The organism is Micromonospora sp. SL4-19, from assembly GCF_047921475.1.
Classification (GTDB): domain Bacteria; phylum Actinomycetota; class Actinomycetes; order Mycobacteriales; family Micromonosporaceae; genus Micromonospora.
This window is the reverse complement of sequence record NZ_JBLROB010000027.1, coordinates 1-54,135: the sequence shown is the minus strand read 5'-3', so window position 1 is coordinate 54,135 and position 54,135 is coordinate 1. Positions and strand designations below refer to the sequence as shown.

The window sequence follows — 54,135 nt, the reverse complement described above, 5'->3', positions numbered from 1 at the left end:
GTCGATCTCGCCGCTGATCCGGGCCTTCTCCACCGGCTCCAGGAACGAGGCCGTGACGGCAGCGCGGGCCAGCGCGGCCAGCCCGTCCGGTCCGATCCCCAGCAGCCGGGCGGCGACCGCGTACTCGTCGTTGAGGGTGGTGCCGAACATCGGCGGGTCGTCGGAGTTGATGGTGACCAGCAGCCCGGCCTCCACGAGCTGCCGCAGCGGGTGCTCGTCGAGGGTCGCCACCGCCCGGGTGCGGACGTTGGAGGTAGGGCAGACCTCCAGCGCGATCTGCCGCTCGGCCAGGTGGGTGAGCAGCTCCGGATCGAGCGCGGCAGAGATCCCGTGCCCGATCCGCTCCGCGCCCAGCTCCCGCAGCGCGTCCCAGACCGTCTCCGGGCCGGTGGTCTCGCCGGCGTGCGGCACCGAGCGCAGCCCGGCGGCCCGGACCTGGTCGAAGTACGGCTTGAACTGCGGCCGCGGCACCCCGATCTCGGGGCCGCCCAGGCCGAAGCTGATCAGCCCGTCCGGCCGCTCGTCCAGGGCGATCCGCAGGGTCTCCTCGGCGGCCGGCAGCCCCGCCTCACCGGGAATGTCGAAGCACCAGCGCAGCGCGATGCCGAAGTCGGCCTCGGCCCGCTTACGGGCGTCCTCGATCGCCTCGCAGAACGCGGGCGCCGGGATGCCCCGGTGCACGTGCGAGTACGGCGTGACGGTCAGCTCGGCGTAACGGACCTGCTGGCGGGCCAGCTCCCGGGCCACCTCGTGGGTGAGGATCCAGACGTCCTCCGGATCACGGATCAGGTCCACCACGCTGAGGTAGACCTCGACGAAGTGGGCGAAGTCGCGGAACGCGAAGTAGTCGGCGAGCCGTTCCGGATCGGCCGGGACGGGGCTGCGGCCCTCGTGCCGGGCGGCCAGTTCGGCGACGATCCGGGGCGAGGCGGAGCCGACGTGGTGTACGTGCAGCTCCACCTTGGGCAGTCCGGCGATGAAGGCGGACAGGTCGGTCACAGGTTCTCCTCTGCGCGGGCGCCGGTGCGGGCCACCACGAAGATCCGGCGGAACGGAAAGTACACCTGACCCTGCCGCACCGGATACGCCTGTGCGAGCCGTACCCCCAACTCGTTGCGGAAGTCGGTCCAGCCGGCGGCGTCCAGCGTGGCCCGGACCGGGCGCAGCGCCGTCCCCTCCATCCAGGCCAGCACCGGGTGGTCCGCGCCGTCGGCGGCCGGAAGCAGGTGCACGTAGGTAGTCTCCCAGGCGTCGACCGCGCAACCGGCGTCGACCAGCAGCGCGGCGTAGTCGACCGGGTCGTCGACGGGCGCCTCGCGCAGCAGCGGGGCGATGCTGTCCCGCCACCGGTCACCGCCGGCGACCTCGCGCAACGCCCGGTGCGACGGGGCGGCGAAGTTGCCGGGCACCTGGAAGGCGAGCCACGCGCCCGCCGGCAGCGCGGCGGCCCAGCGGGTGAGCAGCTCCTGGTGGTCGGGCACCCACTGGAGCACCGCGTTGCAGACCACCACGTCCACGTCCGGCTCCGGGCGCCAGGACCGTACGTCGCCGACGGCGAAGGTGACCGGGGTGTCCAACGCGCCCGCCCGGGCGATCATCTCCGGCGAGGAGTCGATCCCGTTCACCCGGGCCTGCGGCCACCGCTCGGTCAGGGTGGCGGTGAGGGTGCCGGGGCCGCAGCCGAGGTCGGCCACGGCTCGCGGGCGCTGGGCGGGGACCCGGGCGACCAGGTCGTGGAAGGGCCGGGAGCGCTCGTCGCCGTAGCGCAGGTAGGTGGTCGGATCCCACATGGCATTCTCCAAACCGTACGTACGTCTTGCTAACCGTACGACCCGACGTGGGCGCAGGCAAGCGGATCACTAGGCTGCCCGGATGGAACAGCGCAACTTCGACCGGCTCGGCCGGCACGTCGGCACTATCGGACTCGGCGCCTGGCAACTCGGCGCCGACTGGGGCGAGGTCAGCGAGAGCGAGGCCATGGAGGTCCTCGCCGCCGCCGTGGACGCCGGCGTCACCTTCCTGGACACCGCCGACGTGTACGGCGACGGCCGCAGCGAGACGCTCATCGGCCGGTTCCTGCGCGACCGTCCCGGGCACGGGCTGACCGTCGCGACCAAGATGGGCCGACGGGTGCCGCAGACGCCCGAGGTGTACACCCTGGACAACTTCCGGGCCTGGACCGACCGCTCCCGGGCCAACCTCGGCGTGGACACCCTCGACCTGGTGCAGCTGCACTGCCCGCCGACCGCGGTCTTCGCCGACGACCGGGTGTTCGACGCCCTGGACACCCTGGTCGCCGAGCAGCGGATCGCCGGGTACGGGGTCAGCGTCGAGACCTGCGACCAGGCGCTCACCGCCATCGCGCGTCCCGGCGTGGCCAGTGTCCAGATCATCCTCAACGCGGTCCGGCACAAGCCCCTCGACAAGGTGCTGCCCGCGGCGTCGGCGGCCGGCGTCGGCATCATCGCCCGGGTGCCGCTGGCCAGCGGCCTGCTCTCCGGCCGGTACGACGAGCACACCACGTTCCCGGCGAACGACCACCGGAACTTCAACCGGTACGGGGAGTCCTTCGACGTCGGCGAGACCTTCTCCGGCGTCGACTACGACCTCGGCCTGGCCGCCGTCCGCCGGCTCGCGCCGCTGGTCGGCGACGGCCGGACGATGGCCCAGTTCGCGCTCCGCTGGATCCTCGACCAGCCCGGCGTCACCGTGGTCATCCCCGGCGCCCGTACCGCGGAGCAGGCCCGGCGCAACGCCGCCGCGGCCGACCTGCCACCGCTGAGCGAGGCGGAGCTGACCGCCGTCCGCGAGACCTACGACGAGCTGATCCGGCCGCAGGTGCACGACCGGTGGTGACCCGGCCCCGCGGTCCCGTCGGCGCGGCGTCACCGCCCGCCGGCGGTCGCGGGCATGCTGGAGTCCGGCGCGCGTCGGCGGAGGGGGAACGATGAGGGGCTGGTTCCGGCTCACCCTGGGGTTGCTGGCCGTCGTGCTGGGTGCGGTCTGGACCGTGCAGGGGCTGGGCTACGGGAGTGGCAGCGTGATGACCGACCAGCGGATCTGGGCGGTCATCGGCCCGGTCGTCGTCCTGATCGGACTGGTCACGCTCTGGTACGGCCTGCGGGCCCGACGCCGACGCGGCTGAACTCGGGAACCGTCCACAAAGCGGAAAGCCCCGCCTCCCGGAAACGGGACGCGGGGCTAGGTGCCGGCCGGCGCGGCCGACACTCCGTGCTCAGATGGGGCGGACCTGCTCGGCCTGCGGACCCTTCTGACCCTGGGCGATCTCGAACTCCACCCGCTGGTTCTCCTCCAGCGTGCGGTAGCCGCTGGTCTGGATGGCCGAGAAGTGGACGAACACGTCAGCACCCCCGCCGTCGACGGTGATGAAGCCGAAGCCCTTGTCAGCGTTGAACCACTTCACGGTTCCCTGCGCCATGTGTATCTCCTTCTAAAACTGGCGGCCGTGCACGCCGTGCGGCCGATTGGCCGTTTTCGAGCAGCGGCGCTTGAGGCGGCCCCCGGCAAGGAGACTTCTCTCAACCCACGCGTCTCTCAACAGCGTGAGAAAGCAAACCACGTACGCAAAAACTCTGCACAGCCTACCCGACGAAATTCTCCGACATGTGACCTGACGGATGCGACGGGGTCCACTGGCCGGGCCGGGCAGGCCATGCGAAAGGCCCCTTCCCTCAGGGGAAGGGGCCGTGTGCGGATCAGTCGGGCCAGTGTCCGGTGAGCCGACGTACGCCGATTGCTCCGCCCCGGTCCACGGCGGCCCGGACGACCGCGAAGATCGCCCCCTGCAACGCCGCGGCGGCCAGGATCTCGCCCCAACGCCGCTGCTCGTCGGTGGCGCTGGGCGCTTCCCCGTCGCCCGCCGTGATCCTCCAGACCTGCCGGAAGATGACGCCGGCAACCGTACCGGCGGCCAGGCCGAGCAACACTCCGACCGGCTTGTACGCGGCCTTGCCGACCCTGTTGCTCACATGCGCCTCCTCCGGACGATCAACAGCACCACCACGGTCGCCACCGCACCGGCCGCGACGGCCGCCCACCCCAGCTGGTCGCGTCGGGGAGCGCCCTGCTTCTCCTGCGCCCGCGCCCGCGCGAGCCGCGCCTTCCCGGCCGCCTGCTCCCGGGCGAACCGGGCCTTCCCCGTCGCCTGCCCGCGCACCCGGCCCATGGTGTGGGCGGCCTGCTCGAGCATCCGCCCCTTCGCCTGCGCGGCGGACTCCCGCAGCCGGGCCTTGACATCGGCCCGGGCGGCCAGCAGTTCCATCGTCTCACCCAGCTCGACCCGGGTCCGGCGGATCTCCTCGCGGAGCACCTCCACGTCCCCGGTCCCGTTGCCGGTCCCGTTGCCGGTCATCCCCGCCTCCCGTCCTTGACGGCGGCGGCGACGGTGTCGACGTCCGCCCGTACGCTGCGGACCGTCGCCTCCGGCAACGGCGGGACGGCACGGCTGACCTGCTGCTTGCCGACCAGCGCGAGGATCCCGGCGAGCAGGAAGAGCGCCACCGACACGATCAGGGCGCTCAGCCAGGCGGGCAGCACCAGCGCCAGCGCCAGGATCACCGTGGCGACCATCGCGCCGGCGCCGAAGAAAGCCATCACCCCGCCGCCGCCGAACAGGCCGATCCCGATCCCCGCGTGCTTGCCCTTGCGGGTCAGTTCCGCCCGGGCCAGCGCCAACTCGTCCCGTACCAGGCGGGTGACCTGCTCGGCGGCCCGCTGCACCAGTTCGGCGGTGGACGGCTCGCTCCCGGTGCGGGATGTGCTGCGATTCGTGACGTCAGCCATGCTGTCCTCCTTTCGTCATCACCGCGCTGTATGCCCGGAGTCGCCGACCGTCAACCCTGCGCGGAGCGGCCGGCCGACCCGGCCGCGCACCACCGGACGCCCGGCCGCCGGAGGCGAACCGAAACCGGGGCGTGCAGCAGATCCCCCGAAATGGGCGGAACAAACGCACCGGGCGTGAATGGCCCGCGACCGCGACGGCGACACGCCGACCGGGTCCGACGGGTACGCCCGGGTCGAGGGCCACGACCGGAGGACGCACGGAGCCTTCGGCGCCACGGGAGCGGCCGGGAGCTCCGGGGTGGCCGGGCGTCAGCGGCGGGCGTCGGCGGGGTCGTGCCGGCCGACAAGGACCTCGCCGCGGACCTCGCCGTCGTCGCTGCCGCCGAAGGCCTCGCTGCGGGCGTCGCCGTCGTCACTGCCGCCGAAGACCCGCGCGTCGTCGGGGACCTCGGTGTCCGGCCGCCGGCGGGCCGGCCGGCGGGGCTGCACCGCCTGCCACGGCAGCGGGGCCGAGGCGTCGCCCACCTCGGCGCGCATCCGGGGTAGCGCGGTCGGCCGCTGGTCGCGGACCCAGGCCACCAGGTGCTCGCGGACCAGGCAGCGCAGGTCCCAGAGGCTCCCGGCGTCGGCGGCGCTGACCAGGGCCCGGACCTTGATCATGCCACCGGTCGCATCGGTCACCTGCAGCACGCAGACCCGGCCGTCCCACAGCTCGGTGCCCTCGCAGAGCCGGCGCAGCTCCTCCCGCATCGCCTGCACCGGAATCGCCCAGTCCAGATCGAACTCGGCGGTGCCGAGGACCGCCGCCTCGGTGCGGGTCCAGTTCTGAAACGGGGTGCTGGTGAAGTACGAGGTCGGCAGGATCAGCCGGCGGTCGTCCCAGATCTGCACCACCACGTAGCTGAGGGTCAGCTCCTCGATCCGTCCCCACTCCCCCTCGACCACGACCACGTCGTCGAGGCGTACCGCGTCGCTGAATGCCAGCTGGAGGCCGGCGAAGACGTTGCCCAGGAGGCTCTGCGCGGCGAGAGCGGCGACCACACCGACCACACCGGCGCTGGTCAGCACGCCCGCGCCGAGGCCCCGTACGGCGGGAAAGGTCATCAGCATCACGCCGACGGCGAGCACCACGGTCACCGCGATGGTCAGCCGGCGCAGCAGCACCACCTGGGTACGCACCCGGCGGGCGTGCCGGTTGTTCGGCACGTCCACCCGGAACCGGGCCAGCGCGGTGTCCTCCAGCGCCACCAGCAGCGCGGCGAGCAGCCAGGCGGTCGCGGCGATCACCGCCAGCACCAGGAGGTGCAGGAGGACCTGCCGCCCGGGGCTGCCGATCGCGTACAGGGTGGTGAACCGGACGGCGAACTGCACGGCGAGCACGGTCGCGGCCACCTGGATCGGGCGGTGCACGTGCGCGGCGAGCTCGGTCATCAGCAGCGAGCGCCGGCCGAGCCGCCGGGTCGCCCGGTGCACCACCTCGACGAGCAGCAGGGCGACCGCCGCCGCGGCCAGCGCGGCGACGGCCGTACCGAGGTAGCTCTGCACGGACTTGCTCTCCCTCCGGTCGGGCGGGGTCGGACAAAGGCCCCATGGTGCCCGACGGTTCCGGTATCGACCAGGATCAGACGCGTCGATACCGGGACTGGAGGAAGCAGTAGACGCCGAACGCGGCGATCCCGAGCGCCATCACCGTCAACAGCGCCGCCCCGTACGACTGGTCGCGCAGCGTCCGCAGGGCCGCGTCCAGGCCGCGCGCCTTCTCCGGGTCGTACCGCACGGCGGCCACGACGATCAGCAGGCCGGCGACGGCGAAGACCACGCCACGGGCGACATACCCGGCCATGCCGAGGCGGCGGGCCAGGGTGCGCGTCCGCGGGGTCATCGCGGCGGTCTTGAGGTTCTTCTCGAACTTCTTCCTGAAGCCGTAGATGACCATGCCGATGCCGACGGCGGCGAGCACCAGGCCGGCCAGCCCGACCAGCCACCGGCCGCCGGTGGCGGCCATCAGCTTCGCGGAGAGCGCTTCCTGCTGGTCGGCCGCGTTGGCGCTGGCGTCCTGGAACACCTTGATCGCGGTCCAGCCGAGCCAGACGAAGACGACCGTGCGCACGACGGAGGCGAGCCGCTCGAAGAGCCGGTCCCGGCCGGTGAGGCCACGGTGGCCGACGGCCGCCTCGAACGCCTGCCAGACGGCCATGGCGAACAGCCCGATCGCGGTCGTGACCAGCAGGAACCCACCGAGCGGCTGGGCGCCCAGGGTACGCAGCGCGCCGTTCTGGTTGCCCTCCTCACCGGAGTGGCCGAAGGCGATCTGCAGCGCGAGCCAGGCGAAGAGGAGGTGCACGATCCCGTAGCCGACGAATCCGGCCCGGGTCAGCAGTTCGAGCCACCTGCTGTTCGCGGCCTGGACGGCGGCGGCTCCGGCGTTCCGGGTGAGTGACATGGCGGCACATTCTCCCGACGCGGGGCTTTCCAAACGTCGGCCGCCGCCGCACCGACCCGCGGCTCAGCCGTTCGGGTTGCGGGCCACCCGGATCACCACCTGCTGGTCGGTGAGGCTGTCCAGGGTCACCTGGAGGCCGCCGACCTCGGTGGCCTGCTGACCGACGGTGAGCGAGAGCTGCTCCCCGGCCACCTCCACGGTGACCTGGTCGGCCTGGGCGCCGACCAGCTTCGCCTCGACACCGAGGATGCTGGCGCGGGCTTCGACGCCGCGGTCGAAGGTGACCGTGCAGTTGTCCAGGCCGCAGTCGGTGGAAGCGCCCTCCGAGCTGCAGCCGGCCAGCAGCGCGACGCCGAGCGCGAGGCCGGCCAGCAGGCCGGCAGCCCGGCGGGTGGGGGTCAGCGCGGGGGAAGCGTGTCGGTTCGTCACCCGGCCAAGGGTACGAGACAGCGGCGGCGCGGCCCGGGCCGGCGGCTACCACGACAACACCGTCGAGGAGGTGGACCGGTTGCTGGCCGAACTCGACCGGTTGGTCGACGGCGGGTAGAGAATGGACCGGTGAGCTTCCTGGTCGAGGAGAACCCCGCCAAGCACCGCTTCGAGATCCTGGTCGACGACGCGCTGGCCGGGGTCACCGCGTACCTGCCGCGCGGCGAGGTACTCGTCTTCACGCACACCGAGGTGGACGAGCGCTTCCAGAACATGGGCGTGGGCGCGGCACTGATCCGGGGCACCCTGGACCAGATCCGCGAGCGCGGTGGCCAGGTGGTGCCGAAGTGCCCCTTCATGGCCGCGTTCATCGAGCGCCACCCCGAATACGCCGACCTGGTGATCGCGCAGGCGTGAACCGTCCCGGCGGGCCCCGTGGCCCCGCCGGGATCAGCGCGTGCCGGTGAGGAGTTCGGCGGCGGCGTACGCGGTCGCCCGGGTGGCGCCGTGGGTGGCCACGTGGACCGCACCGGTGACCAGCACGGGAACGCCCAGCTCGACCACCACCGCGTCCGGGCGGGCCGCGAGGGCCCGGGCCACCGCGTCGCGCATCCAGTCGTGCCGGTGCAGGTCCCGCACCACCAGCACCAGCGGGCGGCCGACGGCCGCGGCGGCCGGGTCGGCGTGGGCCTCGCCCTCGGCGTACCGGGTGGTGGTGGTGCCGGGGGCGAGCTCGGCCAGGGGGGCGGCGATCCCCCACGGAGTCTCCGCGCCGATCGCGATGTTGTGCGGCGGGGCGAACTCCACGACGTGCGCCGGTCCGGCCAGCGGCAGCAGACCGGCCCGGCCGCTGACCACCCGCAGTGCCCGGCGGGCGGCGGCCAGCCCGATCGGCGAGCCGGCACCCCGGCCGTTGCCGTCCGCCTGACCGGCGCGGGCGGCGGCGGTCCAGGCGGCGAGCTGGCCGACCCGCTTCGCCGCCTCGGCCAGCCGCTCCTCCGGCAGCACCCCGGCGAGGACCGCCGCGACGATGGCGTCACGCAGCTCCACCGCGTCCGCCTCGGTGGCCCGCTCCCCGCCCACGCAGATCGCGTCCGCCCCGGCGGCGAGGGCGCGGACCGCCGCCCCGGGGAAGCCGTACCGGTCGGTGACCGCCCGCATCTCCACCGCGTCGGACACCACCACCCCGTGGAAGCCCAGCTCGTCGCGGAGCACGCCGCCGAGGATGCGGGGACTGAGCGTGGCCGGCAGCTCCGGGTCCAGCGCCGGCACCAGCAGGTGCCCGGTCATCACCGCCTGCACCCCGGCGGCCACCGCGGCCCGGAACGGGGCCAGCTCGACCGCGGCCAGCCGGGCCCGGTCGCCGGCGATGAGCGGCAGGTCGTGGTGGGAGTCGACCCGGGTGTCCCCGTGGCCGGGAAAGTGCTTGGCGCAGGCGGCCACCCCGCCGGCCTGGAGTCCGCGCACCCAGGCGGCGGTGTGCCGGGCCACCAGGGCCGGGTCGGCACCGAACGAGCGGACCCCGATGACCGGATTGGCCGGGTTGGAGTTGACGTCGGCGTCCGGGGCGTAGTTGAGGGTGACGCCCAGGGCGGCCAGCTCGGCGCCCAGGTCGCGGGCGACCTCCTCGGTCAGGCCTTCGTCGTCGACGGCGCCGAGGGCGAAGTTGCCGGGTCGCGAGCTCCCCCGGGCGGACTCGATCCGGGTGACGTCGCCGGCCTCCTCGTCGATCGCGACGATCACGTCGGGACGTTCGGCCCGCAGCGACGCGGTGAGCGCGGCGACCTGGTCGTGGTCGACCACGTTGCGGGCGAAGAGGACCACCGAACCGAGCCCCTCGCCGAGCCACCGGCGGACCCAGGGCGGCGGGGTGGTGCCGACGAACCCGGGTTGCAGGACGGCGGCGGCGAGTGCCGCCAGGCCTCCGGTCGCTCCCACGATCCGCTCGCTCATGCGCTGTCGTACCCCCGTCTTCCCACGGCCCGCCGCCCCGGCGGTGCTGCCATGGTCACACCAACGTCCGGTAATAGTCAACATTCCTAACTGTTAGCGCCTGGCGTACCCGGACGACCCGTGCGAGAGTGCGACCATGCACTCCGCGCTGCTCGCCGACGCCACCACCGCCGCGGACATCCCCGGCGTTCGCCTGCTCGGCCTCGTGGTCGGCGGCCTGTTCCTGCTGCTCGCGATCCGCGCGATGTTCCGCCGCTGATCGCGGGCCGCGGCGTTCGGCCGCGACCGTCCCGGGTACGGCTGTCGGTGTCCGGGCACGCGCCCGGCCCACGGACCCGGGCGAGGGGGAACGATGAAGATCGGCTATTTCCTGTCCAGCGAGGAGTACACCCCGGCGGAACTGCTGGCGCAGGCCCGCGGCGCCGAGCGGGCCGGCTTCGAGGCACTGTGGATCTCCGACCACTACCACCCCTGGGTCGACGCACAGGGCCAGAGCGCCTTCGCCTGGTCGACCATCGGCGCGCTCAGCCAGGTCTGCGGGCTGCCGGTGACCACCGCGGTCACCTGTCCCACCGTTCGCCTCCACCCCGCGGTGATCGCCCAGGCCGCGGCCACCAGCGCGGTCCTGCACGACGGCCGGTTCGTGCTCGGGGTGGGCACCGGGGAGGCACTGAACGAACACATCTTCGGCGACGCCTGGCCGCCGACCGACGTCCGGCTGGAGATGCTGACGGAGGCGGTCGAGGTGATCCGCGCGTTGTGGACCGGCGACGTCGTCAACCACCGCGGGAAGCACTACACCGTCCAGCAGGCCCGGATCTACACCCGGCCCGACACGCCACCACCGATCTACGTCTCCGGCTTCGGCCCGAAGTCGATCGACCTGGCCGCCCGGATCGGCGACGGATACATCAACACCAAACCGAGCGCCGACATGGTCCGCCGGTTCCGGGACAACGGCGGCGGCGACAAACCGTGCCAGGCCGGGTTCAAGGCGGCGTACGCGGACACCGAGGACGAGGGCGTGCGGATCGCGTACGAGAAGTGGCCGAACGCCGGCCTGCCCGGCGAACTGTCCCAGGTGCTCGCGTCACCGCACCTCTTCGACCAGCTCGCGAAGCTGGTGCCGCCGGAGCGGATCAGGCAGAAGTTCGTCTGCGGCGACAGCGCGGACGCCCACCTGGAGATGGTCGACAAGTACGCCAAGGCCGGCTACGACGAGGTCTACGTGACCAACAGCGGGCCCCACTGGCAGGGCCTGCTCGACCTCTACCAGCGCGAGGTGCTGCCCCGGCTGCGCTGACCGGCGCCGGCCTCAGCCGAGACCGAGCGCCCGGCGCAGCCGCTCGTCGCCGGCCGGGGTGCCGAGCCCGGTCCGCTCCTCGGGGTGGTCGACGTAGAAGCGCAGCACGTCTGTCAGGAACCACGGCTGCACCGACAGCCAGCTGAGCATGAGCTGGGGCGCGGCCGCCGGGCTCAGCACCAGACCGCGACGTTCGACGAGCTCGGGCCGGGCCACCCGGAGCCGCAGGGTGCCCGCGGACGCCTGGCGCACCGGCGTACCGGGGGCCATGGCCTCCCAGGGGATCCACCGCCGGCCGATCGCCTCCCGGACCTCGACCCCGGCCGGGGTGAGATCGATCCGGGGGCGACCGTCGAGGACCGCCACCACGAAACCTATGACCAGCAGCAGCGAGAGCGCCGCCAGCGCCGCCGTGACACCGGCCAACGAGTAACGGACGCCGGTGGGCGCCTCCGGATCCCGAAACAGGTCGGCCACCGGGGACGGGGTGATCGCGCCGAGGAGCAGAATCTGCCCGACGACGAACCGACCGAAGGCCGGGCCGGCGGGCACCCGCAGCCGGCCCGGCCCCCCCCGTGACCAGCCGGGCCGGCCGACGCCACGCCGCCCGCTGGCTCAGCAGGACGGACACGAGCACCAGCAGGGCCAGCGGGAATGGCGCCATTCCCAGCGCAAAGTAGACGGGCCAGGGCAGACCGCCGACCAGCATGAGCACCACCCGCGCGACCGAGAACAGCAGCGCGGCGACGATCGCCACGCGAGGGCCGCGGGTGCTCGGTGGGGCGGGCACGACAGACGGGGCCGGGGCGGTCGGCGAGGGCATGCCGAGATGATGGCGCACCGGGTCAACCGGCGGTGGCCAGGACCGCCCCGATCGGGGCGAGCGCGAAGGCGGCGAGCGGCCCGGTCGTCCCCGGCCCACCGCTGACCCGGGCGACGCCCGCCCCGGTCCGTGCCTGCGGTCGAGGCGGCGCTGTCGCCGTTCAGTCGCGCGGCAGGACGCCGTGCAGCAGCGTGTCGACCAGGACGTCCACCAGCTCGGGCGAGGGCTCCGGCGGCGGGCCGGACGGGTCGAGCAGCCGGCCGAGGACCAGGTCGTGACAGACCCCGACGACCAGGGTGGCAACCGCCTCCGGGCTGGCGCCCGAGCTCACCCGGCCGAGCCGCTGCTCCTCGCGGACGTAACCGGCGAGGTTCGCCCGCAGGCCGTGGCCGCCGGCGAGCGGGGCGGGCAGGTCGCCGAGGCGGGCCAGCAGTTTCGGCTGGGTGGTCAGCCCGGCGAAGGCCGGCAGGATCGCCGTGTGCAACGCCAGCGCCCGCTCCAGATACGCGCGCAGGTTCGCCGCGACCGTCCCGTCGCCCGGTCGCGGCGGTGCCCCCTCCTGCCCCGCCTCGACCGCGCGGACGTGGGCGTGCAGCGCGTACGCGAGCAACTCCTCCTTGTCGGCGAAGTGGTTGTAGAGCACCCCGTCGGCGACCTCCGCCTCGCGGGCGATCTCCCGGACGGTGAGCCCGGCGACGCCACGCCGGGCGACGAGACGGCCGGCGGCGGCGATCAGGTGCTCCCGCAGGCTCTGCTCGCCGTCGCGCAGCGCCGCCGCTCGTCTCGGTGCCATGACCCGGCATCCTAGGGCCGGTCGCCGGCGGTCAGCCGGGGCGCCGGGCGGTGACCAACCAGGCCGCGCCACGCAGGCGTACGCCCTCGGGCCCCTCGTACGGGCGCATGGCCTCGACCAGCGCGGCCCGGACCCGCTCGGTGACCGCCGGGTCGAGGGGTCCGAGCTGGTGTCGGATCGGCCCCCAGTCGGCGAGGAAGCCGCCCGCGTCCGCCGCGTCCCGCCCCCAGATCCCCGCCTCCTGCCGGCCGACGCACGCCACGTCGACGAAGCCGGCGTCGGTGAGCACGTGGCGGACGAATTCCGGATCGGCGAACGAGAGCGGCTCGCCCGCGGCGGTGCCGTCGGTGCCGGCCGGCGGTAGGTGCGCGGCGAGCGGCGCGAGCACCGCACCGAGGTCGCCCACGTGCGGACGGTCGAGGCAGACGAAGGCGAGGCGGCCGCCCGGGCGCAGCGCCCGACCGATGTTGGCGAACGCGGCGACCGGGTCGGCGAAGAACATCACCCCGAACCGGCTGAGCGCGACGTCGAAACCACCGGGCGGGAAGGAGTGCACCTGGGCGTCGTGCCGGACGAACTCGACGTTGTCCACGCCCTCCTCGACCGCCGACGCCGTGGCCCGCGCCAGCATCGGCGCGGACAGGTCGACCCCGACGGCGCGGCCGGTGGCGCCGGAGCGCCGGGCGGCCAGGCGGGTCAGCTGGCCGTTGCCACAGCCGATGTCGAGCACCCGGTCACCCGGCTCGACCGCGGCGAGCAGCACGTCGTTGAAGCCGCTGTTGATCGCGTCGTACCGCGCCTGGTGCGCCGCCCAGTGCCTCCCCTCGTAACCGTTCCAGGCCTGCTCCTGGTGCGTGTTCCGGACCGTCTCCATCCGACCTCCTGTGAACGGCTGTTCATGAACGTATGTTCAGAATGGCCGATGGATGAGCGCCCGTCAATGCCGTGGGTGGGCCGGCCCGGTTTCGGTGGTGATCGCCGGGGGTACCTGCGGCCACTGATGAGACTGTCCACGCACTCGACGACGTTGCGCCGCGCGGCGCGGAGCCTCTTCGGCTGGACCGCGCTGCGGCCCAACCAACTGGCCGCCATGCGCGCGGTGATGAAGCGACGCGACGCGCTGGTGGTGCTGCCCACCGGCGGCGGCAAGTCGGCGATCTACCAGATCCCGGCCAGCCTGATCCCCGGGCCCACGGTGGTCGTCTCCCCGCTGCTCGCCCTCCAGCAGGACCAGATCGCGGCGCTCAACGAACGGCGGCGCCCCGAACTGCGGGCGGTCCGGATCAGCTCCGACGAGAGCGCGGCCCAGCAGGCCGGGGCGATCGAGGAGATCCGCCGGGGGCGGGCCGAGTTCCTGTTCATCACCCCCGAGGCGCTGAGCAACCCGGACCGGATGGCGGAGGTCCGCTCGCTCGGACCAGGTCTCGTCGCGATCGACGAGGCGCACTGCATCTCCGCCTGGGGACACGACTTCCGCCCCGACTACCTGGCGCTCGGGCACCTGATCGAGGGCATCGGCCGCCCACCGGTGGTAGCCCTGACCGCCACCGCCTCCCCGCCGGTACGCGACGACATCGTCGCCCGGCTGCGGCTGCGGGACCCCGAGGTGGTGGTCTCCGGGCTGGACCGGCCCAACCTCTTCCTCGAGGTGGCGCACTGCCCGACGGACGACTACCGGTGGCGGCGACTGGTCGCCCTGCTCCGCGACGACGAGCGGCCCGGCATCACCTACGTGCCCACCCGCCGGGCGGCCGAGGAGCTGGCGCGACGGCTGACCGACGCGGGCTTCCCGGCGCAGTACTACCACGGCGGCATGCCGACCGCCGCGCGCCACGAACTGCACAAGGCGTTTCTCGCCGACCAGGTGCCGATCATGGTGGCGACGTCGGCGTTCGGCATGGGCATCGACAAGCCGAACATCGCCTGGGTGGTGCACATGGCGCTGCCCGACTCCCCGGACAGCTACTTCCAGGAGATCGGCCGCGCCGGCCGGGACGGGGCGCCGGCCCGGGTGCTGCTGCTGTGGCGGTCCGAGGACATCGGCCTCCAGCGATACTTCAGCGGCGGCCTGCCCGACGAGAAGGAACTGCGGGAACTCGCCGCGCTGCTGCGCGGACAGGTCCGCACCAGAAGGGGGTTGCGCGAGCTGACCGGGCTCGGCCCCCGCAAGCTCGGCCAGTACCTGTCCCTGTTGGAGCAGGTGGACGCCGCGCAGCCCCGCGCCGGCCAGCGCGTCGGCGCCCCCCGGTACGCCCCGCAGGCCGCCGAGTCCGGCCGGGCCGCGCTCGCCGAGGCGGAACGGCAGCAGACCGTCACCCGGTCGCGTACCGACATGATGCGCGCCTTCGCGGAGACCACCGGCTGCCGGGGACAGGCGCTGCTGGCGTACTTCGGGGAGCGGATGAGCGAGGTCTGCGGCCACTGCGACAACTGCCACACGGGCACCAGCGTGGCCGGCGACGGGACGGTCGGGCCGTTCCCGGTGCACAGCCAGGTGCGGCACCCGGAATGGGGCGCCGGCCTGGTGCTGAGCTATGAGGAGGATCGGATGACGGTGCTCTTCGACGAGGTGGGCTACAAGACGCTGTCCGTGCGCGTGGTGTCCGAACAGGGCCTGTTGACACTGGACTAGCCTGACCCGGGCACCGACGCGGTGCCCGTGGACAACGACGACCAGGGCGAAAGGGGCTTGATCGTGATCGAGCAGCCGGCATACACCGGGTTCGGTTTCTCCGACGAGCAGTGGGGGCTGCTGGTCGGGCTGCCACAGTCCGTCCTCACCGCGGCGAGCGCGGCCGAGTCCGACGGCACCCGGCGCACCATGGCCGAGAACGCCGCCGGGCTGGAGACCATCGCCGCAGGGCGCGAGTCGGCCGTCCCGCTGGTGGCCGCCGTGGCCGGTGAGGTCGTCTCGCGGGTCGGCGACCCGGAGATCGGCGCGGAACTGCCGGTCATCGCGCCCGCCGACCCGCAGGCGATGATCGACGACGTGCTCGCCCGGGCCGCCGAGGCGTCGGCCCTGCTGACCGGCAAGGTTGACGAGGGGCAGGCGGGCGCGTACCGGCACTGGCTCGTGGAGATCGCCGAGCAGGTGGTCGGCGCGGCGGCCAGCGGCGGCATCCTGGGCCTCGGCGGCGATGTGGTCAGCGACTCGGAGCGGCTCTTCCGCGACCGGCTCGCCGAGGTGCTGAACGACTGACCCCGACTCCCACACGCACTAGCAGAAGAGATCACTACCGTCAATGACGGATATCTGACGCCCCACGGCTGCCGCCTCGCGAGCCCGTGGGGCGTCATCCGCGTGAAGGACGAGGCACAGGGGTCGTCACATGGACCGAACGCTGAACCGGCAGATCGTCGACACGGCGCACGCGCCCCCGCGCGACCGTTTCGGGGTGTGGCTGGACATGCTCACCGACACGCCCGCGCTCATGCGGGTACGCACCGAGCAAGCCGACGACTTCGTCGCGCGGGCGGAGTTCCTCGAGCTGGGGCCGATACAGCTGGTCCGCCACCGCTACCCCTCGCTGCACGGGATCCGCACCCGGAAGCTGATCCAGCGCTCCGACGCGGACTACTACCTGCTCGCGCTGACCCTGACCGGCACCGGTATCGCTGACCAGGACGGGCAGCGCGGCATCTGCCGCCCCGGCGACTTCACCTTCTACGACTGCGCCCGCCCGCAGGAACTCAGCCACCACGGCGACGACAACGGGCGGGAACCCGTCAGCTCGATCGTCGCCATCGTCCCGTACGACGCGCTGCCGCTGCCCAACCGCCGGCTCGCCCCGCTGTTCGCCGGTCGGATGTCCGGCACCGAGGGGGTCGGCGCGCTGCTGGCCAACTACCTCATCCAGCTCACCGGCCATCCCGAGCAGTACCACGCCGTGGACGCCGAGCGGCTGGCCGGCGTCGGCCTTGATCTGCTCTCCACCATGCTCGGCCGGCACCTGGTCTCGGCGGACGAGGTGCCCACCGAGGTGCGCCGCCGCGCGCTGCTGACCCAGGTCCGCTCCTTCATCGGCCAGCACCTGGGCGACACGACGCTGAGCCCTCAGCTCATCGCGGACGCGCACCACATCTCGGTCCGGTCGCTGCACCGGCTCTTCGAGGCCGAGGAGAGCACCGTCGCGGCGTACATCCGGGACCAGCGACTGGACCGCTGCCGCCGGGACCTCGCCGACCCGGCCCTGCGGGACCTGACCATCCAGTTGATCGCCGGGCGCTGGGGGTTCCGGGACAAGGCGCACTTCAGCCGGGCGTTCCGGGCCGCGCACGAGCAGACGCCCCAGGCGTACCGGGCGCAGCACCTCGAACGGGCACGCATCGTCAACACAGCGGCGTCCGTCGTCAACTCCCAGCCGACATACTGACTGCGGGCCGGGCCGGGACACCGGCACGGCCCGGTGATATCGGGGGACCGCGGCGAGGCGTCCGCGACAGCTTCGTCGCGGACGACCGCCCGGTGCCGGCGCCGCCCGCCGTGCGCGCGGGCCGGCGACGACCCCACCGGCCATCGGCGGCCACGCCGGACTCCGGCCCCGTCGCGCCTTTCCCCCCCGGACTGACGACGGGGCCGGTCAGGACTCCTCCTCCAACAGCGCCAGGACGGCCTGCTCCAGCGCCTCCCTCGGCATCTCCGCCACCACCGGGGCCAGCATCCCGTCGTGGTAGCGGTCCACCACCCTCGGGTCCACGTAGGACGTGCGCGCCACGGTGGGCGTGTTGCCGAGCAGCTCGGCGACCGAGCGCATCACCGCGGCGACCACCCGCTTGCGGGCCGTCGCCGACCGCTGCGCGCCGACCGTCGCCAGCTCGGTCGCGGCCAGCACGGTGGCGTGCCAGGTACGGAAGTCCTTGGCGGTCATCTCGCCGCCGCTGGCCTCGCGCAGGTAGTCGTTCACCTCGTCGCTGCGGACGTCCCGCCACGACCGGCCGTCCCAGTAGCCGAAGAGGCGCTCCTCCGCCCGCCGCCGGCGACGCAGGTTGGTCAGCACCCGGCACAGCTCGGGGTCCTCGATCCGGCGTACCTGCTCGACGCCGCCCTTCGCGGGGAACTCGAAGACCACACAGCCGTCACGCGAGCGGGCGTGCTCCGGGCGCAGGGTGGAGACGCCGAAGGTGGGATCGTCGCCGGTGGCGTACTGGTCGTTGCCGACCCGGAACATGCCCATGTCCAGCAGCCGGGCGACGGTGGCCAGGACCCGGTCCCGCCGCAGGCCACGCAGCGCCAGGTCGCTTTCGACCCGGTTGCGCAGCACCGGCAGCCGGTGGGCCACCTCCAGCACGTGGTCGAACTTCGCCTCGTCCCGCTGCTGGCGCCACTGCGGGTGGTAGAGGTACTGCTTGCGCCCGGCCGCGTCGATGCCGGTGGCCTGGATGTGCCCGTTCGGGTGCGGTGAGATCCAGACATCCCGCCAGGCCGGCGGGATGACGAGGTCGCGCAGCCGGGTCCGCTCGTCGGCGTCGCGTACCGGCTCGCCCTTCGGATCGACGAAGAGCCAGCCCTTGCCGCTCCGCCGGCGCCCGTACCCCGGCCGGCCCGGATCACTACGCCGTAACCGCACCGGAAACCCGCACCGCCCGTTCCGCCTCGTCCACAGCGGCCAGCACCTCGTCCACCAGAATGGCCGCCAACCTCGGGTGGGTGGCGTCCCCGCCGGCCCAGTCCCGGTCGAGCTGCACCCGGTGCGCGACCCCGAGCACCCGATGCCGGGGGCGGTCCGCCGGGGGCCCCCAGTGCGCGGGCGGCACCGGGCCGAAGAGCACCACCGAGGCGATGCCATACCCGGTGGCCAGGTGGGCCACACCGGTGTCGCCGCTGACCACCAGCCGGGCGTCGGCCACCAGCGCGGCCAGCGCGGCCAGGTCGGTCCGGCCGGCGAGCACGGCGTCCGACGGCAGGCCGGCCTCCCGGGCGATCCGACGGGCGAGCTCCCGCTCGTCGGCGGAGCCGGTGAGCACCACCCGGTGCCCCCGAGCGGTCAGCGCCCGGGCGAGCGCCGCGAAGCGCTCCGCCGGCCAGCGCTTCGCGGGGCTCTTGCTGCCCGGGTGCAGCACGGTGGCGCCGGCCGGAAACCCGGCGGCCGGCGGGCGGCGCAGCGCCAGATCGGCCGGGTCGGCCGGCAGGTCGTACCAGTGCAGCAGCCGGCACCAGCGGCGGACCTCGTGCTCGCCGTCGTCCCATGCCGGGCCGTCAGGGAGCCCGGCGTCGGGGCACGCGAACGCGAGCAACCGGTCGGGCCGGGTGGCGGCGAGCATCCGGTGCGACCGCGGACCCCGGCCGTGCAGGTTGACCGCCACCTCGGGCGGCGGAACCGGCCAGGCCGGCCGGCCGGCCAGCCCGTCCGTGGGGAGCACCCGGTCGACCGCGCCGACCAGGTCGACCAGCGGCGCCAGCCAGGCCGGCGCGGCCAGCACCAGCTCCCGGCCCGGGAAGCCGGCCCGGAGGCCGCGCAGTGCCGGGACGGCCGTCGCCAGGTCGCCGACCCCGAGCGCCCGCAGCACCAGGATCACGGGTACGACGACTCCTGCTCGGCGCAGACCACCATCTCGCGTACCGCGCAGCCGGGCGGCTGGGAGAGGGCGAACATGACCGCGGCGGCGGTGTCGGCGGGCTCGTTGAGCACGGCGTCCGGACCGGGGCGGTACTGCGCGTCCCGCGTGTCGAAGAAGGCGGTCCGCATGCCGCCGGGAATCAGCAGGGTGACGCCGACCGCGCCGGCCAGCTCGGCGGCGAGCGCCCGGGTGAAGCCGACCACCCCGAACTTCGCCGCACAGTACGCGGTGGCGTCACTGACCGCCTTGACGCCGAGCGTGGAGGCGACGGTGACGATGCTGCCCCGGGACGCCTCCAGGTACGGCAGCGCGGCCCGGATCACTGCCGCGGTCGCGAGCAGGTCGACCGTCACGACCCGCTCCCAGGTCTCCGCCGGTACGTCGATCAGCTTCCCCGGCACGTCCACACCGGCGGCCGTGACCACGGCGTCCAGGCCGCCGGAACGTTCCGCCAGTTCCCGGGTGGCCACCTCGGCGGCCCGGGTGTCGGCCAGGTCGCACTCGACCCAGGGCACCCCGTCGCCGGGTCGCTGCCGGTCCAGTACCAGGGGGCGGCCCCCGGCGCGGGCCACCGCCACGACCACCGCGGCGCCCAACCCGCTCGACCCGCCGGTGATCAGGACGGTGGGGCCCGCCCCGGGTGGACTGCTGCTCATGCCGCTCCCTCCGCCGTCGACCGGGTGACCGTCTCCCGACTCGTCGCCGCCACCGTGATGTCCGCGTCCCCCGCGACCAGGCTCCGCGGATGGTCCGCCGCGCCGCCGTCGAGACCGGTGGCGGAGCCGCGACCGGACCGGGCGGCCGCGATCATGTCGGTGGTGGACCGGCCGTCCAGGTACGGCACGACCACCGTGTGCCCGCCCCAGCGGGCCAGGATCTCCGCCTCGGGAAGGGTCTCGTCGCCGCCACCGCTGGCGTAGTCGCCGCCCTTGACCCAGACGTCCGGGCGCAGCCAGGACAGCGCCGCGTGCGGCGTGGGCTCGTCGAAGATCATCACGGCGTCCACGCAGCTCAGCGCGGCGAGCAACCGGCTGCGGTCGCCCTGCGGCACGACCGGGCGCTGCGGTCCCTTCAGCCCGGCCACGCTGGCGTCGGAGTTGAGGCAGACAACGAGGCAGTCGCCGAGCTGCCGGGCCGCCTCCAGGGTCGCCACGTGCCCGGCGTGCAGCAGGTCGAAGCAGCCGCCGGTGGCGACGACCGTGCCACCGGCGGCGCGTACCTCGGCGACCACCGCGCCGGCGGCCGCCGCGCCGACCCGCTCCCCGCCACCGCTGATCACCACCGGCGAGGCGGTCCGGACCGGGGCGGGCAGCGCGGTGGCCACTCCCCCGCCGGCCACGTACGCGGACGCCTCGGCGACCGCCTCCTGCACCGCCTCGGAGACCAGCGCGCCCCGGGCCAGGGCGAGGGCGGCCGTCGCCGCGAACCGGTCCCCGGCCCCGCAGGTGTCCCCCTCGGCGCTGGCCGGTGCGGGCACCACCAGCGGGGTGGCGCCGGCGTGGCAGAGCAACGCGCCGTCCCCGCCCAGGGTCACCGCCACCGCGCCGGCCTGCCAGCGCTCGCGCAGCGCCTGGGCGCCCCGGGACGCGGTGACCAGGCGGGAGGCACCCGGCGGCACCTTGGCCAGCTCGCGCGCCTCGAACTCGTTCGGAGTGGCCAGGTGCACCCCGGGCACCGCCGCCGGGCCGCGCGGATGCGGGTCCCAGACCACCGGTGCCCGGGTGGCGGCCAGCGCGGCCCGCAGCGCCGGATGACGTGCCACGCCCCGGCCGTAGTCGCTGACCAGCACGGCGGAGGCGCTGGCCAGCAGGCGCAGCACCGCCTCGCTCGGCTCGCCAGGCGGACCGGCGAGCCCGCCCCGGTCGTGGCGCAGCAGCACCCGGCCCCGGGCCCGCAGCCGGATCTTCTCGGGGGTGGCGCCGGCCAACGGCAGCGCGTACAGCTGCACGCCGGCGGCGGCGAGCAGCGTGCCGAGCCGGGCCCCGCCGGCGTCGTCGGCGACGGCGGTGACCAGCGCGACCTCGGTGCCCCCGGCGGCGGCGAGGATCGCGGCGAGACCAGCGCCGCCCGGGCGGTCGACGTACGTGGTCTCGTCGAGCACCGGCACCGGGGAGTCCGGGCAGAGGCGGTTCACCACGCCCTCGACGTCGCGGTCCAGCAGGGTGTCGCCGAGCACCACCACGGGTCCGGTCACGCTCGACCTCCTCATCAGGCCCGCACCTCCCGGCCGGCGGTGTCGCCGACCACCACCTCGACGCCGGTACGCACCGGGCCGGCCGGCGTCCGGTCCGCTCCCGTCGCGAGCGCGGCCGGCAGGGCCCGGTCGACGTACTCGCAGAGCACGTGGGCGGCGACGAGGTGCAGCTCCTGCACCACCTGGCTCTCGGGCGAGTCGATGGCGAGGTTCTCGTGACAGGCGTCGGCGAGCGGGTTGGGCGCCGGTCCGGTCAAGCCCCAGCAGCGCAGCCCCGCGTCGCGCCCGGCCCGGGCGGCCGCGAGCAGGTTGCTGCTGGCGCCGCTGGTGGACATCAGCAGCAGGATGTCCTCGCGGCGACCGTGGGCACGGACCTGGCGGGCGAAGACCTCCGGGAAGCCGTAGTCGTTGCCGATGGCGGTCAGCGCGGAGGTCTCGGCGTGCAGCGCGATCGCGGACAGCGGTGCCCGGTCGTCGCGGAGCTTGCCGACCAGCTCGGCGGTGAGGTGCTGGGCCTCGGCGGCGCTGCCGCCGTTGCCGGCCACCAGCAGCCGCCCGCCGGCGGCCAGCCGGTGCGCCAGCTCCTCGCCCCAGCGGGCCAGCAGCTGCTCCGATCCGCGCAACGGCAGCAGCGCGGCGGCCAGCCGCGTCAGGTGGTCCTCCAGCACCGTCCCGCCGACGGCCGGCCGGGGCGCCGCCATCAGGCGACCACCCGGGTGGGTCGACGCACGGCGGCCACCTCGCCGTACACCTCCGCGAGCCGCTCCGCCGTGGTCGACCAGGAGTAGTGGGTGCGAGCCCGCTCCAGGGCCGCCGTGGCGTACGCGAAGCGGCGGATCCGGTCGCCGAAGAGCCGGCGGATCGCGGCGCCGAGGGCCGCCGGCTCCCGGGCCGGCACCAGGTCGCCGGTCCGTCCGGGCACCACCGTGTCGATCAGGCCGCCGACCGCGGTGCCGATCACCGGCACGCCGCACGCCATCGCCTCCAGCGGGGTGAGCCCGAACGGCTCGTACCAGGGGGCGGCGACCAGCACGTCGGCCGAGCGGTACCAGCGCCCCATCTCCTCGCGCGGCACCGCGCCGATCACCTTGACCCGGTCGGCGATCCCGCACGACTCGGCGAGCGCCCGCAGCCGCAGCGCGTACGGGTCGGTCTCCAGCAGCCCGGCCGGCGGCCCGCCCACCACCACGCACTCGGCGTCGGGGACCAGGGCGGTGGCCCGGATGACGTCCTGGAAGCCCTTGCGCTCCACCAGCCGCCCGACCGTGAGGATGCGGGCCCGGGCGCCGTCGCGCTCGGCGACCGGGCCGAGGGGGGCGAAGGTGGCCAGGTTCACCCCGGACGGCACGACGGTGATCCGGGACCGGGGCACCCCCATCCGGACCAGCTCGGCGACCTCGTCCTGGCACTGGGCGACCACCCGGTCGACCGAGCGGCCCAGTTGCCGCTCGTGCCCGATCCGGCCCGGCGGGCTGGTGTCCTGGGCGCCCTGGTGGCGCCGCTTCACCGTGCCGAGCGCGTGGTACGTCTGCACCACCGGCACCCCGGTCCGCCGCCCGGCGGCGAGCGCGGCGAGGCCGCTCATCCAGAAGTGCCCGTGGACCACCTCGGGCTGCCAGTCACCGACCCGCCACCGCTCGGCGAGCCACTCCCCGAACGCCGGCATGTACGGCAACAGGTCGTCCTTGGCGACCGGCTCGGCCGGCCCCACGGGCACGTGCGCCACGTCGTAGCCGTCCGGGGCACCGACCGTCACCGGCAGGTCCACAGCGTCGCGCCGGGTGTAGACACGGACGTCGTGGCCGGCGGCCGCGAGCGCGGCGGAGAGCTCCGCGACATGCGTGTTCTGGCCGCCCGCGTCCTCCCCGCCGAGGACGGCGAGCGGACTGGCGTGTTCCGAGATCATCGCGATGCGCATACTTCCTCCTCCAGCAGCCGGTCCCAGTCGGCGAGGAAACGCTCCAGGCCGTAGCGGTTCCGGGCCGCGGCCCGGGCTGCGGCGCCCGCGCGGCGGGCCGCCGCCGGGTCGTCGACGAGGGTGCGGGCCGCGTCCAGCAGCACGTCGACCCGGGTGGAGAGGGCGCCGGCGGACGGCGGCACCGCCTCCACGGCCTCGGTGGTGGCCAGCGCCACCACCGGCATGCCGACGGTCATCGCCTCGATCAGGCTCAACCCGAGCGAGGTCCACCGGCACAGGTGCAGGTAGGCCCGCCGCCGGGCCAGTTCGGCGTGCATGACGTGCTGCGGTACGTCGTCGTGGCTGGTCAGCCGCTCCGGCGGCAGCCCGAGCCGGTCGGCCAGTCCGGCCACCCCCATGCCGTAGACGTCCAGCGGGGCGATCTCGGCGAAGCGGGGCAGCAGGTCGGTGCCGGTGACCCGCCAGCGGCGGACCGGCTCGTTGATGACGACGGCGAGCCGGTCCAGCTCGCCGGTCCACTCGACCGCCGGGGCGACCACCCCGTGCTCGACCACCGCGGTGCGGGTCCCGCCGTTGTCCCAGAACAGCTCGTTGAAACCGGTGACGTGGGTGAGCAGCAGGTCGTCCCGGTCGGCCATCGGATGCCGGCTGTCCGGCACGTCGCCCTTCGGGGTGTTGTGCTCGACGTAGATCGCCGGCACGTCGCGGCCCACCCGGCGGCCCAGCCACTCGCAGGCCAGGTCGAACTCCTCGGGGCGCTGGAGCAGCACCAGGTCGACATCGGACCGGCGCAACTCCTGCGGGGTCACCTCGACGGCGTTGTCCGGCCAGGGATAGGTGCGTGCCCGACCGAGGCCGTACGGACCCCGGTCCGGCGTGACCGGCACCAGGTAGCGGTGCTTGCCGTGCACGAACGACGTGGTCCACGACCCGTGTACGTGCCAGACCAGCACGTTCATCGCATCACCCCACCGGTGGCGGGGACCGCCGGCCACGCGACGACGGGCTCCGACGCGTCGGCCGGTACGCCGAGCAGCCGCAGCGCCTCCAGGACCCGCCCCGGCTCGACGGCGGACAGGCAGGGATGGCCGGGGACCGGGCAACGGGTGGCCCGGGTGTCCCGGCAGGCCGCCCCGGCGTCACCGAGCCGGACGGTCGGCACCCGGTACGGTCCCCACTGCCCGAACGGGACGGTGGGGGCGAAGAGGCTGACCACCGGGATCCCGAGCGCGGCGGCCAGGTGCGCCGGCCCGGTGTTGCCGACCACCAACGCGCCGGCCCGGGCGATCACCGCGGCGAGCTCACCGAGCCCGGTGCAGCCGCCCAGGTCGAGCCCGCCGGCGGCGGCGACCCGGGCGGTCAGCTCCCGCTCGCCCGGGCCGCCGGTCACCACCACCCGGTAGCCGGCGGCGCTGAGCACCCGGACGATCCGGGTGGCCAGTTCGGGTGGGCAGGCCCGGGATTCCACCGAGGAACCCGGGTGCAGCACGACATAGCCCGGCTCCCCGGTCCCGGCCGGGACGGGCGGCAACCGGTCGGCGCGCAACCGCAGGCCCGGCTCGTCGTCGGCGGGCAACGCGTGGCCGGCCGCCGCGGCGAGGGAAAGCGCGCGCTCCGGCTCCGGCACCCCGACCGGTACGCGGTGCCGGACGTCGAGCAGGGTGCCCGGATAGTCGTCGCTGATCGCGCTGATCCGGGGTATCCCCGCCATCCGCAGCAGCAGGGCCAGGGGCAGTGGCGACTGGTGGAAGGACGTGAAGACGACCGCCTCCTGCGCGCCGAGCGCGGCGAGTCGGTCGGTGAGCCCACGCATGTCCCCCGGATCGACCGCGGCGGCCGGGGCGTCGATCCAGGGCAGCGGCCACTCGACGATCTCGTCGACGCCGGGCAGCAGTTCGGCCGCGGCCCGGCCGCGCGGCCCGCAGAGCAGCACCAGCCGCTGCGCCCCGGCCGCCACCGCGCGGATGGCGGGGCCGGTGACCAGCACGTCTCCGGCGGCGTCACTGCGCGCCACCAGCACCGTGCCGCGCCGGGGCGGGGCGGCGGGGGCGGCCACCAGATGTATCCGCCGCAGGATCTGCGTGACCGCGTCCGGCAGGTCACCGGCGACCGCGGGGGCGGCGGCCACCTCCGCCGCACGGGTGGCCGGGGTGGGAACCAGGACGCCGGCGGCACCCGCGGCCGCGGCCGCGATCATGTCGGCGCCGATGTCGCCGACCAGCACGCACCGGGTCGGCAGGGTGCCCAGCGCCCGGGCAGCGGCGTGCACCAGCCCCGGAGCCGGCTTACGGCAGACACACCCGTCGGGCTCACCGTGCGGACAGATCTGCCAGCTGTCGAACGGCCCGAGCAGCTCCTCCACCCGAGCGTTGACCCGGCGAAGGTCCTCGACGGTGAAAAACCCCCGGGCCAGGCCGGACTGGTTACTCACCACGGCCAGCCGCAGACCGGCCGCACGCAGCCGATCCAGGGCCTCCCGCGCGCCGGGCACCGGCCGGACCTTCTCCGGATCGCCGTTGTACGGCACGTCCTCGATCAGCGTGCCGTCACGGTCCAGCAACACCGCGTCGAACAGGCCGCACGGGAACCGGCCAGCACCCGGGTCAACCCGGGCTGACCTGTACTGATCCCGCTCGTGGTCCCGTCGCACGGGCGGCGGGTTCCCTACCCCCCGAGGAGTAAACATCAACTTCGGCGGAGCCGCCTCCGCCGGTGCCGCCCGGCCGGCTCCGGTGCCCTCCGCCACGCCGGCCCGGTCCGGCGATACCCGCCGCCCCCGAGAAGCTAACCCCGCCGTCGTTAGCGGCGGATGTGGCGAGGGTATGGCGTTCGGGTGGCGATCGTGGAAAAGGTGATCGAGGCACCCCCACAGCAGGTCTTCGACGTGCTCGCCGACGGGTGGACGTACGGCGACTGGGTGGTCGGCACAGCGCACGTGCGCGGCGTGGACGACAGCTGGCCGCAGGTGGGCAGCCGCCTGCACCACCGGGTCGGCCCCTGGCCGCTGTCGCTGCAGGACGCCTCCACGGTGCTGGCCTGCGCGGCGCCGCACCGGCTGGTGTTGCGGGCGCGAATCTGGCCGGCGGGCGAGGCGATCGTCTCCTTCATCCTGGATCCGCTCGACGGCGGGCGGACCCGGGTCCGGATGGGCGAGGACTTCGTCGCCGGGCCGCTGCACCGGATCTGTAACAAGCTCAACGACCTTGTGCTGCACCTGCGTAACAAGGAGACGTTGAACCGGCTCTCCGACATCGCCACCCGCCGGCCGAAGAACCAGTGACACGCCGGCTCGGAATCCTCCGGGCGGACGTCTGTGCGGAACTGACGACGACGACTAGCTACCCTCTCAGGTGAAACCTGTCGGCCGACCGAGGATGTCTCAGATGATCGAACCCGTGCAGTTGCCCTCTCCGTGGCGCGACGCACGCCTGACCGTCGTCGTCCCGACCTACAACGAGGCGGGCAACCTCCCGGTGCTGGTCGAGCGGCTCCTCGGCCTGCCGCTGCCCGGGCTGAAGGTGCTCGTGGCGGACGACAACTCCCCGGACGGGACCGGCGAGGTGGCCGACAAGCTGGCCATCGAGCACCCGGACCGGGTACTCGTGGCGCACCGCCCGGGCAAGGAGGGGCTCGGCCGGGCGTACGTGGACGGGATCGGGCGGGCGCTCGACGACGGCGCCGATTTCGTCGCGCAGATGGACGCGGACCTGTCGCACCCGCCGGAGGCGCTGCCCGGCATGCTCGGCGCGCTGCTCGCCACGCAGGCCAGCGTGGTCATCGGCTCCCGGTACGTGCCAGGCGGCGAGCTGGACGAGAACTGGCCGCTCTACCGGCGCGCGCTCAGCGGGTGGGCCAACCTCTACGTGCACACCCTGCTGCGGGTGCGAATCCGGGACCTGACCGCCGGTTTCAAGATCTGGCAGGCCGACGCGCTGCGCGACATCGGGCTGGACCGCGTGCAGTCCAACGGCTACAGCTTCCAGGTGGAGATGCACTATCTCGCCACCAAGCTGGGGCACACGATCCTGGAGGTGCCGATCCGCTTCGAGGAGCGCCGGGACGGCGACTCGAAGATGACCACCGCCACCAAGATCGAGAGTGCGCTGATGCCGTTCAAGCTGCGGACCCGGCACCGCAACCTGGAGCGCTGAGGAGGCACCCACTCACGCTGCGTCATCCTGACGCAGCGTGAGTTTTTCCTGGCCGGTTGGCGATGCCTGTCGCCCGCTTTGCTCTGCAGCCATCACCGCATCACCGCCGTGACCTGCCGGCGAAGAAGTCGCCCCCTCCACCGAACGAGTTCGCGCCATACACCCACCGCGACCGCTGCGCATATGGCTGCAGAGCAGAGGCTCCGCAGACCGAGGTGCGGGCGGCTGGCATGGACCACGCAGCGTCAGCACCCGCCGGCGTACCCACGAGTGCACCGGTTCGCCACCGCCAGCGCCACCGAACGCGACGCGGATCAGCGGTAGACCGCACGGTGCGCGGCGTCGATCGTGCGCGCGTACAGGCCACCGGTGAGCGTGCGGTCCCGGGCGATGGCGGCCCGCGCGGCGTTCGCGCCGGGTGCGCCGTGCACCCCGCCGCCCGGGTGCGCTGACGAACTGGCCAGGAAGAGCCGGTCCACCGGGGTGTCCGCCCGTCCGAGGCCGGGGATCGGCCGCAGGAAGAGCTGCTGGTACGCCGCTGCGGTGCCACCGCCGATCGCACCGCCCACCAGGCTCGGGTCACCGGCCTCCAGGTCGGCCGGGCCGGCCACGTGCCGCCCGACGATCAGCGAGCGGAAGCCGGGGGCCGCGTCCTCCAGCACGTCCTCCATCCGCTCCAGGTGGGCGGCGATCTCCTCGGCTCGCCAGTGCCGGCGGAACGGCAGGTGGGTGTACGACCAGAGCGACTCGGTGCCGGCCGGAGAGTGGCTCGGGTCGGCCACCGACATCTGCCCTACCAGCAGGAACGGGTCCCGGGGCACCTGCTGCCGGGCCAGTGCCGCCGAGTACGTGGTGAGGCCGTTCAGGTCGGCGCCGAGATGCACGGTGCCGGCCCCCGCCACGGTCGGGTTCTTCCACGGCACCGGCGCGGACAGCGCCCAGTCCACCTTCAGCGTGGAGCCGTCCCACCGGAAATGGGTCAGATCCTCGACCAGCCGCGGCGGCAGCGCGGCAGCGCCGATCAGGTCCAGGTAGAGCGCCGGGGCGGGCACGTCCGCCAGCACCGCCCGCCGGGCCCGCCAGGTGGCGCCGCCGGCGGTGCGCACGCCCATCGCCCGGCCGCGGGCGGTGAGCACCCGGTCGACCCGGGCACCGTAGTCGATCCGGCCGCCCCGCTCGACCAGCCGGGCCACCAGCGCGTCGGTGATCTTCTGGGCACCGCCGACCGGCACCGGCCAGCCGACCTGCTGGCCGAGCATGGTGAGCAGCCAGCCGTACACCCCGGAGCCAGCCTCCTCCGGGGACAGGTCGGTGTGCAGCGCACAGCCGGCGAGCAGCGCGGGGCCGCCCTCACCGTCGAACAGCTCGTCGCCGAGCTTGCGCACCGGCACCACCAAGCGCCGGCCCAGCCGCAGCGCGCCGGACACGCGCAGCCGGCGAAGCAGGCTCAGCCCGCTGCGGACCGGCGGGAACGGGGTGGTGATGGCGTCGAGCATCGGCTCGGCCACCCGGCACCATTCGGCGTACGCAAGCCGCCAGCTGTCCCCGTCGCCCGGGGCGAACGCCTCCAGCGAGGCCGCGGTGGCGTCCGGGTCCCGGTTGATCACGGCGGCCCGTCCGTCGGGGAACAGGTGGGCGAGCACGTCCGGGGCGTGTGTCCAGGCCAGCCCGTAGCGGTCGAGGCCGAGGCCGCGCAGCACCGGCGAGGCGTACCCGAGGGGGTAGAAGGAGCTGTAGAGGTCACTGAGGTAGCCCGGGGCGGTCACCTCGGCCGAGCGGATCGCCCCGCCGGGGACCTGGGTGGCCTCCAGTACCAGCACCTCCCAGCCCGCGTCGGCCAGCAGGTTCGCGGCCACCAGCCCGTTGTGGCCGGCGCCGATGACGACGGCGTCCGCCGTGCCGGTGGGGCTCATCCGATCCGCCTACCCGGCGGGTTACCGGGCGAAACGCGTTTGCCTTGGCCGGACCGGGGCATCCACCGGCGCATGTACACGGTTGCACAGCTCATAGGTGGAGTGTGGGGTGCCGGCGGCGCGGGAGGCGAGCAGGTCGTACATGATCCGTCCGACGGCTCTCCGGTGACCACGGCGCCGGTGGCCACGGCGGACGAGGTGGCCAAGGCGGTCGAGGCCGCCCGGGGCGCGGCGGCGGAGTGGGCGGCGACCGCTCCGGCGGAGCGGGCGGGGGCCCTGCACCGCGCGGCGGACGCGGTGGCCGCCGTCGCCGACGAGCTGGCCCGGGCCACCACGGCGGAGATGGGCAAGCCGCTGGACGACGCGCGCGGCGGCGTCGCCGCCGGCATCAGCACCCTCCGGCAGTACGCGGAGCTGGGCCCGGTGCGCGGCGGGCGGACGCTGCACGGCAGCCATGCCGCGCTCGACTTCATGGCCCCCGAGCCGCGTGGCGTGGTCGCCGCGATCACCCCGTGGAACGACCCGGTGGCGGTCTCCTGCGGGCTGCTCGGCGCGGCGCTGGTCACCGGAAACGTGACGCTCTACAAGCCGAGCGAGCGCACCCCGGCCACCGGCTGGTTGCTGGCGAAGGCCTTGGACTCCGCGCTGCCGGCCGGCGTGCTGTCGCTGCTGACCGGCGGGGGCGAGGTGGGCGCGGCGCTGGCGGGGCAGGACGTCGACGTGGTCGCCCACGTCGGCTCCACCGCCACCGGCCGGACGATCGCCGCCGCAGGCGCCCGCACCGGTGCCAAGGTGCTGCTGGAGAACGGCGGCAGTGACCCGCTGGTGATCGACGCCGACGTCGACCCGATCTGGGCGGCGGAGCAGGCCGCGCTCGGCTGCTTCGCCAACGCCGGACAGATCTGCGTCGCGGTGGAGCGGATCTACGTGCACCGGGACGTGGCGGAGGACTTCGTCGACGCGCTGGTCGAGCGGGCCGCGGCGCTCAAGCTGGGCCCGGGCCGGGATCCCGACACCCAGCTCGGGCCGCTGGTCGACCGCCGGCACCGGGACCACGTGCACGGGCAGGTCACCGCGGCGGTGGCCGAGGGGGCGCGGGTACGCACCGGCGGGGAGATCCCGGACGGGCCGGGCGCGTTCTACCCGGCGACCGTGGTCGCCGACTGCCGGCACGAGATGGCCCTGGTCCGCGAGGAGACGTTCGGCCCGGTCGCCCCGGTGATCGTGGTCGACTCGTTCAGCGAGGGGCTGCGGTGCGCGGCCGATTCCCCGTACGGGCTGGCCGCCACCGTGCTGACCGGCTCGATGAGCCACGCCCACCGGGCCTGGCGGGAACTGCCGGTGGGCACGGTCAAGGTCAACGCGGTCTTCGGGGGCGCGCCGGGCGGCGCCGCGCAGCCGCGGCGCGGCAGCGGCCAGGGCTTCGGGTACGGCCCCGAGCTGCTCGACGAGTTCAGCGCGGTGAAGGCCGTGCACATTGAGGCGCCGGGCGGCGGCCACTGGTGACCACCGCCCGGCGGCGGGGGCGGCGGCTCACCGGCCGCCGCGCGCCTCGCGGGTCGCCTTGTCGTTCGCCTTCTGGATCGCCTTGACCAGTTCCGGCTTGGTCATCCGGGACCGGCCGGGCACCTCCAGCTTCTTGGCGACCTGCATCAGGTGCTCCTTGGGCGCGTTGGCGTCCACCCCGACGGCGGTGGGCGCCCGCCGGGCCGGGCCACCACCGGCGGCCTGCTGGTCGCTCGGGCCCGTACGGCCCTTCGGCTCCCAGTGGTCGCCGACCTTCTCGAATTTGTGCTTCACCGCGGCGAATGCGGTGCGGTGCGCCCGCTCCCCCTCGCCGTACGTCTCCACGGCCGAGTCGTGCGTCTTCTCCCAGGTCCGCTGTGCCTTGTCCGGGGAGCGCCGCAGCGTGCTGGGCAGTACCTCGCGCCCGGGCATCTCGTCCTCCTCCGTCTCGATGCGTTCCCATGACCGTTCCCGCACGCCCCCGGCGACAAACCGGCACCCGGTTTGTCGATTTTCGCCACGGGGTACCGCCGGGCCACGCGAGAGGCGCGCCGGAGGGAGCGATCATGGCGGCGACGACGGAGCCGGCGGTCACCGGCCGGCAGCGGGCCGGGATCCCCCGACGGATGCGCCAGCTGAGCTGGGCCACCTGGCGTGGGGTGCTGGCCCGGGGCGGGCGGAACTTCGTCAAGGACAACTGCGCGGACTGGGCCGCGGCCCTGACCTACTACGGAGTGCTGGCGCTCTTCCCCGCCATCGTCGTGGTGGTGGCCCTGGTCGGGCTGGTCTCCGACGGTGAACGGACCGTTGACACCGTGATCGACCTGGCCCGGGAGATCGGGGCCGGTTCGGTGGTCGGCAACGACGGGTTCGTCGGCGTCGTCCGCGGGGTGGTGGAGCAGCAGGGGTCGGCGAAGGTGCTGCTCAGCTTCGGCCTGCTCGGCGCGCTCTGGTCGGCGTCCGGGTTCATCGGCGCGTTCACCCGGGCGTCCAACGCCATTTACGGGGTCGAGGAGGGGCGACCGTTCTACCGGCTGCGCCCGCTGCAGATCGGCCTGGCCGCGGTGTCGCTGGTGCTGCTCGCCGCGGTCGCCACCGGGCTGATCGTCAGCGGCCCGGTCACCGACGCGATCGGTGACCGGTTGCACGCCGGCGGGTTGGCGCGCACGGTGTGGACGGTGGCGAAGTGGCCGGTGCTCGCCCTGGTGGCGATGATGCTGTTGTCGCTGCTGTTCTGGATCGCCCCGAACGTCCGGCAGCCCCGGTTCCGCTGGCTCACCCCGGGCGGCGCCCTCGCCCTGCTGGCCTGGGTGGTCGCCTCCGCCGGCTTCGGCCTCTACGTCGCCAACTTCGGGTCGTACGACGTGACGTACGGCAGTCTCGGCGCGGTCATCGCCTTCCTGGTCTGGCTCTACCTGTCCAACTGTGCGCTCATGCTGGGCGTACAGGTCAACGCCGAAGTCCAGCGCGGCCGGGTGCTGCAGGCCGGCGCGACCGACCCGGGCCAGGAGGTGCTGCCGCCTCGTGCGCCGGCCGATTCGTGACCGGATGACCGGCTCGGCCGGCCGCCCCCGGTTTACCGGCGGTCCCGTCGGGCATGTCTGTTCGCATGGAACGAGGCAGCAGCAAGCACTCGCCCAGGGTCGACGACAACATGGTCCAGGACGTCAGCGGCCTCCTGCAGGGGCCGGGCGCTGCGGGCTCCCGTGTCGACGAGTCTCGCCAGCCGGAGCCCGCGGGCGAGGACCAGCCGGAGCCGAAGACGGTGACGGCCGGCGCGAGCCGCGGCGGCAACCCGCAGGGCATGAGCATGGACGATGTCGAGGCCCGCAGCCGCCTCGGCCGGTTCATCACCATGACGGCCCTACCCGGGGACCGCGACGCCCTGGTGGCCAACGCGCGGGAGAACCAGGCGCCGGCCGACATCGTCGACGCGCTGGAACGCCTGCCCGACGGCACCCGCTACCAGACGGTTTCCGAGGTGTGGGCCGCACTCGGGCACAAGAACGAGACGACGCGCTGGTGAGCGGATCGGTCACGATCCGAAATGGACACCAGCGGAACAGGAGGATCCTGCGATGAGCGGCGTTATGGAACACGTCGAGGTTGACGTCCCGATCCGCACCGCATACGACCAGTGGACGCAGTTCGAGGAGTTTCCCCACTTCATGGAGGGCGTCCAGGAGGTTCGGCAGCTCTCCGACACGATGACCCACTGGACGGTCGAGATCGCCGGCGTGAAGCGCGAGTTCGACGCCGAGATCACCGAGCAGCTACCGGACGAACGGGTGGCCTGGCGGGCCACCGAGGGCACCCGGCAGGCCGGTGTGGTGACCTTCCACCGCCTCGACGAGGGGCACACCCGGGTCACCCTGCAGATGGAGTTCGAACCGCACGGCATGGTCGAGCAGGCCGGCGACAAGCTCGGCATGGTGGACCGCCGGGCCAGGGGCGACCTGGAGCGGTTCAAGCAGTTCATCGAGCGACGCGGCCAGGAGACCGGTGCCTGGCGGGGCATGGTCGAGCGGCCGACCCCCTGACGTCGCCGACCCCCGTGCAACGACAGCTCCGACGGCCGCCGGTGATCCGGCGGCCGTCGCCGTGCCCGGTCGGCGCGAGCGCCCGCGGCCGTTTGCGGTCACCGCGCCCGGGTACCGCTGGGGAATGACCGACAACGACAGGCACGTGTGGCGCGACGAGACCCGCACTCCCCTGCACGAGCTGGACCGGGCACTCGCCCGGTCCACCGTCGACGGGCAGGCCGACGACGTCACCGGCAACGACGCCGGCGAGGAGGCCGCGTTCGGCCACGGGCCCGAGCCGGTGGACCGCGGCGCCGGCCCGGAGGCCGAGCGGCGGGAGATGACCGACGCGGACCGGGCGTACCGGCCGTCGTCCACCGGCCGGACCGGCCCCGACGCATGAGCCAGGGCGTTCCGGGCGCCGGGCGGCGCCCGGAACGCCCACCGATCGGGCCAGCCCGTCCGTGGATCAGCCGAAACGGCAGGAAGCGCGATACGCGCGGCCGGGAAAACGGACAGCCCAGCCAGAATCGGCCGAACGGGGGCGGCCACGCCGCGGCTCCGCGTAACACTTTCGGGATGCAACAGGGCTCCGGCTTCCTCACCCCACGTCAGCGCCGCCTGGCTTGGCTGGGCTTCCTGCTCGCCGCCATCCAGGCGCCGGTCGCCGCCAAGCTGGTCTCCGACGGCTCCTGGCTCTTCAGCCTCATCGTGGCCCTCATGGTGGCGATAGTGATCATCGCCGACGATGCGACGCGACGCCGGCCGGCAGAGGGTCCGTCCGCGGACTAGCCGCCAGTGCCGGGGCGTGCCTCGTGCCCTGGCCGTCCCCGGCTGCGTCGGCGTTCCTTCATCTCCGCCTCGTAGAGATGGCGCCGCCCGCCGACCAGTGCGTCGCGGGCTTGTCGGTCCACCTCGCGGAAGAGCGCGTAGTACCCGTCGTCGAAGTCCTCGACGATCTGGAAGGTCCACCGTCCGGAGATCACGTTGCGGCCGAGCAGGTCCCGGCCGACCCGATCGGCGATCTCGTGCTGGCCCGCGGACCGGAACAGTTCCACCGCGTCGTCGAGCATCAGGTCGGCGTGGCCGATCAACTGGTGCATCGAATAGAGGTGCCCGCGGGCGCGTTCCACCGTCTCCAGGGCCTCGCTGAGCTTGCCGAGCGCCTCGACGGTGGCGTCACTCACGCCCGCCGGCCGCCGGTGCGCCTCGTCCGGTCCGTCCACCTGCTCTCCCAATTCCGTTTCTCCGCGGGGTCGGCCGCGCCGGTTCACGTGGTCCCCTTCTGCCCCGGACGGCCGGCGCAGTCCCGTTGCCTGCACTGCGACGGCCTGATACCCGGTCGTCCTGGTGACACGCCGGGCGGACCATCACGAATTTCCCGATCTGCCCGGCCGGACCGGTGCCGGCCTCCCCGTTCGCGGGCCTGCCGCGACGCCTGACAGGAGCCTCCGCGCCACGCTCCGGATAGGCTGCGGTCATGCCAGGCACGGTCGGGCGGGTCCCGACGCCATCAGCCCCCGTCTCGGGAGCGCCCATGGGCTCGGACGCCACCACGTCCGGCGCGTCCGCCGTGCTGGCCCATTCGTGGGCCGCGACACCGCTGGGGGCGCCGGAGGGCTGGGATCCGGCCATCCGGGCCGTGGTCGACCTGGTGCTCGCCTCACCCGTACCGATGGCGCTGCTCTACGGTGACGACCTGGTCCTGCTCTACAACGACGGGTACGCCTCGCTGATCGGCGCCCGGCACCCGGCGGCGCTCGGGCGGCCGGCGACGGAGGTGTTCGCCGACGTCTGGCACGAACCCGGCGCCGGGGAGGTGATCGAGCGGGCGTACCAGCGGGGCGAGCCCTTCCTGGACCGCGAGTCGGTCCTGCCGATCGACCGGCACCAGGCCGGCGTTGCCGACCCCGCGGTGTTCACCCGCGGCTACTCTCCGGTCCGGGACAGCGCCGGTCAGATCGTCGGCGTGCTCACCGTGACCGCGCAGACCGTCCAGGTCACCCAGCAGTTGCAGAGCCTGAGCGACTTCGCCGCGGCGCTCTCCGGCACGCTCACCCTGGACGACGTCGCCAGGATCACCCTGCGCTACTGCCTCAACTCCTTCAACGCCGACCGGGTCTCCCTACTGGTCGACGAGGGGTCGGCCTGGCGGATGGTCCGCCGGATCCGCGGTGAGCTGCTCGACGAGGCCGACGAGCGGCTGCCGCCGCTGTGGCGTCGGCAGCCGGCCGACGAGCCACCGCCGATCGTGGTGACCGCCCGCAGCGGCGTGCCATCCTTCACCGTCGACGGGCAGCCGCTGCGTGACACCGCGGCGGATCGGCACGACCAGAAGGTCCGGGCGCTCGCCTCCCTACCGCTGCGCTCGAGCGTGATCCGGGGCGCGTTGACCGTCGGCTACCAGTCCCCGCACCCCTGGTCCCCGGCGGAGCGCGCGCTGCTCGCCGCCTCGGCGGAGCTGGTCGGTCAGGCCGCCGAACGGGCCCGCCGCTTCGAGACCCAGCACGGCACCGCCCAACTGCTGCAGCGCAGCATGCTCCCCGAGCAGCTGCCCGACCTGCCCCGGCTGCGCATCGCCGCCCGGTACGACCCGGGCGTGGACGGCAACGCCGCCGGCGGCGACTTCTACGACGCGTTCGTGCTGCCCACCGGCGCGCTCGGCGTCGTCCTCGGCGACGTGGCCGGGCACGATGTCCAGGCAGCCGCCCGGATGGGTCAGGTGCGGGCGGCGCTGCGCGCGCTCGCGCTCACCGATCCCCGGCCGGACGCGGTGCTCGCCGGCCTGGACCGGCTGGTCGGGAGCCTGGGCATCGAGGGCGGCACCCAGGAACTCTTCGTCACCGTGGTGTTCGGGGTGATCGAGGCCGACCAGGAGCGGATCATCCTGGCCAGCGCCGGCCACCCCGCGCCGCTGATCCGGCGCGGCCCGGTCGAGGGCGAGCCCGCCGCCGAGTACGTCGAGGTGCCGCCCGGCCCGCCGCTGGGCCTCGGCTGCCACCCGCGGACCGTAACCGTGCCCTTCCGCCCCGGCGACACGCTGCTGCTGTACAGCGACGGGGTGGTGGAGCGGCGCTGGCAGGACCTGTCGGCGGGCCTGGCCGGGCTGGGCGCGGCGGTGACCGCGGCGGGCAGCGGTGATCCCCGGGCGCTCTGCGCGGTGGCCACCGCCGCCGTGCCGGGGACGACCGAGGACGACGTGGCGGTGCTGGCGGTGGAGCACGCGCTCAGGCCGAGCCGGTCGGCCAGCATGGAGGTCCCGGCCGAGCCGACCGCGCCGAGCCGGGTACGGCACTGGATGACCGCGCAGCTCACCCTGTGGCAGGTGCCCGAGGGGGTGATCGGCGCCGCCGTGCTGTGCACCAGCGAGCTGACCACCAACGCGCTGCTGCACGCCCGGACCGCCGCCCGGGTGGAGATCGACCTGAGCGCGGAGCGGCTGCTGGTCTCGGTCGCCGACTCCGGCACCCGGGGCCAGGTGACCCGGGCACAGACGGACACCCTGAGCAGCCGCGGGCGCGGCCTGGGGCTGATCGAGGAGCTGAGCGACGCCTGGGGCACCGACCCCACGGTGCGCGGTTCGACCGTCTGGTTCGAGATCCTCATCCCCGCCGGCTGACCAGCGCGTCGGCGGCGGCGCTGCGCGACGGGCACGACACCATGTACGCCGAGTACTGGGAGCGACTGACGCCGCTGCCGCGGGCGGTGGACCTGCTGCGCGCCTGCGCGGCGCGGGGGCTGCGGGTGGTGCTGGCCACCTCGGCGGCCGAGCACGAGGTGGCCGCGCTGCGGGCCACGCTCGGCGCGGACGACGTGATCGACACCGTCACCTCCTCGGCCGACGCGCAGGAGAGCAAGCCGGCCCCGGACATCCTGGTCGCCGCGCTGGACCAGTCCGGGCTGGCCGCCGAGCGGGTGGTGTACGACGATCCGGCGGCGCTGCTCGACGCCCTCGACGAGAGCGCCATCGCGGCCCTGGGCTGAGCCGGCGCCACGGTGCCGGGTCGCATCCGGAACAAGCCGGACACCGAGGCATAGCGGACCGGATTCCGGGGCACTGGTGACCACCTGGCCGCCGCAGGGCGGCGGGAGGGTGGTGGAACCGGTGGATGTCGCTATCGCGCTGCTGGGCGCCGGTGCGCTGCTGGCCGGGGTGCTGCCGCGGCTGCTGGAGCGCCGGCCGCTGTCGATGCCGATCGCCTTCCTCGGGCTCGGCATGCTGGTGTTCCTGCTGCCCACCGGGCTGCCGACGCCGGACCCGCTGCGCTGGCCGGAAGTCACCACCCACCTCACCGAGATCGGCGTGATCGTCGCGCTGATGGGCGCCGGGCTGAAGATCGACCGGCCGCTGAGCCGGGTCCGCTGGGCGTCGACCTGGCGACTGCTGGCGATCGCCATGCCGCTGTGCATCGGGGCGGTGGCGCTGCTCGGCTGGTGGTGGGCGGGCCTGGTGCCGGCGGCGGCGCTGTTGCTGGGTGCCGCGCTCGCCCCGACCGACCCGGTGCTCGCCTCCGACGTGCAGGTGGGCGAGCCGACCGACGTGGAGGACTCCGAGGACGAGGTCCGCTTCGCCCTCACCTCCGAGGCCGGGCTGAACGACGGCCTGGCCTTCCCCTTCGTGTACGCGGCCATCGCCATCGCCACCACCAGCCTCGCCTCGGCGGACTGGCTGGCCCGCTGGTTCACCGTGCACGTGCTCTACCAGATCGCCGTCGGGGTGGGCGGCGGGCTGCTGATCGGCTGGTTGCTCGGCAAGCTCTTCTTCCGGGCGCCGAGCAACCTGCGGCCGGCCCGGCACGCCGAGGGCTTCCTCGCGCTGGCCGCGACCTTCCTGGCGTACGGGCTGGTGGAGGTGGCCGGCGGGTACGGCTTCCTGGCCGTCTTCGTGGCCGCCCGGGCGATCCGGGCCGCCGAGCGGACCCATGAGTTCCACTCCGTGCTGCACGACTTCGCCGAGCAGGTCGAGCGCCTGCTGACTGTGCTGTTGCTGCTGCTGTTCGGTGGGGCGGTGGTCGGCGGCCTGCTCGCCCCGCTGACCTGGCCGGCGGCCCTGGTCGGGCTGGCTCTGGTCTTCGTGATCCGGCCGCTGTCCGGGTGGCTGTCGCTGCGCGGTGTCCCCGGCCGCCCGGCCGAGCACTGGGTGATCTCCCTGTTCGGCATCCGCGGCGTCGGCTCGTTCTACTACCTGGCGTACGCGACCAGCAAGACCGACTTCCCTCAGGCCGAGCTGCTCTGGGCAACGGTCGGCCTGGTGGTGGTCGTCTCGGTGGTGGTGCACGGCATCGCGGCCACCCCGGTGATGCAGCTGCTCGACCGAGCGGGCGAGCGGAGCCGCGACGCCTCGGCACCGGACCGGGCGGAAGTCAGCGCGGCGGCAGGCGGTGCAGCTCCACCCGGTCGAGCCGTCCCGCCGCCACCCGCGCGGTCAGGTATGTGGCGTACGGCTGGGCCCGCCGGTCGGTGGGTGAGCCGGGGTTGAGCAGGCGCAGGCCGTTCGGGGCGGTGCTGTCCCACGGGATGTGGGAGTGCCCGAAGACCAGCAGGTCGCAGTCGGGGAAGGCGGTCAGGCAGCGCTCCTCCCGGCGGGTCTTCGGTCCGGTCTCGTGCACCACCGCCACCCGCAGCCCGGCCAGCTCGGCCCGGGCCACCTCGGGCAGCCGGGCACGCAGCGGTGGCCCGTCGTTGTTGCCGTACACGCCGACCAGCCGGCGGGCCCGCGCCGCCACCGCGTCCAGCAGCGACACGTCCACCCAGTCCCCCGCGTGCAGCACCACGTCGGCCGCGTCGATCGCCGCCCAGAGCGCCGGCGGAAGGTCCCGCGCCCGCTTCGGCACGTGCGTGTCGGCGGTGATGACCAGCTCCACCCTCCAATCCTCCCCCCAGACGCTCAGGCGGGGAGAACCGCGGTCGGCTGACGGCCACGGTCAGGCGCCCTGGCCCTGGTTCTGCATCAGACCACCGTCGATTGCGGTCCTTCCGCCAACCGTCCGGTCATCCGCGTGTTCCCTCCGTGGTCGCCGCACCGGTCGGCACGGCCGCTCGCCCGGCGCGGCCGAGCCGCACGGCTGCGTCGGTGATCCGGCCCGCGGCGTTGATCAGGCCGATGTGCGAGAAGGCCTGCGGGAAGTTGCCCAGCTGCTCACCGGTGGCCTGGTCGATCTGCTCGGCGTACAGCCCCAGGTCGTTGACCCGCGCGGCGAGCTGCTCGAAGAGCCGGCACGCCCGGTCCAGCTCGCCCGCCTCGGCGAGGCAGCTGACCAGCCAGAACGAACAGATGACGAAGCCGGCCGGGTCGGTGTCCCAGCGCCGCAGCAGGCCGCCCCGGGACAGGTGGCGCTCCACCACGTCCATCGTGGACCGCATCCGGGGGTCGTCGGCCGGCAGGAAGCCGACCAACGGCATGATCAGCACCGAGGCGTCCAGGTTGTCCGAGTCGAAGGCTCCGGTGTACGCCCCGAGTCGCTCGTTCCAGCCCCGGGTGAGCACCTCCTGGCGCACCTCGTCGCGGGCCGCCGCCCAGCGGGCCACGTCACCGTCGTCGCCGATCCGCCGCCCGAAGCGGACCGCCCGGTCCAACGCGGTCCAGCACTGCACTTTGGACGACAGGTAGTGCCGCTCGGCATCCCGGGCCTCCCACATCCCGGCGTCCGGCCGGCGCCAGTCCAGCACCGCCTGGTCGGCGAGGGCGTGCAGCAGGTGCCCGACCTCGGGCGACATCGGGTCGAGGTAGTACCGCATCAACCAGGCGGCGTCGAGGATCTCGCCGAGCACGTCGGTCTGCCGCTGCCGCCAGGCGTCGTTGCCGACGAAGACCGGCCGGCTGTCGGCGTACCCGGCGAGGTGGTCGAGGCGGTGTTCGGTGAGGTCCCGCTCGCCCTCCACGCCGTACATGATCGGCACGGGTTCGTCGCCGATCAGGCCCATGGCCCGGGACACCCAGGCGAACTGCCGGTTCGCCTCGTCGGGGCAGGCGGCCAGCCAGAGCGCCTGGAGGGTGAGGCTGAAGTCGCGCACCCAGACGAAGCGGTAGTCGTAGTTGCGGTCGCCGCCCAGTTCCTCCGGGAGCGAGGTGGTGGCCGCCGCGACGACTCCCCCGCTGGGCTGGTAGGTCATCCCCTGCACCACGATCGCGCTGCGCCGCACCTGGTCGCGGTACCACCCCTGGTATTCGTGCAGGCCGGCCCAGGACCGCCAGCCGGCGACCGCGTCGGCCACCACCTGGTCGGCGTCGGGCAGGCCGGGCTCGCCACCGTCGTAGGTCGGGGCGTACCCGAGGGTGAAGTGGTGGGTGGAGCCGGCGCGGGCGGTGAAGCGACCGGTGGCGGTGCCCTCGCCGCACCTCATCGGCACGTTGGCGCGGAGGCTCAGCCGGGTGCCGCCCGCGATGGCGTCGATCGTGTCCGGGCTGCCGGTGAGGTAGGCGCGGATCCTGCCGTACTCGAAGCGGGGCTGGTACTCCACCCGCATCGGCACCTCACCGGAGAGCCCCTCGACGACCCGGGCGAGCACCCGCGGGGAGCGCAGGCCGATGTCGTGACCGCGCGCGCCGGGCTCCAACGCCAGGGCGTCCGTCACGGCCACCGCTCCGGTCCGCGTGGTGAAGACGGTACGCAGCACCAAGGTGTCCTCCAGGTAGGACCGCTCGCTGGTGAAGTCGTCCTCGGGCCGGATGCTCCAGTGCCCGGCGGAGTCGTCGAGCAGCCGCCCGAAGACCGAGGGGCCGTCGAAGCGGGCCGGGCACCACCAGTTCACCGCGCCGGCGCGGTCCACCAGCGCCGCGCTGCGCCCGTCGGCGAGGAACCCGTGCTCGCTGATCCGTCCGGCGTCCACGCCGGTGGCTACCCGCTCGGGCCCGCGCCACGCCCGTCGTCCGGCCCGGCCGGACGCGTTACCAACCGAAGGGGGTGGGAACGCGGCGGGTTGACGAAGGAGGACCCTCATGACCAGACCCTCGACGCCGAGCGCGGCCTGGCGACCCGGAATGCCGGGTGGCGACAACCTCCCGTCCGGTCCGGGCGGCCACCCGGCCGCGCCGAGCCGGGACGGGCACGGGCCGGAGACCGGGCCGCCGACCGTGACGATCGGGTCGTACCCGGACTATCCGTCCGCTCAGCGCGTGGTGGACTACCTGGCCGACAACCGCTTCCCGGTGGAACAAGCGTCGATCATCGGCACCAACCTCACCCTGGTGGAGACGGTGCTGGGCCGTATGACCACCGGCCGGGCCGCCCTGATCGGTACGGGCACCGGCGCCTGGTTCGGGCTCTTCATCGGGTTGCTCTTCGGCATCTTCACCGCCGGCAACTGGATCGCGGTGATCGTGGCCGGGTTGGTGATCGGCGCGATCTGGGGTGCCGTGTTCGGGGCGGTGGCCCACGCGATGACCGGGGGTCGGCGCGACTTCACCTCGGCCAGTTCGCTGCGGGCCAGCCATTACGCGGTGACAGTGCACGCCGACCTGGCGGACCAGGCGCGACAGTTGCTCGGCCGGATGCACCTGACGCCGACCGGCACGACCGCCCGCTGAGTCGACCGGCGCGAGAACATCAGTCGTGGTACGCCAGCTCCCCCGCCCTGATCGGGGCGTCGAGTCGATTCTCGGGCGGGGCGAGCGGGCAGGCCCAGCGGTCGTCGTAGGCACAGCTCGGGTTGTAGAGGTAGTTGGCGTCCAGGCGGACCCGCCCGCCGGGCAGCACCGTCAGGCCGCGTCCGAAGGTGCCCTTCACCGTGTCGGTCAGGTAACGCCCGCCCCCGTATGTCTCGTCGCCGCAGGTGGCGTCGCGCAGCGGCACGAACAGCCCGCCCCCGTACGCCTCGATCCACCACACGGTGAGCGGCCCCCACGGCGTCTCGGCCACCGCGACCCGGCGGTAGCGGACGACTCCGTCGGGCCCACCGGTGTCGATGGTCTCCGTGCCGGCGGCGGGACGTAGCGGCGCCTCGACCACGGCCGCCGGGTCGGGCGGGAACCAGCGCAGCCCGGTGAAGCCGGGCCGGTCGGCCGCCGGCACCGGGCTGCACGGATGTGAGCGGAACAGCTCGTCCCGGGCGGCCCGGAAGCCGGCCAGGTCCAGGTCGGAGAGATACAGCCGGGCCAGCTGCTCCCGCCAGTCGAGCAGGTCGAGATCATCCATCCCCCGACCGTAGCCGGGCTGGCGGTGAGACCTCCCTTCAAATTCCAATCGCATCATCCTCTAGGCCGCTGTCGCCCCGCTCACACAACGTCTCAAGGTACTTGTTCAAATTTTAAATGGTGCTACTGTCGGAGCCATGACCGAGAGCCTGAGCCCCGAGCGAATGGCCGCCTGGCGCGCGTACATCGAGGCGAGCCAGCGGCTCTTCACCCAGCTCGAGGACGACCTGCGCGCGGACAGCGAGCTGAGCTTCGCCGACTACCACGTGCTGGTGCTGCTCTCCGAGGCGCCGGGGCAACGGCTGCGGATGGGCGAGCTGGCCGGCCGGCTGGTGTTCTCGCCGAGCCGACTGACGTACCAGATCTCCGTGATGCAGAAGCGGGGCCTGGTGGCCCGGCAGTCCTGCCCGGAGGACCGGCGCGGCAGCGAAGCCGTGCTGACCGCCGCCGGCCTGCTGGCGCTGCGCGAGGCCGCGCCGCACCACCTGCGCTCCGTGCGCACCCACCTGATGGACGACCTCGACGACGCCGAGGTCGCCTGCCTCACCCGGGTCTTCGAGCGGCTCGGCCGGCGCCTGCGCGCCGACCGCGACGCGTCGTCCACCCCGGCCGACAAGTAAGGAGCCCGAGATGCCCGCCATCAACGTCGACGACGTCCTCGTCCTGCCCCGCCTGCCGCAGCTGGACGAGTCCACCACCTTCCGCCCGGTCCGCCGGTTGACCACCGCGCCGAGCGGTTTCGAGGGCGAGGGTTTCCCGGTCCGCAAGGCCTTCGCCGGCGTCCCGCTGACCGAGCTGGATCCGTTCATCCACCTCGACCAGATGGGCGAGGTCGACTACGCCCCGGGCGAGGCGAAGGGCACCCCGTGGCACCCGCACCGCGGCTTCGAGACGGTGACCTACATGATCGACGGGATCTTTGACCACCAGGACTCGCAGGGCGGCGGCGGCACCATCACCGACGGCGACACCCAGTGGATGACGGCCGGCAGCGGCCTGCTGCACATCGAGGCGCCGCCGGAGCACCTGGTGATGAGCGGCGGCCTCTTCCACGGCATGCAGCTCTGGGTCAACCTGCCCCGCGTGGCGAAGATGAATCCGCCGCGCTACCAGGACATCCGCGGCCGGGAGTCGGCGCTGCTGACCACGCCCGACGGCGGCGCGCTGATCCGGGTGATCGCCGGGGAGATCGCCGGGCACCAGGGCCCGGGCTCGACCCACACCCCGATCACCATCGCACACGTGACGCTCCAGCCCGGCGCGGAGCTGAGCCTGCCCTGGCGGCCGGACTTCAACGCGCTGGTCTACGTGATGGCCGGCCGAGGCACGGTGGGCACCGACCGCCGTCCGATCCACCTCGGCCAGCTGGCCGTGCACGGCCCGGGTGACGCGCTGCGGGTCACCGCAGACGCGAAGCAGGACAGCAACACGCCCGCGCTGGAGCTCTACCTGATGGGCGGGCAGCCGATCCGGGAGCCGGTGGCGCACTACGGCCCGTTCGTGATGAACACCCGGGACGAGCTGGTCCAGGCGTTCGAGGACTACCAGGCCGGCCGGCTCGGCGTGATCCCGGCCGGGCGGCTGCCGCACACCGGCGGCGAGGGCGACCGGCCCTGACCGGTTCCGTACGCGGTGGGGCGTCCCGGGCTCATCCGGGGCGCCCACCGACGGTTCAGGAGACGGCGAAGATGCCGGCCACGCCGAGGATCACCATCAACAGGACCGCCAACAGCGCACCCCGCTCCCCCTCCACCGCCTGCTCGCGGTATTCGGTCACGGTGTTCGTCGTCTCGGCGGGCATGCTGTGGCCTCCTCGGTTGCGCAGCTGGTGTCCGGCAGCGCCCACGCGAAGGCCCGGCCGACCAGGGTGGTCGGCGTGCGGGGCCGTCCCGGGGGGTCCTGCCGTGAGGACGGTGTCGACCTCGGGAGGCTGGAGCGCGGCGATGCGGGACGGTTCCTCATCGCGCGGGAACGCGCCAACCCGGCACCTGAATTACCCGTCCGGGCGACGCGAAACCTCCCCGCGCCGTTGATTCACGGCGCCGCGTATCCTGGCCGGCCAACGGCGGGGTGCGGCGTTGTGCGGGGCTGGTCTACGCCCTGGTCCCCAGGCCGCTGGGGGCTCGACGCGCCGGCACCCGGTGCGCCGGCCCGAGGTCCGCGGCAGCCGACGGGGCGTCGAGCGCGTTCGGCCCCGACGGGTACGCGAACGACACCCGCGGCGAGTAGAAGCCCCCGCAGATGACGAGCGGGTTGGCGGGGCGTAGCGCGTAAACCTGGCGCTCGGGGGCCAGGAACTCGACCGACTCGACCTCGAACGGGGTCACCGGCTCCGCCACGAACGGGTAGTCGGCGGTGAACAGCTCCCCGTCCCGGCCGGTCAGGTAGCGGTGGTGCCCGCTGCACACCCGGATGCCGGGGTGCCCGACGCGCGCGACGACCCGGATGATCGGCGTCCCGTCCACGTGGGTCTCCGCCGTGAGCTGCCCGCCCTGAACGACCAACCGGGTCTCGCCCGGCGCCGCCGGAGCGCCCCGGGCGGCGGCGTACTCGCGTACCCGGGGGCTGGAGGCGAGATAGTGGGTCCACCAGCCACCGGGGGTGCCGCCCACCGGCGGCGGGTCGATGCCGTCGAGGGCGACGCCGAGGTGGGTGAGGGAGTACACGCCGAAGCCGGAGGTCTGCGACTCGTCGTCCACCACGTACTGGCAGAGGAACACCTGCCGGTCCGGACGCGGCCGGAGCCCGGGGGGCACGAGCGCCGCGACCGCGTCGGGGTCCGCCGGGAGCCAGCTGAACTGGAGCATCCGGGCGTTGACGACGAGTTGTGGAGCGGCGGGATCGAGCACGATGCCTCCGTATGCGGATATAACAGGGACGCTACGGGTGGTCTCGTTGGTGGGACAACGACGTAAAGGCGGCAATGTGAGCCGACTGTCGGGTTTGCCGTTGGCCGGTCGGTTGACCGTGGGGGAACCGAGCGGGCAGGTGGCGGGGACCGCCAGGGCGGAGGCCGGAAGCCCAACGAGTCAAGGAAATCTTGCCCGATAAATCCCACTTCGTGCCGTAAAGCAACTTAGGTGCATCATACTTTCGGCTGGATTTTCTCCGGCTGATCGGGTTACGGTGTCTCCCGAACGGACCAACCGAAGCTAAACCGAAGAGTCACGTCTCATTCTTCGCGGACGAGGTGCAGGGAGGACCACGCATGACCGCGCACACGATCAGCGAACAGGCGACCAGAGCGCCGTCCACCTCCGAGAAGCTCGACCCGCGCGCACTCACCGACAGCGCCGCCGACCTGCTCGCCGCGATGGCCGCGCTGCCCGCCAACCACCCGTCGCGGCCCGCGATGCGCGACAAGGCCATCGAGGCCTGGCTGCCGCTCGCCAACCACCTCGCCCACCGCTACAGCGGCCGGGGCGAGCCCACCGACGATCTGGCGCAGACCGCCGCGATCGGCCTGATCAAGGCGATCGACAAGTTCGACCCTTCCCGGGGCGTCGACTTCGCCGGCTACGCCATCCCGACCATCATCGGCGAGCTCAAGCGGCACTTCCGCGACCGCACCTGGGACATCCGGGTGCCCCGTCGCCTCCAGGAGCTGCGGCTGGCCATCTCCGACGCCAACAGCTCGCTGCTGCAGACCCTCGGCCGCTCGCCCACGGTCGCCGACATCGCCGCCCACCTCAACCTCACCGAGGAAGAGGTCCTGGAGGGACTGGAGGGCGCCCGCGCGTACAACGCGGTGTCGCTGTCCACCCCCACCGGCGACGGTGACCGGGCCACCGAGCTGGGCGACCTGCTCGGCGGCGAGGACGGCGAGTTCGAGCTGGCCGAGGTCCGGGTGGCCCTGGGCCCGGCGCTGGCCACGCTGGACGAGCGCGAGCAGAAGATCCTCACCCTGCGCTTCTACGGCAATCTGACCCAGTCGCAGATCGCCGAGCAGATCGGCGTGTCACAGATGCACGTGTCCCGGCTGCTGGCTCGGGCCCTGACGAAGCTGCGCGGGCAGCTCGACGGAACCTACTAGGGGGTGGCGATGATGGCCGGGTCGGCGGGCCCGGCCATCGTCGCGTTCAGGCAGGCCCGGTCGGCGGTTCGCCGGCCGGGCCGTTCCGGTTCGGCCGGCGAGCCTCAGCCGACCGGCTCGCGCCACATCGGATAGAAGGCGGCACCGTCGGGCAGGCGGAACGGCTCGGCGGATCGGTAGCCGTGGCGGGCGTACAGCTTGCGGCTGCGCTCGCTGCTCGCCTCCAGGTACCCGGGTAGGCCCTCGGCGTCGAGTACGGCGTGATGGTGGCGCAGCAGGACGTTGCCCAGCCCCCGTCCCTGCCGCTCGGGCGCGACCGCCAGGAACGCCAGGTGGTGGTGATCCGCGTGCGGATGGTGCGCCTCGAACAACTCGTCGAGGTGCTGGAACCGCGGGGTCCACTCGCCGCAGGCGGCGGCGAGCCGGGCGTCGTAGTCGGCCGGCGGCGGGGCCGGCTCGCCGGCCTGCGGCAACCAGACCGCGACCGCCGCGCGGTCCGCGGTGGCGTGCACGATTCCGTGCCGCATCGCGTGGTCGACCAGGATCTCGAAGTTGTCGGCGAGCACCGCCTCCCGCTTCGCCTCGTCCGGCACCAGCCACCGGGTGACGTCCAGGGGCTGGAAGGCCATGGCGATCCGCTCGGCGACCGACCGGGTCTCCGCCGGCCCCAGCCGCTCGACCGGCACGTCGGTCATCGGGACGACTCCGCCCCGACCGGCACCACCTCGTCGGAGACCCGCGGCGCGTCGACGACGGCGCTCTCCGCGCCCAGCCCGATCCGGGCGTACACGTCCGGCCGGGTGCGGCGCAGCACCAGCCCCCAGAGCAGCCCGAGCAGCGCCGCGACCGGGTAGACCGCCGGGATCCCCCAGCGCAGCGGCGAGTCCGGATCGACCCCGAGCAGGTTGGCGAAGTTGTCCACCGCGACGACGATGACGGCGATCAGCGCGATCGCGGCGAGGGCGGGGGCGATCGCCCGGCGCCACAGCGTCTCCTCGGTGCGGGTCCGGGCGAAGAAGGCGATCACCGCGACCGCGGTGGCGGTGATCAGCAGCAGCACGCCGAACCCGCCGCCCGTGCCGCCCCAGAAGAACAGCTGCACCAGCGGGTCCCAGCCGTTGACCGCGTAGAGGGCGATCACGATCAGGCCGAGGGCGCTCTGCGCCAGCGACGCGACCCGCGGGGCCCCGGTCGACGGTGAGGTCCGCCCGAACAACGCCGGCAGCACCCGCTCCCGGCCGAGCGCGAAGGCGTACCGGGCGGTGGTGTTGTGGAACGAGATCATCGCCGCCAGCAGCGAGGTGAGGAAGAGCGCCTCGCCGATGGCCACCGCGGTGTCGCCGAGGTGCGCGCCGGCGAGACTGAAGATCAGGCCGGTACTCTGTTCACGGGACTCCTCGACGATCTTGTCCGGCCCGGTGGCGACCGTCATCGTCCAGGCCGAGAAGGCGTACAGTCCGGCGATGATCGCCACCGACAGGTACGTGGCCAGCGGGACGGTCCGCTTCGGGTCCTTGCTCTCCTCGCTGAACACCACGGCGGACTCGAAGCCGGTGAAGCCGGTCGTGGCCAGCACCAGGATCGCGCCGACCCCCGGCACCAGCAGGTTGGCCGGCGACAGGGTGTCGAACCTGAGCGAGCCGCCGGCCGGGTGGGTGACCTGCCCCAGGTCGAAGACGAGGATCACCGTGATCTCGGCCAGCAGCAGCACGGCGAGCACCAGGGCGTTTACGTCCACCCGCAACACGCCCAGCACCGCGACCAGCGCCCAGGCCACCAGGGCCACCACCCACCAGGCGGGCGAGCCGCCGAAGAGCCGGCCCAGCACGGGCTCGGCGGCCGCGCCGATCGCGCCGTAGAGCCCGACCTGCAGCGCGTTGTACGCGATCAGCGCGACCCACGCCGCGCCGACGCCTCCGGGTCGGCCGAGCCCACGGGCGATGTACGCGTAGAACGCGCCGGCGTTCGTCAGCCGACGGGCCATCGCCACGTAGCCGACCGCGAAGAGGGTGAGCACCGCCGCGACCACCAGGAACGCCAGCGGGATGCCGGTGACCCCGGTGACGGCATACCCCGTGGTGATCAGGCCGGCCACCACGGTCAGCGGGGCGGCGGCGGAGAGGACGAAGAAGATGACCGACGGTACGCCGAGCCGGCCGCGGGCCAGGGCCTCGGAGACGTTGCTCGCGCGTTCGGCTTTGGTTGCAGGGGGCATGGGGGCTGCTCCGGTGGGAGGGGGGAAGGGGGCGGTGACCCGGAGGTCAGGGGATGCCGCGCAGCACCGCGGCGCCGACGGCGGCCTCGGTGTGCACGACCAGTTCCTTCAGCGGCGCGGGCAGCGCCGGGATGAGCGCGCCCAGCCGGCGGTGGGCCTCCGGACCGGCGCTGTACAGCACCTCGCGGGTCAGCCCGGTGGCGGCGATCAGACCGAGCAGCAGAGCGTCCGGCACGTCGATCGGCTCGGGACGCTCCAGCAGCGTCCACAGCCGGGCCGCCGGCCAGGCTGCCGCGTTCAGGTCGACCGGTACGTAGCTGAGGCTGGTTCGCAGCAGCCGCCGGTTCTCCTGACGGCGCAGCACCCCGGCGCGGGCCAGCCGCTCGCCGACCGCGGTCACCCCGGTCTGGGCCAGAAAGCTGAGCCAGGTGCGGACCGCCCGGTGCTGGGACTCGCCGATCAGCTGATCGAGCACGGTGTGCGCGAGCGCGTCGGCCGGCGGCCGGCGGTCGAGCACGGTGACCATTCCGGATGTGACGGTGATCCGTCGAAAAAGGAGCAACTCACCGAGAAGGCCGGCGGCGAGCCCGAGCCCGAGCGCGGCCGGGTGCAGCTTGGCCTTGCCCCGGCCGTCGTTGTGGGCGATCAGGAAGAACTCGTCGGCGATGAGCAACGAGCCTCCCGGCTATCCACAAACGATCGATACCGCGAAGAGAATGCACGTCAGGGTCCGGCAATGCAACTCCCGAATTCGACGGTTGCACTCCGTACCGGCGCGACCTGCGGATCTTGTCGTGACAGACTCGGAGGGTGACCGCCAGCCCCACCGTTCGCCGCCGCCGCATCGCCCGTGAACTCCGCCAACTGCGCGAACGCGCAGGGATGACCCTCGATGTCGCCGCCCGCCAGCTCGACATGTCGAAGAGCAACCTTTCCCGGATCGAGAACGCGCAGATCGGCATCAAACCGCGCGACGTCCGCGCCGCGCTCGCGCTCTACCAGGTGACCGGCGCCGACGCCGAGGCGCTGATCGAGATCGCCCGAGGGGCGCAACAGCGCGGCTGGTGGCAGAACTACAGCGATGTCCTGCCGGAGTGGTTCGAGTTCTACGTCGGACTGGAGGCCGAGGCGGCCACGCTGCGCACGTACGAGGCCGAGGCGGTGCCGGGACTGCTGCAGACCGAGGCGTACGCCCGGGAGATCTACCGGATCACCGCGGGCGAGGACGGCATCGAGCGCAAGGTCGCCGCCCGGCTGCGCCGGCAGGAGGTGCTGCACCGGGAGTCGCCCGTCCGGCTGTCGGTGGTGCTCAACGAGGCGGTGCTGCTGCGCCCCGTCTGCCGGCCGGTGGCGATGGCGGATCAGCTCAGCCACATGGTGAAGCTCGCTCAACTACCTAACGTAACCATTCAGGTACTTCCATTCGATGCCGGCGGTCATCCGGCGATGAGCACCCCCTACGTCATCCTCGGCTTCGCCGACGCGGCCGACGCCTCCGTGATTTACCTGGACAACCTCACCATGGGACTGGCTCTGGAGGATGTCGCACAGGTGCACCGGTATAGCCTTCTGCATGAGGAGCTGTGCCGGATGGCATTGGATCCGACGGCGTCGCTGAACCGTCTGGAGGAGGCTTCTCGTAACTTTGCGTGACCGCTCGGCGGCACGCCGACGGAAGACGAAAGGTACGGGGATGACCGCGCTCGACCTGTCCAGGGCGGACTGGCTCACCAGCACGCGCAGCAGTGGCAACGGCAACTGCGTGGAGGTCGCCGCCGTGGGCGGTCGGATCGCCGTGCGGGACAGCAAGGACCGCCATGGTCCGGCGCTGGTCTTCGCGCCGGAGGCATGGGCGGCCTTCGTCACCGGCATGGACGGGGTACGCCCGGCCTGAGCACCGGGTGAGAGATTGGGAGCGTGCTTTCCGACGTACCCCTTGACCTACCGGTCCGGCCGGTGCTGCCGGCGCTGGTCGAGGCGCTGCGCACGGCCGGCAGCGGGGTGCTGGTCGCGCCGCCCGGCACCGGTAAGACCACCCTGGCGCCGCTCGCGGTGGCCGACGCGGTCGCCGGGCGGGTGGTGATCGCCCAGCCCCGCCGGGTGGCCGCCCGGGCCGCCGCCCACCGGATGGCCGCCCTGCTCGGCGAGCGCGTCGGCGGCCGGGTCGGGTACGCGGTGCGCGGCGAGCGCCGGGTCGGGCCGGACACCCGCGTCGAGGTGGTCACCACCGGCCTGCTGGTGCGGCGGCTGCACCGCGACCCGGAGCTGCCCGGGGTCGGCGCGGTGCTGCTCGACGAGTGCCACGAGCGGCAGCTCGACGCCGACCTGGCGTTGGCGTTCACCGTCGAGGCCCGGGGCACGCTCCGGCCCGACCTGTGGCTCCTGGCGATGTCCGCCACCCCGCAGGCGGACCGGTTCGCCGCGCTGCTCGGCGTGCCCGACCGGCCCGCGCCGGTGGTCCGGGCCGAGGCGGCCCTGCACCCGGTGACCCGGATCTGGGCACCGCCACCCCGGCCGGTCGCCACGCCGGGCGCGGGCCGGGTCGATCCGGCCCTGCTCGACCACGTGGCCGCCACGGTCCGGCGGGCGCTGCGCGAACAGGACGGGGACGTGCTGGTCTTCCTGCCCGGGGCCGGCGAGATCGCGGCGGTCGCCGCCCGCCTGGCCGACCTGCGTGACGCCGTCGCCGTGCTGCCGCTGCACGGCCGGCTGTCCGGGGCCGCGCAGGATGCGGCGCTGCGGCTGACACCGCCCCGGCCCGACGCGTCCAACCTCGCGCCGGCGGCCGGATCGGTCGCGGCGGACCGGCGGCGGGTGGTGCTGGCCACCGCGGTGGCGGAGAGCAGCCTGACCGTGCCCGGGGTACGGGTGGTGGTGGACGCCGGGCTGAGCCGGGTGTCCCGCACCGACCTGGCCCGGGGCTTGGGCGCGCTGGTCACCGTGCCGGTGTCCCGGGCGGCGGCCACCCAGCGGGCCGGCCGGGCCGGGCGGGAGGCCCCCGGCACGGTCTACCGGTGCTGGTCCGAGGCGACCCACGCCCGGCTCGCCCCGCAGCCGGAGCCGGAGATCGCCACCGCCGACCTGACCGGGTTCGCGCTGGAACTGGCCGCCTGGGGCGATCCGGACGGCACTGGACCAGGGCTGCCCGACCCGCCGCCGCCGGCCGCCCTCACGGTCGCGCGGGAGACCCTCACCACGCTCGGCGCGGTGGACGCGGACGGCCGGATCACCGCCCGGGGGCAGGCCATCGCGGCGGTCGGGGCGCATCCCCGGTTGGCCCGGGCGCTGCTGGACGGGGCGGAGCGGGTCGGCACGGACCGGGCCGCCGAGGTGGTCGCGCTGCTCGCCGAGGAGACCCTCACCGGCACCGGGGACGACCTCACCGCGCTCTGGCGCCGGCTGCGCGGCGGCGCCGATCCGGCGGCCACCGCCCGCTGGCGTGCCGAGGTACGCCGCCTGCGCGCGGCCCTGCCGACGGGCGTCCCACAGTCGGTCCGGGACGGCCGCGGGCCGGCGGCGAACAGCGATCGCCTCCCCGACGACCTGGCGGCAGGGCTGCTGGTCGGGCTGGCGTACCCGGAGCGGCTGGCCCGGGCCCGGCGGGCCGGCGGTTCCACGTACCTGATGGCCGGCGGGACCGCCGCGGAGCTGGCGGCCGGGTCGCAGCTGGTCGGGTCGGCGTGGCTGGCCGTCGCGGTGGCCGACCGCTCCCCCGGCGCGCCGACCGCCCGGGTCCGGCTCGCCACGCCCGTGGACGAGGCGACCGCGCGGGAGGCCGGCGGCCCGCTGCTGCGCACCGACCGCGAGGTCGGCTGGGCCGGCGGGGACGTGGTGGCCCGCGAGGTGGTCCGGCTCGGCGCGATCGAGTTGGTCGACCGGCCGCTGGCCGCGCCGGATTCTGCGCGGCTCGCCGAGGCCGTGCTGTCCGGGCTGCGTCAGGCCGGCCTCGGCCTGCTGGGCTGGACGCCGGAGGCGACCGCGCTGCGTCGGCGGCTGGCCTTCTGCCGGCAGGCGCTCGGCGAAGACTGGCCGGACGTGTCCGACCCGGCGCTGCTCGCCGACGTGGCCGGCTGGCTCGGCCCGGACCTGGCCGGGGCCCGGCGACGGGCCGACCTGGGCCGGATCGACGTCGCGGTGGCGCTGCGCCGGCTGCTGGACTGGCGGCAGGCGGCCCGGCTGGACGAGCTGGCGCCGGAACGGCTCGCGGTGCCCAGCGGCTCCCGGATCCGCGTCGACTACGCCGACCCGGCCGCGCCGGTGCTCGCGGTCAAGCTCCAGGAGACCTTCGGCTGGCGGAACGCGCCGCGGATCGCGGACGGCCGGGTGCCGGTGCTGTTGCACCTGCTCTCCCCCGCCGGCAGGCCGGTGGCGGTCACCGCCGACCTGGCCTCGTTCTGGCGGGTGGGCTACCCGCAGGTGCGGGCGGAGCTGCGCGGGCGCTACCCGCGGCACCCGTGGCCGGAGGATCCGACCACCGCCGAGCCCACCCGACGCGCCACGCCGCGCCGACGCTGACCCGGGCTACTCGTCCACGACGTCGGCGATCACCACGGTCACGTTGTCGGGGCCGCCGGCCCGCAGCGCCAGGTCGATCAGCTTGGCCGTGCACGCCTCCCGGTCGGAATATTCGGTGAGCACCTCGGTGAGAGTGTCCGCGCGGACCACGTTGGAGAGGCCGTCGCTGCACAGCAGCCAGCGATCGCCGGCCCGGGGCAACATCGTCGCGTACGCCGGGGAGACCTCGTCCCCCTGCAACGCCTGGGTGACCACGGCCCGCCGGGGGTGGCTGCTCGCCTGGTCGGGAGTGATCACGCCCTGGTCGACCAACATCTGCACGAAGGTGTCGTCCCTGGTGATCTGCTTCAGCACGCCCTCGCGGAACAGGTACGCCCGGGAGTCGCCGACGTGGGCCAGGGCCAGGCAGCTGCCGGTGCGGGCGAAGAGCAGCGCGGTCAGGGTGGTGCCCATGCCCTGGCGTTCCGGGTCCTCGAGGACGGCCTGCCGGATCCCTGCGGTGGCCAGCTCGATGCCGCCTTGGAGGGCGGCGACCAGCGCGTCCTCGGGGGTCTCCACGTCCAGCGGGGCGACCGCGTCCATGGCGATCCGGCTGGCCAGGTCACCGGCCGCCATGCCGCCCATGCCGTCGGCGACGGCGACAAGCCAACTCCCGGCGTGCCGGGCGTCCTGGTTCCCGCTGCGGATCAGCCCACGGTCGCTCGCCCCCACGGAACGAAGCTTCAGGGTCATGGGAGGCAGCCTGCCAGGCGAAGGGCGCAGTTGTCTCTAGGAGATCAGGACGATGCCGGGCGGCGCGGCGAATCTCACTGCCGGGCACGGCGCGGGACCATCGTCCCGGATCAATTGACAGCCGGGGGATGCGCTGGAAACATCAGGCGGAACTGGGAGCGCTCCCAGCTCTCGCCGTCCTCACCACCACCCGACGCA

General features: G+C 73.9%; 59 protein-coding genes (1 of these 59 only partly in view). 26 read left to right on the top strand and 33 right to left on the bottom strand.

Annotated features, from left to right (window positions below):
* Together ACNAVT_RS25090 and ACNAVT_RS25085 are read right to left on the bottom strand one after the other, a co-directional pair.
* Positions 1-999, bottom strand: partial view of an adenosine deaminase gene (locus ACNAVT_RS25090; RefSeq protein WP_416299661.1) — the 5' portion only. The gene continues 27 nt to the left of window position 1, outside the view; 999 of the gene's 1,026 nt are visible here — the first part of the coding sequence; its start codon is at positions 997-999; its stop codon lies off the left edge, out of view.
* Positions 996-1,790, bottom strand: a complete 795-nt coding sequence (locus ACNAVT_RS25085) for a trans-aconitate 2-methyltransferase (protein ID WP_416299660.1) — start codon at positions 1,788-1,790, stop codon at positions 996-998. The genes ACNAVT_RS25090 and ACNAVT_RS25085 overlap by 4 nt, the downstream gene beginning before the upstream one ends.
* 82 nt (positions 1,791-1,872) lie before the next feature.
* On the opposite strand from ACNAVT_RS25085, the gene ACNAVT_RS25080 reads away from it, so the two are divergent.
* Positions 1,873-2,856, top strand: coding sequence for an aldo/keto reductase (locus tag ACNAVT_RS25080; protein ID WP_416299659.1), 984 nt, complete (start codon positions 1,873-1,875; stop codon positions 2,854-2,856).
* Positions 2,857-2,947: 91 nt separating this feature from the next.
* Entirely contained in the window at positions 2,948-3,145 is a 198-nt protein-coding gene (locus ACNAVT_RS25075; RefSeq protein ID WP_416299658.1) for a hypothetical protein, read from the top strand.
* A gap of 90 nt (positions 3,146-3,235) precedes the next feature.
* Here the strand turns inward: ACNAVT_RS25075 and ACNAVT_RS25070 are convergent, their stop codons facing one another.
* From ACNAVT_RS25070 to ACNAVT_RS25040, 7 genes are all read right to left on the bottom strand, one after another.
* A complete protein-coding gene (locus ACNAVT_RS25070; RefSeq protein WP_007075740.1) occupies positions 3,236-3,439 on the bottom strand; it encodes a cold-shock protein in 204 nt (67 codons plus the stop codon).
* Positions 3,440-3,716: 277 nt separating this feature from the next.
* Entirely contained in the window at positions 3,717-3,989 is a 273-nt protein-coding gene (locus tag ACNAVT_RS25065; protein WP_416299657.1) for a DUF4235 domain-containing protein, read from the bottom strand.
* Complete coding sequence (locus ACNAVT_RS25060; RefSeq protein ID WP_416299656.1) at positions 3,986-4,372, bottom strand: DUF3618 domain-containing protein; 387 nt, start codon at positions 4,370-4,372, stop codon at positions 3,986-3,988. The genes ACNAVT_RS25065 and ACNAVT_RS25060 overlap by 4 nt, the downstream gene beginning before the upstream one ends.
* Positions 4,369-4,803 (bottom strand): phage holin family protein, encoded by a 435-nt coding sequence (locus ACNAVT_RS25055; RefSeq protein WP_416299655.1) that lies wholly within the window; start codon positions 4,801-4,803, stop codon positions 4,369-4,371. Before ACNAVT_RS25055 ends, ACNAVT_RS25060 begins: the two co-directional genes overlap by 4 nt.
* Positions 4,804-5,112: 309 nt before the next feature.
* Positions 5,113-6,348, bottom strand: coding sequence for a mechanosensitive ion channel family protein (locus tag ACNAVT_RS25050; RefSeq protein WP_416299653.1), 1,236 nt, complete (start codon positions 6,346-6,348; stop codon positions 5,113-5,115).
* A gap of 76 nt (positions 6,349-6,424) precedes the next feature.
* A complete protein-coding gene (locus ACNAVT_RS25045) occupies positions 6,425-7,246 on the bottom strand; it encodes a DUF1206 domain-containing protein (RefSeq protein WP_416299651.1) in 822 nt (273 codons plus the stop codon).
* Between the two features lie 63 nt (positions 7,247-7,309).
* On the bottom strand, positions 7,310-7,675 hold the full coding sequence (locus ACNAVT_RS25040) for a hypothetical protein (protein ID WP_416299650.1): 366 nt from the start codon (positions 7,673-7,675) through the stop codon (positions 7,310-7,312).
* Positions 7,676-7,804: 129 nt separating this feature from the next.
* On the opposite strand from ACNAVT_RS25040, the gene ACNAVT_RS25035 reads away from it, so the two are divergent.
* Complete coding sequence (locus ACNAVT_RS25035) at positions 7,805-8,092, top strand: GNAT family N-acetyltransferase (RefSeq protein ID WP_416299649.1); 288 nt, start codon at positions 7,805-7,807, stop codon at positions 8,090-8,092.
* 33 nt (positions 8,093-8,125) lie between these two features.
* On the opposite strand, the gene ACNAVT_RS25030 is transcribed toward ACNAVT_RS25035, so the two are convergent.
* On the bottom strand, positions 8,126-9,628 hold the full coding sequence (locus ACNAVT_RS25030; RefSeq protein ID WP_416299648.1) for a glycoside hydrolase family 3 protein: 1,503 nt from the start codon (positions 9,626-9,628) through the stop codon (positions 8,126-8,128).
* Between the two features lie 136 nt (positions 9,629-9,764).
* On the opposite strand from ACNAVT_RS25030, the gene ACNAVT_RS25025 reads away from it, so the two are divergent.
* Together ACNAVT_RS25025 and ACNAVT_RS25020 are read left to right on the top strand one after the other, a co-directional pair.
* Complete coding sequence (locus ACNAVT_RS25025; RefSeq protein ID WP_416299647.1) at positions 9,765-9,887, top strand: hypothetical protein; 123 nt, start codon at positions 9,765-9,767, stop codon at positions 9,885-9,887.
* Positions 9,888-9,980: 93 nt separating this feature from the next.
* A complete protein-coding gene (locus ACNAVT_RS25020; protein ID WP_416299646.1) occupies positions 9,981-10,931 on the top strand; it encodes a TIGR03557 family F420-dependent LLM class oxidoreductase in 951 nt (316 codons plus the stop codon).
* Positions 10,932-10,943: 12 nt separating this feature from the next.
* Here the strand turns inward: ACNAVT_RS25020 and ACNAVT_RS25015 are convergent, their stop codons facing one another.
* The 3 genes from ACNAVT_RS25015 to ACNAVT_RS25005 form a co-directional block, all read right to left on the bottom strand.
* On the bottom strand, positions 10,944-11,483 hold the full coding sequence (locus ACNAVT_RS25015) for a hypothetical protein (protein WP_416299645.1): 540 nt from the start codon (positions 11,481-11,483) through the stop codon (positions 10,944-10,946).
* A 431-nt stretch (positions 11,484-11,914) separates the two neighbouring features.
* Positions 11,915-12,547, bottom strand: coding sequence for a TetR/AcrR family transcriptional regulator (locus ACNAVT_RS25010; protein ID WP_416299644.1), 633 nt, complete (start codon positions 12,545-12,547; stop codon positions 11,915-11,917).
* A gap of 31 nt (positions 12,548-12,578) precedes the next feature.
* Positions 12,579-13,421 (bottom strand): class I SAM-dependent methyltransferase, encoded by an 843-nt coding sequence (locus ACNAVT_RS25005; protein WP_416299643.1) that lies wholly within the window; start codon positions 13,419-13,421, stop codon positions 12,579-12,581.
* Positions 13,422-13,547: 126 nt separating this feature from the next.
* Between ACNAVT_RS25005 and ACNAVT_RS25000 the strand changes: the two genes are divergently transcribed.
* The 3 genes from ACNAVT_RS25000 to ACNAVT_RS24990 all read left to right on the top strand — a co-directional run bounded on the left by ACNAVT_RS25000 (position 13,548) and on the right by ACNAVT_RS24990 (position 16,920).
* On the top strand, positions 13,548-15,179 hold the full coding sequence (locus tag ACNAVT_RS25000) for a RecQ family ATP-dependent DNA helicase (protein WP_416299642.1): 1,632 nt from the start codon (positions 13,548-13,550) through the stop codon (positions 15,177-15,179).
* A 63-nt stretch (positions 15,180-15,242) separates the two neighbouring features.
* On the top strand, positions 15,243-15,746 hold the full coding sequence (locus ACNAVT_RS24995; protein WP_416299641.1) for a hypothetical protein: 504 nt from the start codon (positions 15,243-15,245) through the stop codon (positions 15,744-15,746).
* 130 nt (positions 15,747-15,876) lie between these two features.
* Positions 15,877-16,920: a helix-turn-helix domain-containing protein gene (locus tag ACNAVT_RS24990; protein WP_416299640.1), complete on the top strand. Its 1,044-nt coding sequence runs from the start codon at positions 15,877-15,879 to the stop codon at positions 16,918-16,920.
* Between the two features lie 207 nt (positions 16,921-17,127).
* Here the strand turns inward: ACNAVT_RS24990 and ACNAVT_RS24985 are convergent, their stop codons facing one another.
* Genes ACNAVT_RS24985 through ACNAVT_RS24950 form a run of 8 tightly spaced genes read right to left on the bottom strand, consistent with a single transcriptional unit; the run spans position 17,128 to position 25,903 of the window.
* On the bottom strand, positions 17,128-18,114 hold the full coding sequence (locus ACNAVT_RS24985) for a DNA topoisomerase IB (protein ID WP_416299638.1): 987 nt from the start codon (positions 18,112-18,114) through the stop codon (positions 17,128-17,130).
* A complete protein-coding gene (locus ACNAVT_RS24980; RefSeq protein WP_416299636.1) occupies positions 18,098-19,063 on the bottom strand; it encodes a glycosyltransferase family 9 protein in 966 nt (321 codons plus the stop codon). The genes ACNAVT_RS24985 and ACNAVT_RS24980 overlap by 17 nt, the downstream gene beginning before the upstream one ends.
* Positions 19,060-19,761, bottom strand: a complete 702-nt coding sequence (locus ACNAVT_RS24975; protein WP_416299635.1) for an SDR family oxidoreductase — start codon at positions 19,759-19,761, stop codon at positions 19,060-19,062. Before ACNAVT_RS24975 ends, ACNAVT_RS24980 begins: the two co-directional genes overlap by 4 nt.
* Positions 19,758-21,299, bottom strand: a complete 1,542-nt coding sequence (locus tag ACNAVT_RS24970) for a PfkB family carbohydrate kinase (RefSeq protein ID WP_416299634.1) — start codon at positions 21,297-21,299, stop codon at positions 19,758-19,760. The genes ACNAVT_RS24975 and ACNAVT_RS24970 overlap by 4 nt, the downstream gene beginning before the upstream one ends.
* Positions 21,300-21,313: 14 nt before the next feature.
* Positions 21,314-22,000: a D-sedoheptulose-7-phosphate isomerase gene (locus ACNAVT_RS24965; RefSeq protein ID WP_416299633.1), complete on the bottom strand. Its 687-nt coding sequence runs from the start codon at positions 21,998-22,000 to the stop codon at positions 21,314-21,316.
* The gene (locus ACNAVT_RS24960; protein ID WP_416299632.1) at positions 22,000-23,217 is read right to left on the bottom strand and encodes a glycosyltransferase; all 1,218 of its coding nucleotides are present in this window, start codon (positions 23,215-23,217) and stop codon (positions 22,000-22,002) included. The genes ACNAVT_RS24965 and ACNAVT_RS24960 overlap by 1 nt, the downstream gene beginning before the upstream one ends.
* Positions 23,202-24,176 (bottom strand): glycosyltransferase, encoded by a 975-nt coding sequence (locus tag ACNAVT_RS24955; RefSeq protein ID WP_416299631.1) that lies wholly within the window; start codon positions 24,174-24,176, stop codon positions 23,202-23,204. Before ACNAVT_RS24955 ends, ACNAVT_RS24960 begins: the two co-directional genes overlap by 16 nt.
* Positions 24,173-25,903, bottom strand: a complete 1,731-nt coding sequence (locus ACNAVT_RS24950) for an HAD-IIIA family hydrolase (protein ID WP_416299629.1) — start codon at positions 25,901-25,903, stop codon at positions 24,173-24,175. Before ACNAVT_RS24950 ends, ACNAVT_RS24955 begins: the two co-directional genes overlap by 4 nt.
* Before the next feature lie 147 nt (positions 25,904-26,050).
* Here ACNAVT_RS24950 and ACNAVT_RS24945 point away from each other — a divergent pair, with 147 nt between their 5' ends.
* The gene (locus ACNAVT_RS24945; protein ID WP_416299628.1) at positions 26,051-26,497 is read left to right on the top strand and encodes an SRPBCC family protein; all 447 of its coding nucleotides are present in this window, start codon (positions 26,051-26,053) and stop codon (positions 26,495-26,497) included.
* A gap of 103 nt (positions 26,498-26,600) precedes the next feature.
* On the top strand, positions 26,601-27,368 hold the full coding sequence (locus ACNAVT_RS24940) for a polyprenol monophosphomannose synthase (protein ID WP_416299626.1): 768 nt from the start codon (positions 26,601-26,603) through the stop codon (positions 27,366-27,368).
* 314 nt (positions 27,369-27,682) lie between these two features.
* Here the strand turns inward: ACNAVT_RS24940 and ACNAVT_RS24935 are convergent, their stop codons facing one another.
* Positions 27,683-29,281 carry a phytoene desaturase family protein gene (locus tag ACNAVT_RS24935; RefSeq protein WP_416299624.1) on the bottom strand — a complete coding sequence of 533 codons (1,599 nt, stop codon included), beginning with the start codon at positions 29,279-29,281 and terminating at the stop codon, positions 27,683-27,685.
* A 72-nt stretch (positions 29,282-29,353) separates the two neighbouring features.
* On the opposite strand from ACNAVT_RS24935, the gene ACNAVT_RS24930 reads away from it, so the two are divergent.
* Positions 29,354-30,787 carry an aldehyde dehydrogenase family protein gene (locus tag ACNAVT_RS24930; protein ID WP_416299622.1) on the top strand — a complete coding sequence of 478 codons (1,434 nt, stop codon included), beginning with the start codon at positions 29,354-29,356 and terminating at the stop codon, positions 30,785-30,787.
* Between the two features lie 27 nt (positions 30,788-30,814).
* Here ACNAVT_RS24930 and ACNAVT_RS24925 read toward each other — a convergent pair whose 3' ends face one another.
* Positions 30,815-31,219, bottom strand: coding sequence for a ChaB family protein (locus ACNAVT_RS24925; RefSeq protein ID WP_416299620.1), 405 nt, complete (start codon positions 31,217-31,219; stop codon positions 30,815-30,817).
* A 134-nt stretch (positions 31,220-31,353) separates the two neighbouring features.
* Between ACNAVT_RS24925 and ACNAVT_RS24920 the strand changes: the two genes are divergently transcribed.
* From ACNAVT_RS24920 to ACNAVT_RS24900, 5 genes are all read left to right on the top strand, one after another.
* Complete coding sequence (locus tag ACNAVT_RS24920; protein ID WP_416299618.1) at positions 31,354-32,331, top strand: YihY/virulence factor BrkB family protein; 978 nt, start codon at positions 31,354-31,356, stop codon at positions 32,329-32,331.
* Positions 32,332-32,396: 65 nt separating this feature from the next.
* A complete protein-coding gene (locus ACNAVT_RS24915) occupies positions 32,397-32,813 on the top strand; it encodes a DUF2795 domain-containing protein (protein ID WP_416299616.1) in 417 nt (138 codons plus the stop codon).
* Between the two features lie 52 nt (positions 32,814-32,865).
* Positions 32,866-33,327, top strand: coding sequence for an SRPBCC family protein (locus ACNAVT_RS24910; RefSeq protein ID WP_416299614.1), 462 nt, complete (start codon positions 32,866-32,868; stop codon positions 33,325-33,327).
* A 124-nt stretch (positions 33,328-33,451) separates the two neighbouring features.
* Positions 33,452-33,712, top strand: a complete 261-nt coding sequence (locus tag ACNAVT_RS24905; protein ID WP_416299612.1) for a hypothetical protein — start codon at positions 33,452-33,454, stop codon at positions 33,710-33,712.
* A 176-nt stretch (positions 33,713-33,888) separates the two neighbouring features.
* On the top strand, positions 33,889-34,101 hold the full coding sequence (locus ACNAVT_RS24900; RefSeq protein WP_416299611.1) for a hypothetical protein: 213 nt from the start codon (positions 33,889-33,891) through the stop codon (positions 34,099-34,101).
* On the opposite strand, the gene ACNAVT_RS24895 is transcribed toward ACNAVT_RS24900, so the two are convergent.
* Positions 34,098-34,547, bottom strand: a complete 450-nt coding sequence (locus tag ACNAVT_RS24895; RefSeq protein WP_416299610.1) for a hypothetical protein — start codon at positions 34,545-34,547, stop codon at positions 34,098-34,100. The two genes, ACNAVT_RS24900 and ACNAVT_RS24895, sit on opposite strands and share 4 nt — an antisense overlap.
* A 242-nt stretch (positions 34,548-34,789) precedes the next feature.
* On the opposite strand from ACNAVT_RS24895, the gene ACNAVT_RS24890 reads away from it, so the two are divergent.
* The 3 genes from ACNAVT_RS24890 (at position 34,790) to ACNAVT_RS24880 (ending at position 38,788) form a co-directional block, all read left to right on the top strand.
* Complete coding sequence (locus tag ACNAVT_RS24890; RefSeq protein WP_416299608.1) at positions 34,790-36,928, top strand: ATP-binding SpoIIE family protein phosphatase; 2,139 nt, start codon at positions 34,790-34,792, stop codon at positions 36,926-36,928.
* The gene (locus ACNAVT_RS24885; protein WP_416299694.1) at positions 36,862-37,293 is read left to right on the top strand and encodes an HAD family hydrolase; all 432 of its coding nucleotides are present in this window, start codon (positions 36,862-36,864) and stop codon (positions 37,291-37,293) included. The genes ACNAVT_RS24890 and ACNAVT_RS24885 overlap by 67 nt, the downstream gene beginning before the upstream one ends.
* 112 nt (positions 37,294-37,405) lie before the next feature.
* Positions 37,406-38,788 (top strand): cation:proton antiporter, encoded by a 1,383-nt coding sequence (locus ACNAVT_RS24880; RefSeq protein WP_416299692.1) that lies wholly within the window; start codon positions 37,406-37,408, stop codon positions 38,786-38,788.
* Here the strand turns inward: ACNAVT_RS24880 and ACNAVT_RS24875 are convergent.
* Entirely contained in the window at positions 38,673-39,173 is a 501-nt protein-coding gene (locus ACNAVT_RS24875; RefSeq protein WP_416299606.1) for a metallophosphoesterase family protein, read from the bottom strand. The genes ACNAVT_RS24880 and ACNAVT_RS24875 overlap by 116 nt on opposite strands.
* Before the next feature lie 127 nt (positions 39,174-39,300).
* The gene (locus tag ACNAVT_RS24870) at positions 39,301-41,139 is read right to left on the bottom strand and encodes a glycoside hydrolase family 15 protein (protein ID WP_416299605.1); all 1,839 of its coding nucleotides are present in this window, start codon (positions 41,137-41,139) and stop codon (positions 39,301-39,303) included.
* A 109-nt stretch (positions 41,140-41,248) separates the two neighbouring features.
* Here ACNAVT_RS24870 and ACNAVT_RS24865 point away from each other — a divergent pair, with 109 nt between their 5' ends.
* The gene (locus tag ACNAVT_RS24865; protein ID WP_416299603.1) at positions 41,249-41,836 is read left to right on the top strand and encodes a general stress protein; all 588 of its coding nucleotides are present in this window, start codon (positions 41,249-41,251) and stop codon (positions 41,834-41,836) included.
* 19 nt (positions 41,837-41,855) lie between these two features.
* Here ACNAVT_RS24865 and ACNAVT_RS24860 read toward each other — a convergent pair whose 3' ends face one another.
* The gene (locus ACNAVT_RS24860; protein ID WP_416299601.1) at positions 41,856-42,443 is read right to left on the bottom strand and encodes a DUF1684 domain-containing protein; all 588 of its coding nucleotides are present in this window, start codon (positions 42,441-42,443) and stop codon (positions 41,856-41,858) included.
* A 136-nt stretch (positions 42,444-42,579) separates the two neighbouring features.
* Between ACNAVT_RS24860 and ACNAVT_RS24855 the strand changes: the two genes are divergently transcribed.
* Positions 42,580-43,062 carry a MarR family winged helix-turn-helix transcriptional regulator gene (locus ACNAVT_RS24855; RefSeq protein WP_416299599.1) on the top strand — a complete coding sequence of 161 codons (483 nt, stop codon included), beginning with the start codon at positions 42,580-42,582 and terminating at the stop codon, positions 43,060-43,062.
* A gap of 10 nt (positions 43,063-43,072) precedes the next feature.
* A complete protein-coding gene (locus ACNAVT_RS24850) occupies positions 43,073-44,059 on the top strand; it encodes a pirin family protein (protein ID WP_416299597.1) in 987 nt (328 codons plus the stop codon).
* Between the two features lie 55 nt (positions 44,060-44,114).
* On the opposite strand, the gene ACNAVT_RS24845 is transcribed toward ACNAVT_RS24850, so the two are convergent.
* Entirely contained in the window at positions 44,115-44,243 is a 129-nt protein-coding gene (locus ACNAVT_RS24845) for a hypothetical protein (RefSeq protein ID WP_357151885.1), read from the bottom strand.
* A 292-nt stretch (positions 44,244-44,535) separates the two neighbouring features.
* Positions 44,536-45,291: a hypothetical protein gene (locus ACNAVT_RS24840; RefSeq protein WP_416299594.1), complete on the bottom strand. Its 756-nt coding sequence runs from the start codon at positions 45,289-45,291 to the stop codon at positions 44,536-44,538.
* A gap of 359 nt (positions 45,292-45,650) precedes the next feature.
* Between ACNAVT_RS24840 and ACNAVT_RS24835 the strand changes: the two genes are divergently transcribed.
* Positions 45,651-46,475: a SigB/SigF/SigG family RNA polymerase sigma factor gene (locus ACNAVT_RS24835; protein WP_416299592.1), complete on the top strand. Its 825-nt coding sequence runs from the start codon at positions 45,651-45,653 to the stop codon at positions 46,473-46,475.
* Between the two features lie 104 nt (positions 46,476-46,579).
* Here the strand turns inward: ACNAVT_RS24835 and ACNAVT_RS24830 are convergent, their stop codons facing one another.
* The 3 genes from ACNAVT_RS24830 to ACNAVT_RS24820 are packed head-to-tail and all read right to left on the bottom strand — an operon-like array spanning position 46,580 to position 49,363.
* Positions 46,580-47,170, bottom strand: a complete 591-nt coding sequence (locus ACNAVT_RS24830; protein ID WP_416299590.1) for a GNAT family N-acetyltransferase — start codon at positions 47,168-47,170, stop codon at positions 46,580-46,582.
* Positions 47,167-48,690 (bottom strand): APC family permease, encoded by a 1,524-nt coding sequence (locus ACNAVT_RS24825; RefSeq protein ID WP_416299588.1) that lies wholly within the window; start codon positions 48,688-48,690, stop codon positions 47,167-47,169. Before ACNAVT_RS24825 ends, ACNAVT_RS24830 begins: the two co-directional genes overlap by 4 nt.
* 46 nt (positions 48,691-48,736) lie before the next feature.
* Positions 48,737-49,363, bottom strand: coding sequence for a GOLPH3/VPS74 family protein (locus ACNAVT_RS24820; protein WP_416299586.1), 627 nt, complete (start codon positions 49,361-49,363; stop codon positions 48,737-48,739).
* A gap of 137 nt (positions 49,364-49,500) precedes the next feature.
* Here ACNAVT_RS24820 and ACNAVT_RS24815 point away from each other — a divergent pair, with 137 nt between their 5' ends.
* Genes ACNAVT_RS24815 through hrpB form a run of 3 tightly spaced genes read left to right on the top strand, consistent with a single transcriptional unit; the run spans position 49,501 to position 53,205 of the window.
* Complete coding sequence (locus ACNAVT_RS24815; protein ID WP_416299584.1) at positions 49,501-50,343, top strand: helix-turn-helix domain-containing protein; 843 nt, start codon at positions 49,501-49,503, stop codon at positions 50,341-50,343.
* Positions 50,344-50,383: 40 nt separating this feature from the next.
* Positions 50,384-50,584 (top strand): DUF397 domain-containing protein, encoded by a 201-nt coding sequence (locus ACNAVT_RS24810; RefSeq protein WP_416299582.1) that lies wholly within the window; start codon positions 50,384-50,386, stop codon positions 50,582-50,584.
* A 23-nt stretch (positions 50,585-50,607) separates the two neighbouring features.
* Positions 50,608-53,205: an ATP-dependent helicase HrpB gene (gene hrpB / locus ACNAVT_RS24805; protein WP_416299580.1), complete on the top strand. Its 2,598-nt coding sequence runs from the start codon at positions 50,608-50,610 to the stop codon at positions 53,203-53,205.
* Between the two features lie 6 nt (positions 53,206-53,211).
* Here hrpB and ACNAVT_RS24800 read toward each other — a convergent pair whose 3' ends face one another.
* On the bottom strand, positions 53,212-53,937 hold the full coding sequence (locus tag ACNAVT_RS24800; RefSeq protein ID WP_416299578.1) for a PP2C family protein-serine/threonine phosphatase: 726 nt from the start codon (positions 53,935-53,937) through the stop codon (positions 53,212-53,214).
* Between the last annotated feature and the right edge of the window lie 198 nt (positions 53,938-54,135).

What these genes read in the sequence shown, in the direction of transcription:
- ACNAVT_RS24890 (WP_416299608.1), top strand. Translation starts at nt 34,790, where the DNA reads ATGCCAGGCACGGTCGGGCGGGTCCCGACGCCATCAGCCCCCGTCTCG.
- ACNAVT_RS25080 (WP_416299659.1), top strand. Translation starts at nt 1,873, where the DNA reads ATGGAACAGCGCAACTTCGACCGGCTCGGCCGGCACGTCGGCACTATC.
- ACNAVT_RS25020 (WP_416299646.1), top strand. Translation starts at nt 9,981, where the DNA reads ATGAAGATCGGCTATTTCCTGTCCAGCGAGGAGTACACCCCGGCGGAA.
- ACNAVT_RS24915 (WP_416299616.1), top strand. Translation starts at nt 32,397, where the DNA reads ATGGAACGAGGCAGCAGCAAGCACTCGCCCAGGGTCGACGACAACATG.
- ACNAVT_RS24865 (WP_416299603.1), top strand. Translation starts at nt 41,249, where the DNA reads ATGACCAGACCCTCGACGCCGAGCGCGGCCTGGCGACCCGGAATGCCG.
- ACNAVT_RS24925 (WP_416299620.1), bottom strand. Translation starts at nt 31,219, where the DNA reads ATGCCCGGGCGCGAGGTACTGCCCAGCACGCTGCGGCGCTCCCCGGAC.
- ACNAVT_RS24975 (WP_416299635.1), bottom strand. Translation starts at nt 19,761, where the DNA reads ATGAGCAGCAGTCCACCCGGGGCGGGCCCCACCGTCCTGATCACCGGC.
- ACNAVT_RS25070 (WP_007075740.1), bottom strand. Translation starts at nt 3,439, where the DNA reads ATGGCGCAGGGAACCGTGAAGTGGTTCAACGCTGACAAGGGCTTCGGC.
- ACNAVT_RS24960 (WP_416299632.1), bottom strand. Translation starts at nt 23,217, where the DNA reads ATGCGCATCGCGATGATCTCGGAACACGCCAGTCCGCTCGCCGTCCTC.
- ACNAVT_RS25005 (WP_416299643.1), bottom strand. Translation starts at nt 13,421, where the DNA reads ATGGAGACGGTCCGGAACACGCACCAGGAGCAGGCCTGGAACGGTTAC.
- ACNAVT_RS25030 (WP_416299648.1), bottom strand. Translation starts at nt 9,628, where the DNA reads ATGAGCGAGCGGATCGTGGGAGCGACCGGAGGCCTGGCGGCACTCGCC.
- ACNAVT_RS25085 (WP_416299660.1), bottom strand. Translation starts at nt 1,790, where the DNA reads ATGTGGGATCCGACCACCTACCTGCGCTACGGCGACGAGCGCTCCCGG.
- ACNAVT_RS24920 (WP_416299618.1), top strand. Translation starts at nt 31,354, where the DNA reads ATGGCGGCGACGACGGAGCCGGCGGTCACCGGCCGGCAGCGGGCCGGG.
- ACNAVT_RS25025 (WP_416299647.1), top strand. Translation starts at nt 9,765, where the DNA reads ATGCACTCCGCGCTGCTCGCCGACGCCACCACCGCCGCGGACATCCCC.
- ACNAVT_RS24800 (WP_416299578.1), bottom strand. Translation starts at nt 53,937, where the DNA reads ATGACCCTGAAGCTTCGTTCCGTGGGGGCGAGCGACCGTGGGCTGATC.
- ACNAVT_RS24950 (WP_416299629.1), bottom strand. Translation starts at nt 25,903, where the DNA reads ATGTTTACTCCTCGGGGGGTAGGGAACCCGCCGCCCGTGCGACGGGAC.
- ACNAVT_RS24830 (WP_416299590.1), bottom strand. Translation starts at nt 47,170, where the DNA reads ATGACCGACGTGCCGGTCGAGCGGCTGGGGCCGGCGGAGACCCGGTCG.
- ACNAVT_RS25060 (WP_416299656.1), bottom strand. Translation starts at nt 4,372, where the DNA reads ATGACCGGCAACGGGACCGGCAACGGGACCGGGGACGTGGAGGTGCTC.
- ACNAVT_RS24835 (WP_416299592.1), top strand. Translation starts at nt 45,651, where the DNA reads ATGACCGCGCACACGATCAGCGAACAGGCGACCAGAGCGCCGTCCACC.
- ACNAVT_RS25045 (WP_416299651.1), bottom strand. Translation starts at nt 7,246, where the DNA reads ATGTCACTCACCCGGAACGCCGGAGCCGCCGCCGTCCAGGCCGCGAAC.
- ACNAVT_RS24930 (WP_416299622.1), top strand. Translation starts at nt 29,354, where the DNA reads ATGTACACGGTTGCACAGCTCATAGGTGGAGTGTGGGGTGCCGGCGGC.
- ACNAVT_RS24955 (WP_416299631.1), bottom strand. Translation starts at nt 24,176, where the DNA reads ATGAACGTGCTGGTCTGGCACGTACACGGGTCGTGGACCACGTCGTTC.
- ACNAVT_RS24905 (WP_416299612.1), top strand. Translation starts at nt 33,452, where the DNA reads ATGACCGACAACGACAGGCACGTGTGGCGCGACGAGACCCGCACTCCC.
- ACNAVT_RS25055 (WP_416299655.1), bottom strand. Translation starts at nt 4,803, where the DNA reads ATGGCTGACGTCACGAATCGCAGCACATCCCGCACCGGGAGCGAGCCG.
- ACNAVT_RS24990 (WP_416299640.1), top strand. Translation starts at nt 15,877, where the DNA reads ATGGACCGAACGCTGAACCGGCAGATCGTCGACACGGCGCACGCGCCC.
- ACNAVT_RS24860 (WP_416299601.1), bottom strand. Translation starts at nt 42,443, where the DNA reads ATGGATGATCTCGACCTGCTCGACTGGCGGGAGCAGCTGGCCCGGCTG.
- ACNAVT_RS24935 (WP_416299624.1), bottom strand. Translation starts at nt 29,281, where the DNA reads ATGAGCCCCACCGGCACGGCGGACGCCGTCGTCATCGGCGCCGGCCAC.
- ACNAVT_RS24810 (WP_416299582.1), top strand. Translation starts at nt 50,384, where the DNA reads ATGACCGCGCTCGACCTGTCCAGGGCGGACTGGCTCACCAGCACGCGC.
- ACNAVT_RS24900 (WP_416299611.1), top strand. Translation starts at nt 33,889, where the DNA reads ATGCAACAGGGCTCCGGCTTCCTCACCCCACGTCAGCGCCGCCTGGCT.
- ACNAVT_RS24850 (WP_416299597.1), top strand. Translation starts at nt 43,073, where the DNA reads ATGCCCGCCATCAACGTCGACGACGTCCTCGTCCTGCCCCGCCTGCCG.
- ACNAVT_RS24855 (WP_416299599.1), top strand. Translation starts at nt 42,580, where the DNA reads ATGACCGAGAGCCTGAGCCCCGAGCGAATGGCCGCCTGGCGCGCGTAC.
- ACNAVT_RS24910 (WP_416299614.1), top strand. Translation starts at nt 32,866, where the DNA reads ATGAGCGGCGTTATGGAACACGTCGAGGTTGACGTCCCGATCCGCACC.
- ACNAVT_RS25000 (WP_416299642.1), top strand. Translation starts at nt 13,548, where the DNA reads ATGAGACTGTCCACGCACTCGACGACGTTGCGCCGCGCGGCGCGGAGC.
- ACNAVT_RS24845 (WP_357151885.1), bottom strand. Translation starts at nt 44,243, where the DNA reads ATGCCCGCCGAGACGACGAACACCGTGACCGAATACCGCGAGCAGGCG.
- ACNAVT_RS24940 (WP_416299626.1), top strand. Translation starts at nt 26,601, where the DNA reads ATGATCGAACCCGTGCAGTTGCCCTCTCCGTGGCGCGACGCACGCCTG.
- ACNAVT_RS24825 (WP_416299588.1), bottom strand. Translation starts at nt 48,690, where the DNA reads ATGCCCCCTGCAACCAAAGCCGAACGCGCGAGCAACGTCTCCGAGGCC.
- ACNAVT_RS25075 (WP_416299658.1), top strand. Translation starts at nt 2,948, where the DNA reads ATGAGGGGCTGGTTCCGGCTCACCCTGGGGTTGCTGGCCGTCGTGCTG.
- ACNAVT_RS25010 (WP_416299644.1), bottom strand. Translation starts at nt 12,547, where the DNA reads ATGGCACCGAGACGAGCGGCGGCGCTGCGCGACGGCGAGCAGAGCCTG.
- ACNAVT_RS24965 (WP_416299633.1), bottom strand. Translation starts at nt 22,000, where the DNA reads ATGGCGGCGCCCCGGCCGGCCGTCGGCGGGACGGTGCTGGAGGACCAC.